The organism is Centipeda felix, assembly GCF_900186465.1.
GTDB classification, from domain to species: Bacteria; Bacillota; Negativicutes; order Selenomonadales; family Selenomonadaceae; genus Centipeda; species Centipeda felix.
The window spans coordinates 287388-344811 of sequence record NZ_LT891958.1; the positions used below are offsets into that span (position 1 = coordinate 287388).

Annotated in this window: 60 protein-coding genes, 2 tRNA genes and 1 pseudogene (2 of these 63 only partly in view); 3 read left to right on the forward strand and 60 right to left on the reverse strand. The window is 59.5% G+C overall.

Annotated elements, in window-relative coordinates; genetic code table 11:
- Together C1713_RS05810 and motA are read right to left on the reverse strand one after the other, a co-directional pair.
- Positions 1-42, reverse strand: the start of a protein-coding gene (locus C1713_RS05810) for a flagellar motor protein MotB (protein ID WP_102493315.1). The gene continues 879 nt to the left of window position 1, outside the view; the window shows 42 of its 921 coding nt (coding positions 1-42); the start codon lies at positions 40-42; its stop codon lies off the left edge, out of view.
- Between the two features lies 1 nt (position 43).
- Positions 44-835: a flagellar motor stator protein MotA gene (gene motA / locus C1713_RS05815; protein WP_102493503.1), complete on the reverse strand. Its 792-nt coding sequence runs from the start codon at positions 833-835 to the stop codon at positions 44-46.
- Between the two features lie 227 nt (positions 836-1062).
- Here motA and C1713_RS05820 point away from each other — a divergent pair, with 227 nt between their 5' ends.
- A complete protein-coding gene (locus C1713_RS05820; protein WP_009753919.1) occupies positions 1063-1962 on the forward strand; it encodes a LysR family transcriptional regulator in 900 nt (299 codons plus the stop codon).
- Between the two features lie 161 nt (positions 1963-2123).
- On the opposite strand, the gene C1713_RS05830 is transcribed toward C1713_RS05820, so the two are convergent.
- The 11 genes from C1713_RS05830 to dhaL all read right to left on the reverse strand — a co-directional run bounded on the left by C1713_RS05830 (position 2124) and on the right by dhaL (position 15915).
- Positions 2124-3467, reverse strand: a complete 1344-nt coding sequence (locus C1713_RS05830; RefSeq protein WP_102493316.1) for an anaerobic C4-dicarboxylate transporter — start codon at positions 3465-3467, stop codon at positions 2124-2126.
- Positions 3468-3742: 275 nt separating this feature from the next.
- A complete protein-coding gene (locus C1713_RS05835; RefSeq protein ID WP_102493317.1) occupies positions 3743-5779 on the reverse strand; it encodes a flagellar hook-basal body complex protein in 2037 nt (678 codons plus the stop codon).
- A 160-nt stretch (positions 5780-5939) separates the two neighbouring features.
- A complete protein-coding gene (locus tag C1713_RS05840) occupies positions 5940-6317 on the reverse strand; it encodes a TIGR02530 family flagellar biosynthesis protein (protein ID WP_050341553.1) in 378 nt (125 codons plus the stop codon).
- 110 nt (positions 6318-6427) lie between these two features.
- The gene (locus tag C1713_RS05845) at positions 6428-7231 is read right to left on the reverse strand and encodes a class I SAM-dependent methyltransferase (protein ID WP_102493318.1); all 804 of its coding nucleotides are present in this window, start codon (positions 7229-7231) and stop codon (positions 6428-6430) included.
- Positions 7228-9096, reverse strand: coding sequence for a DNA mismatch repair endonuclease MutL (mutL, locus tag C1713_RS05850; RefSeq protein ID WP_102493319.1), 1869 nt, complete (start codon positions 9094-9096; stop codon positions 7228-7230). The genes C1713_RS05845 and mutL overlap by 4 nt, the downstream gene beginning before the upstream one ends.
- The gene (mutS, locus tag C1713_RS05855; protein WP_102493320.1) at positions 9093-11675 is read right to left on the reverse strand and encodes a DNA mismatch repair protein MutS; all 2583 of its coding nucleotides are present in this window, start codon (positions 11673-11675) and stop codon (positions 9093-9095) included. The genes mutL and mutS overlap by 4 nt, the downstream gene beginning before the upstream one ends.
- Positions 11676-12103: 428 nt before the next feature.
- The gene (gene miaB / locus C1713_RS05860) at positions 12104-13417 is read right to left on the reverse strand and encodes a tRNA (N6-isopentenyl adenosine(37)-C2)-methylthiotransferase MiaB (RefSeq protein ID WP_102493321.1); all 1314 of its coding nucleotides are present in this window, start codon (positions 13415-13417) and stop codon (positions 12104-12106) included.
- 75 nt (positions 13418-13492) lie between these two features.
- A tRNA-Cys gene (locus tag C1713_RS05865) sits at positions 13493-13566 on the reverse strand.
- A 6-nt stretch (positions 13567-13572) separates the two neighbouring features.
- Positions 13573-13647, reverse strand: a tRNA-Gly gene (locus C1713_RS05870).
- A 100-nt stretch (positions 13648-13747) separates the two neighbouring features.
- Positions 13748-15226 carry a glutamate--tRNA ligase gene (gltX, locus tag C1713_RS05875; protein ID WP_102493322.1) on the reverse strand — a complete coding sequence of 493 codons (1479 nt, stop codon included), beginning with the start codon at positions 15224-15226 and terminating at the stop codon, positions 13748-13750.
- A 65-nt stretch (positions 15227-15291) separates the two neighbouring features.
- Positions 15292-15915 (reverse strand): dihydroxyacetone kinase subunit DhaL, encoded by a 624-nt coding sequence (gene dhaL / locus C1713_RS05880; RefSeq protein WP_039981364.1) that lies wholly within the window; start codon positions 15913-15915, stop codon positions 15292-15294.
- Between the two features lie 623 nt (positions 15916-16538).
- On the opposite strand from dhaL, the gene C1713_RS05890 reads away from it, so the two are divergent.
- Positions 16539-19121 (forward strand): cell division FtsA domain-containing protein, encoded by a 2583-nt coding sequence (locus C1713_RS05890; protein ID WP_102493323.1) that lies wholly within the window; start codon positions 16539-16541, stop codon positions 19119-19121.
- A 63-nt stretch (positions 19122-19184) separates the two neighbouring features.
- Here C1713_RS05890 and C1713_RS05895 read toward each other — a convergent pair whose 3' ends face one another.
- From C1713_RS05895 to C1713_RS05960, 14 genes and pseudogenes are all read right to left on the reverse strand, one after another.
- Positions 19185-20054: a lysophospholipid acyltransferase family protein gene (locus C1713_RS05895; protein ID WP_102493324.1), complete on the reverse strand. Its 870-nt coding sequence runs from the start codon at positions 20052-20054 to the stop codon at positions 19185-19187.
- A gap of 1 nt (position 20055) precedes the next feature.
- Entirely contained in the window at positions 20056-21078 is a 1023-nt protein-coding gene (lpxD, locus tag C1713_RS05900; RefSeq protein WP_061946151.1) for a UDP-3-O-(3-hydroxymyristoyl)glucosamine N-acyltransferase, read from the reverse strand.
- 11 nt (positions 21079-21089) lie between these two features.
- On the reverse strand, positions 21090-21521 hold the full coding sequence (locus C1713_RS05905; RefSeq protein WP_050341571.1) for an OmpH/Skp family outer membrane protein: 432 nt from the start codon (positions 21519-21521) through the stop codon (positions 21090-21092).
- A 5-nt stretch (positions 21522-21526) separates the two neighbouring features.
- Positions 21527-22288: pseudogene (locus C1713_RS05910) on the reverse strand (hypothetical protein); the annotation flags it as partial.
- Between the two features lie 184 nt (positions 22289-22472).
- Positions 22473-22943, reverse strand: coding sequence for an OmpH/Skp family outer membrane protein (locus C1713_RS05915; RefSeq protein WP_009753904.1), 471 nt, complete (start codon positions 22941-22943; stop codon positions 22473-22475).
- 113 nt (positions 22944-23056) lie between these two features.
- On the reverse strand, positions 23057-23758 hold the full coding sequence (locus C1713_RS05920) for a hypothetical protein (RefSeq protein WP_061946147.1): 702 nt from the start codon (positions 23756-23758) through the stop codon (positions 23057-23059).
- A gap of 183 nt (positions 23759-23941) precedes the next feature.
- Positions 23942-25393 carry an ArnT family glycosyltransferase gene (locus C1713_RS05925; protein WP_102493325.1) on the reverse strand — a complete coding sequence of 484 codons (1452 nt, stop codon included), beginning with the start codon at positions 25391-25393 and terminating at the stop codon, positions 23942-23944.
- Positions 25386-26339: a glycosyltransferase family 2 protein gene (locus C1713_RS05930; RefSeq protein ID WP_102493326.1), complete on the reverse strand. Its 954-nt coding sequence runs from the start codon at positions 26337-26339 to the stop codon at positions 25386-25388. The genes C1713_RS05925 and C1713_RS05930 overlap by 8 nt, the downstream gene beginning before the upstream one ends.
- 30 nt (positions 26340-26369) lie before the next feature.
- Positions 26370-27689: an acylphosphatase gene (locus tag C1713_RS05935; RefSeq protein WP_102493327.1), complete on the reverse strand. Its 1320-nt coding sequence runs from the start codon at positions 27687-27689 to the stop codon at positions 26370-26372.
- Positions 27689-29632: a BamA/OMP85 family outer membrane protein gene (locus tag C1713_RS05940; protein WP_102493328.1), complete on the reverse strand. Its 1944-nt coding sequence runs from the start codon at positions 29630-29632 to the stop codon at positions 27689-27691. Before C1713_RS05940 ends, C1713_RS05935 begins: the two co-directional genes overlap by 1 nt.
- Before the next feature lie 232 nt (positions 29633-29864).
- Positions 29865-30419, reverse strand: a complete 555-nt coding sequence (locus tag C1713_RS05945) for a preprotein translocase subunit SecG (RefSeq protein WP_102493329.1) — start codon at positions 30417-30419, stop codon at positions 29865-29867.
- Positions 30420-30490: 71 nt separating this feature from the next.
- Positions 30491-31147 (reverse strand): sigma-70 family RNA polymerase sigma factor, encoded by a 657-nt coding sequence (locus C1713_RS05950; protein WP_102493330.1) that lies wholly within the window; start codon positions 31145-31147, stop codon positions 30491-30493.
- A 165-nt stretch (positions 31148-31312) separates the two neighbouring features.
- Entirely contained in the window at positions 31313-35647 is a 4335-nt protein-coding gene (locus tag C1713_RS05955) for a translocation/assembly module TamB domain-containing protein (protein ID WP_102493331.1), read from the reverse strand.
- Between the two features lie 39 nt (positions 35648-35686).
- Complete coding sequence (locus C1713_RS05960; RefSeq protein WP_102493504.1) at positions 35687-37213, reverse strand: TolC family protein; 1527 nt, start codon at positions 37211-37213, stop codon at positions 35687-35689.
- Between the two features lie 243 nt (positions 37214-37456).
- On the opposite strand from C1713_RS05960, the gene C1713_RS05965 reads away from it, so the two are divergent.
- Positions 37457-38527 carry an IS30 family transposase gene (locus C1713_RS05965; RefSeq protein WP_102493332.1) on the forward strand — a complete coding sequence of 357 codons (1071 nt, stop codon included), beginning with the start codon at positions 37457-37459 and terminating at the stop codon, positions 38525-38527.
- Between the two features lie 269 nt (positions 38528-38796).
- Here C1713_RS05965 and rplQ read toward each other — a convergent pair whose 3' ends face one another.
- From rplQ to rpsG, 33 genes are all read right to left on the reverse strand, one after another.
- On the reverse strand, positions 38797-39129 hold the full coding sequence (gene rplQ, locus C1713_RS05980; protein ID WP_009753893.1) for a 50S ribosomal protein L17: 333 nt from the start codon (positions 39127-39129) through the stop codon (positions 38797-38799).
- A gap of 19 nt (positions 39130-39148) precedes the next feature.
- Entirely contained in the window at positions 39149-40108 is a 960-nt protein-coding gene (locus C1713_RS05985) for a DNA-directed RNA polymerase subunit alpha (protein ID WP_102493333.1), read from the reverse strand.
- A 50-nt stretch (positions 40109-40158) separates the two neighbouring features.
- Entirely contained in the window at positions 40159-40752 is a 594-nt protein-coding gene (gene rpsD, locus C1713_RS05990) for a 30S ribosomal protein S4 (RefSeq protein ID WP_009753891.1), read from the reverse strand.
- A 20-nt stretch (positions 40753-40772) separates the two neighbouring features.
- Positions 40773-41165: a 30S ribosomal protein S11 gene (rpsK, locus tag C1713_RS05995; RefSeq protein ID WP_006307536.1), complete on the reverse strand. Its 393-nt coding sequence runs from the start codon at positions 41163-41165 to the stop codon at positions 40773-40775.
- Between the two features lie 15 nt (positions 41166-41180).
- Positions 41181-41549 carry a 30S ribosomal protein S13 gene (gene rpsM / locus C1713_RS06000; RefSeq protein ID WP_050341598.1) on the reverse strand — a complete coding sequence of 123 codons (369 nt, stop codon included), beginning with the start codon at positions 41547-41549 and terminating at the stop codon, positions 41181-41183.
- A gap of 15 nt (positions 41550-41564) precedes the next feature.
- Positions 41565-41678, reverse strand: coding sequence for a 50S ribosomal protein L36 (gene rpmJ, locus C1713_RS06005; RefSeq protein ID WP_006307538.1), 114 nt, complete (start codon positions 41676-41678; stop codon positions 41565-41567).
- Positions 41679-41836: 158 nt separating this feature from the next.
- Positions 41837-42055 carry a translation initiation factor IF-1 gene (gene infA / locus C1713_RS06010; RefSeq protein ID WP_006307539.1) on the reverse strand — a complete coding sequence of 73 codons (219 nt, stop codon included), beginning with the start codon at positions 42053-42055 and terminating at the stop codon, positions 41837-41839.
- A gap of 18 nt (positions 42056-42073) precedes the next feature.
- Positions 42074-42721: an adenylate kinase gene (locus C1713_RS06015; protein WP_009753889.1), complete on the reverse strand. Its 648-nt coding sequence runs from the start codon at positions 42719-42721 to the stop codon at positions 42074-42076.
- Between the two features lie 18 nt (positions 42722-42739).
- The gene (gene secY, locus C1713_RS06020; RefSeq protein ID WP_009753888.1) at positions 42740-43996 is read right to left on the reverse strand and encodes a preprotein translocase subunit SecY; all 1257 of its coding nucleotides are present in this window, start codon (positions 43994-43996) and stop codon (positions 42740-42742) included.
- A gap of 1 nt (position 43997) precedes the next feature.
- On the reverse strand, positions 43998-44441 hold the full coding sequence (gene rplO, locus C1713_RS06025; protein ID WP_102493334.1) for a 50S ribosomal protein L15: 444 nt from the start codon (positions 44439-44441) through the stop codon (positions 43998-44000).
- A gap of 19 nt (positions 44442-44460) precedes the next feature.
- Positions 44461-44646 (reverse strand): 50S ribosomal protein L30, encoded by a 186-nt coding sequence (rpmD, locus tag C1713_RS06030; RefSeq protein WP_006692907.1) that lies wholly within the window; start codon positions 44644-44646, stop codon positions 44461-44463.
- 15 nt (positions 44647-44661) lie between these two features.
- Positions 44662-45168, reverse strand: a complete 507-nt coding sequence (gene rpsE, locus C1713_RS06035) for a 30S ribosomal protein S5 (protein WP_009753886.1) — start codon at positions 45166-45168, stop codon at positions 44662-44664.
- A gap of 12 nt (positions 45169-45180) precedes the next feature.
- Entirely contained in the window at positions 45181-45540 is a 360-nt protein-coding gene (gene rplR / locus C1713_RS06040) for a 50S ribosomal protein L18 (RefSeq protein WP_009753885.1), read from the reverse strand.
- A 21-nt stretch (positions 45541-45561) separates the two neighbouring features.
- Entirely contained in the window at positions 45562-46113 is a 552-nt protein-coding gene (rplF, locus tag C1713_RS06045) for a 50S ribosomal protein L6 (protein ID WP_009753884.1), read from the reverse strand.
- Between the two features lie 22 nt (positions 46114-46135).
- Positions 46136-46534 carry a 30S ribosomal protein S8 gene (gene rpsH / locus C1713_RS06050; protein ID WP_009753883.1) on the reverse strand — a complete coding sequence of 133 codons (399 nt, stop codon included), beginning with the start codon at positions 46532-46534 and terminating at the stop codon, positions 46136-46138.
- A 26-nt stretch (positions 46535-46560) separates the two neighbouring features.
- A complete protein-coding gene (locus C1713_RS06055) occupies positions 46561-46746 on the reverse strand; it encodes a type Z 30S ribosomal protein S14 (RefSeq protein ID WP_009753882.1) in 186 nt (61 codons plus the stop codon).
- Between the two features lie 19 nt (positions 46747-46765).
- On the reverse strand, positions 46766-47305 hold the full coding sequence (gene rplE / locus C1713_RS06060; RefSeq protein ID WP_006691167.1) for a 50S ribosomal protein L5: 540 nt from the start codon (positions 47303-47305) through the stop codon (positions 46766-46768).
- Between the two features lie 27 nt (positions 47306-47332).
- Positions 47333-47659 carry a 50S ribosomal protein L24 gene (gene rplX / locus C1713_RS06065; RefSeq protein ID WP_009753881.1) on the reverse strand — a complete coding sequence of 109 codons (327 nt, stop codon included), beginning with the start codon at positions 47657-47659 and terminating at the stop codon, positions 47333-47335.
- A 15-nt stretch (positions 47660-47674) separates the two neighbouring features.
- Entirely contained in the window at positions 47675-48043 is a 369-nt protein-coding gene (rplN, locus tag C1713_RS06070; protein WP_009753880.1) for a 50S ribosomal protein L14, read from the reverse strand.
- A gap of 15 nt (positions 48044-48058) precedes the next feature.
- Complete coding sequence (rpsQ, locus tag C1713_RS06075; protein WP_102493335.1) at positions 48059-48316, reverse strand: 30S ribosomal protein S17; 258 nt, start codon at positions 48314-48316, stop codon at positions 48059-48061.
- Between the two features lie 171 nt (positions 48317-48487).
- Positions 48488-48679: a 50S ribosomal protein L29 gene (gene rpmC, locus C1713_RS06080; protein WP_006307553.1), complete on the reverse strand. Its 192-nt coding sequence runs from the start codon at positions 48677-48679 to the stop codon at positions 48488-48490.
- Complete coding sequence (gene rplP, locus C1713_RS06085) at positions 48669-49106, reverse strand: 50S ribosomal protein L16 (RefSeq protein ID WP_009753878.1); 438 nt, start codon at positions 49104-49106, stop codon at positions 48669-48671. The genes rpmC and rplP overlap by 11 nt, the downstream gene beginning before the upstream one ends.
- Positions 49106-49777, reverse strand: coding sequence for a 30S ribosomal protein S3 (gene rpsC / locus C1713_RS06090; RefSeq protein ID WP_102493336.1), 672 nt, complete (start codon positions 49775-49777; stop codon positions 49106-49108). The genes rplP and rpsC overlap by 1 nt, the downstream gene beginning before the upstream one ends.
- A gap of 16 nt (positions 49778-49793) precedes the next feature.
- Complete coding sequence (gene rplV, locus C1713_RS06095; RefSeq protein WP_009753876.1) at positions 49794-50132, reverse strand: 50S ribosomal protein L22; 339 nt, start codon at positions 50130-50132, stop codon at positions 49794-49796.
- A gap of 18 nt (positions 50133-50150) precedes the next feature.
- Positions 50151-50432 (reverse strand): 30S ribosomal protein S19, encoded by a 282-nt coding sequence (gene rpsS, locus C1713_RS06100; protein WP_006695832.1) that lies wholly within the window; start codon positions 50430-50432, stop codon positions 50151-50153.
- A 219-nt stretch (positions 50433-50651) separates the two neighbouring features.
- A complete protein-coding gene (gene rplB, locus C1713_RS06105; protein ID WP_009753875.1) occupies positions 50652-51479 on the reverse strand; it encodes a 50S ribosomal protein L2 in 828 nt (275 codons plus the stop codon).
- Positions 51480-51499: 20 nt separating this feature from the next.
- Positions 51500-51781: a 50S ribosomal protein L23 gene (gene rplW / locus C1713_RS06110; protein ID WP_009753874.1), complete on the reverse strand. Its 282-nt coding sequence runs from the start codon at positions 51779-51781 to the stop codon at positions 51500-51502.
- Positions 51781-52404, reverse strand: coding sequence for a 50S ribosomal protein L4 (rplD, locus tag C1713_RS06115; RefSeq protein WP_009753873.1), 624 nt, complete (start codon positions 52402-52404; stop codon positions 51781-51783). The genes rplW and rplD overlap by 1 nt, the downstream gene beginning before the upstream one ends.
- Positions 52405-52422: 18 nt before the next feature.
- Complete coding sequence (gene rplC / locus C1713_RS06120) at positions 52423-53076, reverse strand: 50S ribosomal protein L3 (RefSeq protein WP_102493337.1); 654 nt, start codon at positions 53074-53076, stop codon at positions 52423-52425.
- A 15-nt stretch (positions 53077-53091) separates the two neighbouring features.
- Positions 53092-53403 (reverse strand): 30S ribosomal protein S10, encoded by a 312-nt coding sequence (rpsJ, locus tag C1713_RS06125; RefSeq protein WP_006695835.1) that lies wholly within the window; start codon positions 53401-53403, stop codon positions 53092-53094.
- Between the two features lie 261 nt (positions 53404-53664).
- On the reverse strand, positions 53665-54852 hold the full coding sequence (tuf, locus tag C1713_RS06135) for an elongation factor Tu (RefSeq protein WP_006691181.1): 1188 nt from the start codon (positions 54850-54852) through the stop codon (positions 53665-53667).
- A 14-nt stretch (positions 54853-54866) separates the two neighbouring features.
- A complete protein-coding gene (gene fusA / locus C1713_RS06140) occupies positions 54867-56945 on the reverse strand; it encodes an elongation factor G (protein WP_009753871.1) in 2079 nt (692 codons plus the stop codon).
- A gap of 189 nt (positions 56946-57134) precedes the next feature.
- A protein-coding gene (rpsG, locus tag C1713_RS06150; protein WP_006691183.1) for a 30S ribosomal protein S7 crosses the window boundary here: on the reverse strand, positions 57135-57424 show its 3' portion. It continues 181 nt past the right edge of the window; only the last 290 of its 471 coding nucleotides appear in the window; its start codon lies off the right edge, out of view; it ends in the stop codon at positions 57135-57137.

The window sequence follows — 57424 nt, forward strand, 5'->3', positions numbered from 1 at the left end:
GAGTTCCTCCTCATGGGGCTTCCCGCGCTTCTTTCTCGCCATATCAGCCCTCTCCCTTCAGCGCCTCACGCTCCGTCTGCGGGATAAATACCATGAGCTTCGCTTCAATTGCTGTCGGCGAATCGCCGGCCTGGAGCGACAGAATCCCCTCGATGATCATGCGCTTCTGACTAACCTCGTGCTCCGATATGATCTTGAGTTTATTCGCAAATGGATGCCAAAGAACATATCCCGTAAAGATACCGAGGATTGTCGCAACGAACGCCGCCGCGATCGAGTGACCGAGCTTGTCGATATCGTTCAGGTTGCCGAGTGCCGCGATCAGACCGACAACGGCACCCAGAACGCCAAGCGTCGGCGCATACGTACCAGCCTGTGTGAACATCGAGCGTCCTTCGGCATGACGCTCCTGCATGATCGCAAGCTCGGCATCCAGAACATCCCCCACGAAGTCCGGATCCATACCATCAATGACCATGCCAAGCCCCGTGCGGAAGAACGGATCCTGGATCTCCTGCGCCTTGCTCTCAAGGGCAAGAATGCCCTCGCGGCGCGCAATCTGCGACAACTCGATGAACTGCTGCACGAGCTGCCCCTTTTCCTGAAGCTGGGGGACTTGGCAGGTCTTCTTGATGAGATTGAAAAAATTCCCCAGCTGTTCCATGCGAAATCCAATGAACAGGCACGAAAACGTACCGCCAATGATGATGAGGAACGCCGCCGGGTTATTGAGCGCCGTCAGCGGTGCCCCCTTCAATATCATACCGACAAAGACCGAGATGAGTCCCATAAGAATCCCGATGACTGTTGATTTTTCCAAAACAAAGGCCCCCATTCCATTTCTCGCCGTCGCCGAACGCATACCCGTCTGATCCGTCAGACACACGTCAACATCTTCCTATATTATTCCATAACGCAAGGAAAAATCCTACCTCCTTTTTAAAAAATCTTAAAAAAAACAAAGAAAAATTTTTCGATAAATTTTTCTTATCCTATCATATATTGGTTGAAAGTATGATATAATGTAGTACGTATAAAGAAAGTTTATTGGAGGGTGATCTCATGGAACTGCGACAGCTCGAGTACTTCCAAATGGCGAGCCGTCTGAAAAACATCACGCGTGCCGCCGAACGCCTGCGCGTCTCCCAGCCGAACATCACTGTCGCGATAAAAAAGCTCGAAAGCGAACTTGGCATCCAGCTCTTTGACCGCAGCCAGAAGCAGCTCTCGCTGACCCCCGAGGGCGCAGTCTTTTTAGAGCGCGTCGAAGTGGCGCTGCGCAACATACAGGATGCCGTCCTCGAGATCAACGACTACAAGCAGCTGCTGAAGGGAACGATCAAAATCGGCATCCCGCCGATGATGGGCGCATATCTGTTTCCCGAGATCTTCTCCAGCTTTCAGCGGCGCTACCCGCATCTCGACGTCTACCTCCACGAGGAGGGTTCGGTCGCCATCCGCGAACAGCTGGAGCGCGACGAGCTGGACTTCGGCATCATCATCATCCCCGAGGCCGCACCCAATCTGCAGCTCCTGCCGATGGCACGCCGTCAGATCGTCTGCTGCGTGCCCGAGCACGGCGACCTTGCTGCACGCAAGGCGATCACCCTGCAGGACGTCGCGGACCACAACCTCATCATGCTGAAGGAGGGCTCCTTCCTGCGGCAGACCATGCTGCAAAAGATGGCTGCGGCAGGCATCACACCGAATATCGTGCTCGAGTCGAATCAGGTGGTCACCATTATGGGGCTCGTCGCGAGCGGTGTCGGCAACGCCTTCCTGCTCGACATGATTGCCAGCAGCGCGCACGGCATCCGCGCCCTCCCGCTCGCCAATCCCGTCTACGTCGACGTGGGACTTGCGTGGAAGCGCGACCGCTACATCTCAAACGCCGCGCAGTCCTTCATCGACTTCAGCAAGGACATCCTCCGCCACAGGGACGACGCATCACATACGGAGTAACATCATATTCAAAGAAAAGGGGCGTTGTACGAAGCTAAAAGCTTCGTACAACGCCCTCTTTGTGCCCCTTCCACCGCTTACGCGGTCCCCCTTCCCCGTGATAACGGGGAAGGCTTGGGGAATACCGGCATAGCAGCTTCGAGGATATGCAGCAGCTCCTGTTAAAAGAGCAGATGTGCGATCACATAGCCGACGCAGCATCCCGAGGAGACCCCGATCAGTCCAGGAATCATGAACGAATGGTTCAGGATGTACTTGCCGATACGCGTCGTACCCGAACGGTCAAACCCGATGCACGCAAGATCGGACGGATAGGTCGGCAGGAAGAAGTAGCCGTAGCATGCCGAGATGAACGAAAGGATGAGGATCGGATCGACACCCACGTTGATCGCCATCGGTACGACAATCGCAATCGCCGCCCCCTGCGAGTTCACGAGCTTCGACGTGAGGAACGCCAGCACGGCGTACGCCCACGGATAAGACTGCACCGCAGCGCCGAGGAACTGCTTGAGGAAGGCAATGTGATTCATGAAATAGGTATCTGCCATCCATGCGACACCGTAAACCGAGACGAGAGCAACGACACCCGAACGGAAGACCTGCGAGTTGCCGACATCCTTTGCCTTGACCTTGCAGGAGACGAGGATCGTCGCACCAACGAGCAGCATGACCATCTGGATGACGACAACCATCGAGATCGCCTTCGGCGCGGCATCCGGTTTCGGCGGGAACTTCGGCAGAAGCTCCGGGAAGTTGCCGAGCACAGCAATCGCAATGATGCCGATGAAGAAGATAATCATCGCACGATAGTATTCCTTCGGCAATTCCTTATCAAGGAGGCTCTCCGAATCACCATAGACATACTGCTTGTTCTCCGGATCACGGATGAACTCCTGGAAGCGCTCATCCTGGTCAAGATCCTTGCCGCGGCGATAGCTCCAAAGTGCCGCAAAGAACACGCCCAGCCCCGTAGCAGGGATGGAGACCGAGAGCACCTGGAACACGGTAAAGTCGTGTCCCGACACGGAGAGAAATGCCACCATCGAGACAACAGCGACCGAGACCGGCGATGCACAGATGCCCATCTGCGACGCGACGGACGAGACGGCCATCGGACGCTCGGGGCGGATGCCCTGCTTGATGGCAATATCATAGATGATCGGGAACATCGTATAGACGACGTGCCCCGTACCGCAGAGCACCGTCAGAAACCACGTCGTCAACGGCGCGAGAATCGTGACGTGCTTCGGGTTATTGCGCAGGAACTTCTCTGCATACTTCAGCATGACCGTCAGTCCGCCCGAAGTCTGCAGGAAGCCTGCGCAGGTGACCACCGCGAGGATGATCAGCATAACATCGATCGGCGGCTTCCCCGGCTGATAGCCGAAGATAAACGTGTAGATTACGAGACCGAAGCCGCTGATCACCGCCAGTCCCAATCCACCATGCCGCACGCCGACGATCAGGCAGACGAGCAGGACGATGAATCCCAGCATCATTTCCATGAAAACAACTCCCCCATTCTGCTGCGCAGAGTCCCAACTCTGCACAGGTATAATAACAACGTATCTTATTATACATCATGTATACATCATTAGTAAAGTCTAAGTTTTATAGGGGAAAACTATCTTTCTTTGTTAAGGACTCACTGATAAAACGAAATTCGTCAGATTAGCGTAGATTTTTCGTCCAAACGAAGCGGAAAACGGGCCGCAGCGGAAACACAGCGAAATAGAAAAGAGTCATCTATACAGATGACTCTCCGCCTAGCTATATGGCTTTACCGCTTCATATTGATCAGCGTCTCAAGCATCTCATCGGAGACGGTAATCATCTTCGAGTTCGACTGGAAGCCGCGCTGTGTGATGATCATGTCGGAGAACTGATCGGCAAGATCCACGTTCGACATCTCAAGTGCCGAAGTCGTCAGCTCCGTGCCGATATCCGACGCGCCGCTGATCGTACGCGTACCGGAGTTGTTCGACTCCTGATAGAGGTTCCCGCCCATCTTCGTGAGACCGGACGGGTTGTTGAACTGCGCCATCGCGATCTGGGCTTCCTTCTGACGGACGCCGTTCGTGTACGTCCCCGTGATCACGCCCGTACTGTCAATATCGACGCTCGAGAGCGTGCCTGCCGCATTTCCGTCGGAGTCTGCCGCGATCGTCGTCGTACCTGAGTACTGCGTGATCGCGGCGAGGTTGAGGGACACCTGCTGCGGTGCTGCGCCGTTATTATAGACAAGATTCAGTGACGCCGATCCGCTGATGTACGCCCCCGACGTATCAAATTTCAGATCGGTCTTCGTGAGCGCGACCGTCGTCGTTGTGCCATCCGCCTCCTTGATGGTATAGGAGTCTCCGCCGCTGCCAAGGGAGATGGTCCATTTATTGTTCTCTGCCTTCGTATAAACAACAGGAACCGAATGCTTTGCACCGAGCGAATCATACACGGTGATCGTCGTTGCCACAGAAGGATAGAACGTATCTCCTGTCCCATAGCTCTTTGCCACAAGTCCGTCGATGGATGTGCCGCTTTTTGTATTGAGCACTACCCCTGAGACCGTCTTGTTGTTGTACTCATAGACAGAGACACGCGAAGTCGATGCAACCTTGCCGTCTGCAGCCGTGGCCACGCGCGGGAAGGTCTGCGTCGCACTCGTCACGGTCTCAGCGGCGGCGAGTTTCGCCTTATTGCCGTCCGCCGTCGCCAGAATTGATCCAGGCTGCCCCTTTACCTCTTTGATCTTGAGCTGTCCGTTGTAGGTGTCACCGACCTTGTAGGTGAAGGTTGTCGGGCTCGGAACGGTGACCGTGGTCACCGTCTTCGGATTGGTAAAGTTGTTGTCCGCAGCCAGTTCCAGCTCGATTTCATTCGTACCGACCGTCGTTACTTTCCTAATCGTTCCGCTGATATTATACGTCCCGCCATAGGCATAGGTACCACTTTCAAGCCCTGTGAGAGAGATATCCACCGTGGCGCCTGCAATCTTTTTGGGGCTGGAAGCGTTTGTGGGATCAATCCCCAGCTTGAGATCCACCTTGCCCGTAGCCGATGCCGTGATGTTGGAAATCTTAGACGTGTAGAGTGTCTTGCCGTTCACAGGAGTTGCCGTATCGAACGGATAGGTTGCTGTGCCGTCCAGTGTGACGGTCTCACCCGTCGAGAGCGTCAGCGAGATGCGCCCCGTTTCCGTCGGGGTATAGTTCGCAACCGTCTCTGAGGTGCCGTCCGCATATTTCACAAGAGTGTTTGCCACCTCATACCCAGGCGTTGACGCATTGAGGTTTTTTGTATAGGATGCCGTTGCAGTTGTCGCTGCCTCCATGGACTTGCCTGCGGGGATCTGGATCTTCGTCGTATTGTCCCCCGCGACATTGAGGACGCCGTTGTTCGCTATATAGCCCTGCACGTAGAGACCCGTGCTTGGGATGGTGAGGTTCCCCTCCGCATCAAAGCCGAACGCGCCGTTGCGCGTATAGAACTGCTGATTGCCGCGCTTGACGACAAAGAGCCCGTCGCCGCGCGAAATCGCAACGTCCGTGTTCTTGCCCGTCTGCTGGACGGAGCCGTTCGTGTAGATGAGGTCAGTCGACGCGACGGACATACCAAGACCGATCTGCTTCGGGTTCACGCCGCCGATCGTGCCGTTCGGCGAGGATGCACCCGAGAGGTTCTGCGAGATCATATCTGCGAACGTAACGCGGCTCGCCTTGAAGCCTGTCGTGTTGACGTTCGCGATGTTGTTGCCGACGACATCCATGCGTGTCTGATGGCCTTTGAGGCCGGAAACAGCCGAAAACATGGAACGGATCATAATGAATCTCTCCTTTGCCAGTCTGACAGCGCAAAGGAAGAGCCATCTCTGTGATATGCGTACACTCCTCCCTGAGGAAATGCACCGATGGGATGCCTCCGCATCCCGCTGACCGCACCAGTCGCGCGCGGTCAAAAGCTTCCCGTAGGTCCAGCTTTTCTCAGATAATGGCTGCACTGTCAATGTTCGTGAAAATACTGTCTGCCGCCGTCACGTCGTCAAGTGCCGTGATGACGGTGCGGTTCGTCACAGAGACGACCATTGCTGTACTGTCCTTCATGTAGATCAGGGCTTCCCTTGCGCCCTTCTCTCTCATGCGGTCAATCGTACTGCCCAGCTTCTCGAGCTCCGTGTTCGTGAGCGTCACACCGCGCCGCTGCAGCCGCTCCTCCGCATGCTGCGAAAAGCGGACGCGCTCTTTCGCCCCTTCCAGTACCTGTGCAAACGATGCGCCGCTGCTGCCCATCGCTCTTCGTCCATGGTCGGTCCCCCTGCTTCCCTGCCCGACCAGCGCCATCGAATCGTCTGCAATTCTCATCATCTCACCTCCTTTTTTGCACAAAAATAAAATGTTCCACCTTGTATATCGGCAGAACATAAAAGAAACTTAAGTACAACTTATGAAATTATTTGGCGGAGTTTAAGGAATCATACCTCCATCACGCCGTAGGCGACGCGGCTGTACCTGCCGCCCGCGAGGTCAGTAAATCCGAGACGGGCGAACTCCCTGCTCCCCTGCCGCTCCTTCATGACGACGCGGCGGCGTGCGACGCGCCGCGCCTCGGCGATCACTTCCGCGGTGAGGGCACGCGCATCGGCGAGGGTGCGCAGGGCATTCATCCCCTCGCTCTCATGAACGGGGCGGCGGAACATCGGGTCAAAGTAGACGGCGTCATAGCTCCCGTCCGCCTGTGCGCGCAGATAGTCCAGCGCATCTGCCGCATGGACGCTGATGCGCCGCATCGCCGCGTGCATCTCGTAGTTATCCCCCGTCGCATGTGCAAGCCCGTCGCCGATCACCGCCGCGATGATGGGATTCGCCTCCAGTGCCGTCACGCTGCCCGCCGCCCCGACGGCAAAGCTCTCGATGATGGCATCCGCCCCCGTGCCGAGCGTGCAGTCGAGGACGCGCATCCCCTCCGTGAGGCCGAGCGCATGGACGAGATGGTCTCCCTGTCCTCTTCGCAGATTCTTGATGCGCAGATGCGCCATGCCGGGATGAAAGAACAGTTGCCCCTCTGCCGTCACCGCCGTCAAGAGACCGCGCCGCGCGACGAGCACGGCATCCACACCGTACGCTGTTCGCATCTCATCGAGCGAGTCACTGCCGCGCGGGACGTTTGGAATACCGAGCTGCGCCGCCGTCCGCGCCGCAAGTGCACGATTTGCTGCGGCGAATTTCTGGCCGCGCCGCACGGTCGTCACGACGGCGCTGACCGTCCCGCACGTCACAGACCAAACCCCGTGCGCTTGAACATCTTCGCGAGGTCGTGTGTACCGAACTTCAGGATCGTCGGACGCCCATGCGGACAGGTAAAGGGAAACGGCGTCGCACGCAGCTCCTCCAAGAGGATCTCCATCTGGCGGATGCTCAGTTCCTCGCCCGCCTTGATCGCTGCACGGCACGCCATCGTCGCAATCCCCGCCTCGCGCAGATTCGCAGGGGTTGCGGTGTGCAGGTCGCCGAGGGATGCGAGGATCTCACGGATGATGCCCTCCGCCTCCTCCGTCGGGACATCGGCGGGCGTCTCCGTCAGGCGGTAGGTGCGCTCCCCCGCCGCCTCCAGATGAAAGCCGAGGCGGTCAAAGAGCTCCGCATTTTCTTCAATATATTGTGCCTCGTGTGCATCGAACGAAAGAATGGCATGCACGAGCATCTGCTGGGAGGGAATCCCATCCGTCTGCGCCGAAAAGCGGTCAAAGAGGATGCGCTCATGCGCCGCATGCTGATCGATGATGTAGAGCGTCGCAGTGCTCTGAGCAATAATGTAGGTAAGGTCGACCTGCCCGATGGGAAGCATTCGCTCCTCCATGGAGATATCGTCCCCCTGCGCCGCCCGCGGTGCAGACGGCACGTCCGAGAACGCCGCACGCTCCTGTGCGCGGGCCTCCTGCACAGCATCCTGTGCCGTACGCAGATCGACACATGCGCCTGCCCACTGCACGGCCTCGTGGACGGTCTGCGGGTGCGGCGTCGGAGCGGCATAGCCGCGTGCCGGGGCAGAGACAGGCGATGCGGACGGCGTGCTCACATCGAGCGGCACTGCTTCGTAGTGGAACTTCGGCTTTTCCACTGCGGCGGCAATCCCCGTCGTCTCTCCTGCCGCGCCGCGAATGGCGTCGAGCACCGCCTTGTAGACTGCCTTAAAAATACGCCCCTCATCCTCGAACTTCATCTCCGTTTTCTGCGGATGCACATTCACATCAATCGTGCGCTGCGGCACGGTGATGACGATGACGGCGAGCGGGAAGCCCATCTTCGGCACGAGGGAGCGGTACACATTGTCGATCGCCTTCGCAATCGCGCGGTTCTGGATCGTCCGCCCGTTGACGATGTAGGTCTGCCACGCGCGGCTGCTGCGAATCAGGGATGGCTTCGAAATATAGCCCGTGATGCGGATATCCGCTGCATCGTCGTAAAAATCCAGCGGAATCAGTGCGCTCGCCGCATCGCCGCCGTAGATGCTCCCAATCGTACGGGCGAGGTCTCCGTCTCCCGCCGTCATGATGGTCATGCGGTTGTTGTTGATGAAGCGGAACGCAATGTCGGGGCGTGAGAGTGCGAGGCGGATCACGTAATCGCTGATCTTCCCCGCCTCGGTCGCATTCGTCTTGAGAAATTTCTTGCGCGCGGGTGTGTTGAAGAAAAGATCCTCGACGCGCACACTCGTCCCGACTGCACAGCCCGCGTCCTCAATCATGGGCGTACCGCCGCCGCTGATGTCGACGCGCGTGCCGAGATCATCCGCCGCCTGCCGCGTCAGGAGAGAAAAATGTGACACGGACGCGATCGTCGGCAGCGCCTCGCCGCGAAAGCCGAGGGTCGCAATCGTCTCGAGATCGGAGGCGGCGGCAATCTTGCTCGTCGCATGGCGCAGAATCGCCGCGCGCGCATCCTCTCCGGTCATGCCGCGTCCGTTGTCCGTCACACGGATAAAGCTCGTGCCGCCGCCCATGATCTCGACCTCGACCGCTGTCGCGCCCGCATCCATCGCGTTCTCGACCAGCTCTTTTACGACAGAGGCAGGCCGCTCAACCACCTCGCCTGCCGCGATCTTGTTGATGGTTGCATCGTCCAATACGTGAATCCGTGTCATCCCTCACCCTCCTCCTTTCGCGCCTGTTCCTGCAGACGATAGAGTGTATTCAGTGCCTCAAGCGGCGTCATCGTCATCACATCGAGCGCACGCAGCTCGTCGAGCGTCCCGCCCGCAAAGAGCGACGCCATCCCCGCATCGGATGTCTTCTGCACCGATGTCTCCTGCGGTGCACTCTGCGGCGCAGCCGCCTCCAGTGCGTGCAGGATCTCCTCCGCGCGCTCCGTCACGCGCTGCGGCAGACCTGCGAGGCGTGCGACGTGGATGCCGTAGGACTTATCCGCCGCCCCTGCGACGATGCGCCGCAGGAATACGACATTTTTTCCCTTTTCGCGCACGGCAATACAGTAGTTGCGGATGCGCTCGTTCTCCATCTCCGTCAGCTCATGGTAATGCGTCGCAAACAGCGTCTTGGCGTGGATGCGGCCGTCGATATGCTCCACCACCGCGCGCGCGATGCTCATGCCGTCAAAGGTGCTCGTGCCGCGCCCGATCTCGTCGAGAATCACGAGGCTGTCCCTCGTCGCCTCGCGCAGGATCTGTGCGACCTCGTTCATCTCCACCATGAAGGTGCTCTGCCCGCTCACGAGGTCGTCGCTCGCGCCGATGCGCGTAAAGATGCGGTCGACGGGTGCGATCTCCGCCGTACGCGCAGGGACGAAGCTGCCGACCTGCGCCATGAGCGTGAGGAGGGCAACCTGCCGCATATAGGTGGATTTCCCCGCCATATTCGGTCCCGTGATGAGCATCGTCTCTGTTCCGCCGTGGCTGAGTTCCGTATCGTTTGGGACGAACACATCGCGCTGCAGAATGCGCTCCACAAGCGGATGCCGCCCGTCACGGATGCGGATGCCGCCGTCTGCGCCCACGGTCGGGCGGACATAGCGGTACGATGCCGCCGCCGCCGCAAGGCTCTGCAGGACATCAACACGCGCAATCGCACGGGCGACGCCTTGAATCGGCACGAGCTGCTCACATACGCGCTCGCGCAGCTCTGTGAAGAGATGATACTCAAGGGCGGTGATCTTCTCCTCTGCGCCGAGAATCTTCGCCTCGAAGTCCTTCAGCTCCTCCGTGATAAAGCGCTCCGTATTCGCGAGCGTCTGCTTGCGGATATAGCCCTCAGGCACCTGATCGCGCCCGCTGTGGCGCACCTCGATGTAGTAGCCGAACACCTTGTTGTAGCCGATCTTGAGCGTCCTGATGCCCGTCCGCGTGCGTTCACGTTCCTCCATCTCCTGCAGGAGGGACTTGCTGTCATGGGAAAAACGGCGGAGCTCGTCGAGATCGGCATCATAGCCCGCACGGATCATGCCGCCCTCGCGCACCGAGAGCCCCGGCTCATCCACGAGTGCATGCGTGAGCTCGTCACGCAGAGCATCAAAGGTCTCGATCTCCCCTGCCGCACGCACAAGGAGGCGGCTCACTGCCGCTGCGAGGCACGCGCGCACGGCGGGCAGGGCGGCGAGCGAGATGCGCAGAGCGACGAGATCGCGTGCGTTCGCCGTCTGCGTCTCAATGCGCGTCAGGAGCCGCTCGAAGTCATAGACCGTATGCAGGGCATCGCGCAGGGCATCGCGCAGCGTACTCTTTTCCACCAGCTCTGCCACCGCATCCAGCCGTGCATCAATGCGGTGCGGCGTGAGCAGAGGATGTTCCAGCCACGCCTTGAGAAGGCGCGTTCCCATCGGCGTGCGCGTGAAGTCGAGCACGTCAAAGAGAGTATTCTTTTTCCCGCCGTCGCGCAGACTGCGTGTGATCTCAAGATTGCGCAGCGTATAGGTGTCGAGCTGCATCGTCTCCGCCGCATCGAGGAAGGCGAGGCGATTGATCTGCGAGAGATCCGCCATCACCGTCTCATGCAGATAGGTGAGGAGCACTGCGAGTGCCGCCCGCGCCCCCGCATCGCACGGAATCTCCTCCGCAGGGAAATGCTGCACGGGAAGTGCCGCATCCGCCTCCCTGCTGACAACGGAGACGGCGCAGTGCGGCAGACGGTGCGCAAGAAAAGCCCGCACCTCATCCGCAAGGGAAAAGCCCTCCGTCAGGAGCAGCTCTGCCGCCATACGGCGATAGAGCTCATCCATGATCTGCTGCGCCGCATGCTCGCCCGCGTAGACGGCATAGAACGCTTCGCCCGTCGTGATGTCCGCGCCCGCGAGGACGAACTGTCCCGGCGCAGGCTCGTGCAGGAGCACGATGTAGATGTTGGACGCATCACGCAGTGCCTCATCGGAGAGCGCCGTGCCCGGCGTGACCACCTTCACTACTTCGCGGTGCGTCAACCCCTTTGCCTTCGGGTCGCCGATCTGCTCGGCAATCGCCACCTTGAACCCCTTTGCGACGAGACGCGCGATATAGCTGTCCGCCGCATGATAGGGAACGCCGCACATGGGATTCTTCTCGAGATCGCCGCTGCGGCTCGTCAGCGTCAGCCCGAGCTCCTTCGCCGCCACCTTCGCGTCGTCGAAGAACATCTCGTAGAAGTCGCCCAGACGAAAGAAAAGGAGCTCGCCCGGATGCGCCTCTTTCGCGGCGAGATACTGCTGCATCATCGGCGTCACATTCTGCGCGTCCATAACAAACCTCCTAAATCATGTGATAAAAACAAAAGATAGCAACGCATTGTTCAAAGCGCCCCCACCGTCACGCTAATGCGTGCCACCTCCCCCGCTCTGGCAGGGGAGGCTTTGTGAGTGCGGTGTGTACATGATGTGAAGCCCTGAGCGAACCCTAGTGAAGCAAGTGAGAAAATACTGACCTGTCCAAGAAGCAAGCCCGCAGGGCGTAGCTGATTGGGAAACAGGTCGTATGGGAAAACGTCCCAAGAACACGAGCGTTAGCGATGTGTGATTGGTCGACGTTGACCGCTCGCGCGTTTCGCCCCGACGGATTTCTGGCGTCCAAGCGAAGCGCGTTTCAGGAATCCGTCGGTATTTAAGCGAATCAGCGCGCGAACGCTTGCGCAGCGAAGTGTTCGCGTGGAACTCGCCCCCTATACCGAAATCTACCGAACAACCTCGCCCTTCAACACCCAAGTCTGCGGCTGCGTGATCTTCACCTGCACAAAATCGCCCACGCGCTCCGCCCCATGCGGAAAGAGGACAATCTTATTCGTGCGCGTGCGCCCGCTCCACACGGCGGGATCGTTCTTGCTCGCGCCCTCGACCATCACCTCGGCCTGCGCACTGCGCAGCCCCTCATTGATCGCTCGGCTGATCTCGTTCTGCACTGCCATCAAGCGCTCCAGACGCGCGTGCTTCACCTCATCCGGCACCTGCGCCGCCATTGCTGCGGCAGGCGTGCCCGAGCGCTTCGAGTAAAGGAACGTATACGCCGCGTCATAGCGCATCTCGCGCAGGAAATCCAGTGTCTCTGCGAAGTCCTCCTCCGTCTCCCCCGGGAAGCCCACGATGAGATCCGTCGTGAGGCTCGCCCCCGGCAGGGCCTCGCGCACGCGCCGTGCGCGCTCACGGTACTGCTCCACTGTATAGACACGGTTCATCGCCTTCAGGATGCGGTTGCTTCCGTACTGCACAGGCAGATGAATGTGCTCGCAGATATGCGTGCCGTTTTTGATCGTGTCGATCAGCTTGTCGCTGATGTCCTTCGGATGCGACGTCATAAAGCGCACGCGGCGAATCCCCTCCACCGCATCCACCATACGCAGGAGATCGGCAAAATCCGCCTGCCCATGATCTTTCCCATAGGAGTTGACATTCTGCCCGAGGAGCGTCACCTCGCGATAGCCGTCCGCCGCCGCACGGCGCACCTCCGCCACGACCTCCTCGGGCATGCGGCTGCGCTCACGTCCGCGCACGTATGGGACGATGCAGTACGTACAGTAATTATTGCACCCATACATGATCGGCACCCACGCCGAGAGTGTCCCGCCGCGCGCGATAGGCAGATCCTCCTCCACCGCGTGCGCATCGAGCGCAACATCCACCACGGGCGCGCGCTCCGCCGCGATCTCCGCGACAATGCGTCCCAGCTCCTGCACCTTGCCCGTGCCGAGCACAAAGTCGATGTGCGGTGCGCGGCGCATGAGGTTCTCCCCCTCCTTCTGCGCCATGCAGCCCGTAATCCCAAAGATCAGCTGTGGATGATGTTCCTTGACCTTCTTGATCTCGCCGATCTTCCCGTAGACCTTGTCCTCTGCCGTCTCGCGCACACAGCACGTATTGATGAGGATGACATCGGCATCCGCCGTCTTCTCCGTCCGCACATAGCCCGCCGCCTGCAGCTGTCCCTCCATACGCTCTGCATCGGCGACATTCATCTGACAGCCATAGACTAGGATTTTATACCGTCCCCGCATTCATTTCCCTTTCGCAGCATATAACATAATAACATAAAAAGTCTGGAAGGAATCCTTCCAGACCGCATTTCATATTGGAGGCGACACCCAGAATCGAACTGGGGATAAAGGTTTTGCAGACCTCGGCCTTACCACTTGGCTATGTCGCCGAAAGATGGAGCGGAAAACGAGGCTCGAACTCGCGACCCCCACCTTGGCAAGGTGGTGCTCTACCACTGAGCTACTTCCGCAGATGATCTTCCCGCGCCGCAGTGACGCGACACTTAGACAGTATAGCGATAAACCGTGCCGCTGTCAAGTCCAAAATTTGCAAGGCAGAAATCCATCCCCTCAGCACTCCGCCAGCTGCCGCTGTGCCTCACGCAGGCGGCGCAGGCTCTCCTCCTTGCCGAGGATGGCGAGGATCTCCGTCGCGCCGCCCGGCGTGACCTTCTGCCCCGCCGCAGCGATGCGCAGCACCCACATGACTGTGCCTTTCTTCCAGCCCTCACGCTCGATACACTCTTCAAGGAGCGCATAGAGGAGATCGTTATCCCAGTGATCCCCGTCGAGGGCGTCGAGGATGCCGATCAGCTCGGGCAGGAGCTCCGCTGCCGCCGCTGGTGTGACCTTGTTGCGCTTGTTCTCATAGAGCGATGCGTCAAAGGGCGGCAGTGTCACGAAGAACTCAATCTCCGCACGCACATCGCTGAGCCGTGTGACGCGCGTACGCAGGAGACGCGCCATTGCATTCCACTGCGCCTCGACCGACGCGGGAAGCTCGCCCGCATAGGGGCGCGCCGCTTCGGCAAACGCCGCATCCGTCATTGCCTTAAAGTACTCGCCGCTCATCCAGCCGAGCTTATCGTAGTCGAACACGGCGGGAGACTTCGACAGCCCCTCCAGCGAGAACGCCTCGATCAGCTCGTCCATCGAGAAAATTTCCTGATTCGTCGTCTTCGGGCTCCAGCCGAGAAGCGCGACGTAGTTGACGATCGCGGCGGCAGGATAGCCCATCTTCACGAGATCATCAAAGCTCGTCGCCCCATGCCGCTTGGAGAGCTTGCTCGTTTTGCCCGTTGCGTCGTCCCGCCCCATGACGGGCGCGAGATGAACGAATACGGGCGGCTCCCAGCCGAACGCCTCGTAGAGGAGGACGTGCTTCGGCGTGGAGGTGATGAACTCCGCCCCGCGAATGATATGCGACACCTTCATCAGATGATCGTCGATGACATTGGCAAAGTTATATGTCGGCATCCCGTCGCGCTTGAGGAGCACCTGATCCTCGAGCTCCGTGTTCGGGATCGTTACGCTCCCGTGCAGCACGTCGTAGAACGTCGTCTCACCGACGAGCGGCATCTTCTGCCGAATGACGTACGCGTCGCCCCGGTCGAGATGCGCCTGCACCTCCTCGGGCGTGAGGTCGCGGCAGGTACGCGGGTAGCCGCCGTAGGACTTCCCATCCTCTGCCGGTTCTGCCTCCTCCGTCTGATGGCAGAAGCAGCGATAGGCATGCCCCTCCGCCACGAGCTGCTCGGCGTACTGCTTGTAGATCGCCATGCGCTCGCTCTGCACGTATGGACCGTAGTCTCCGCCGATCTCATCGGGTCCCTCGTCGGGGATGATGCCCGCCGCGTCGAGCGTGCGGCGGATGAAGTCCACCGCATCCGCGACGTAGCGGCTGCGGTCGGTATCCTCGATGCGCAGGATGAATGTGCCGTCATTCGCGCGCGCGAACAGATAGCCGTAGAGCGCGGTGCGCAGATTGCCGATGTGCATATAGCCCGTCGGGCTGGGTGCAAAACGCGTGCGAATTTCCGTCTGTGCCAAAATACTTTCCTCCAAAAAACAATCGTGCCGTCACAGGGCGGCACGAATCGACTGCGTTATTTTGCTCAGCCGCGCAGATAGCCGCAGAGCGCACGGAACATGATGAGCGAACTCATCGCGCCCGGATCCTCGATGCCGATGCTGCGCGTACCGATGAGTGCCGCACGTCCGCGCCGTGCGGCGATGGTCTTCGTATACTCCGCGCCCGCACGTCCCGCCTCGAGTGCATCCTCCAGACACTCGCGCAGGCTCTTGCCCTCCGCGTTCTCCGGCAGGAATGCGTCGCGAATCGGGATCAGTGTATCGAGCATCGTCTTATCCCCGCGCACGGCCTTTCCGCGCCGCTGGATCGCGTCAATGCCGGCAGAGAACAGCTTTTCAAAGCTCGCCACATCGAGCCGCGTCTTTGCGCCGACCGCCTCGCCCGCGCGTACAAAGGCAATCCCGTAGAGCGGTCCTGCCGCTCCGCCGACATTCTCAATGAACGCACGCCCGATCTCGTGAAGCACCTCTGCGAGCGGCGCGTCCACCGGCAGCTCTGCGAGGCGTTCCTCCGCCGCCGTAAAGCCGCGCGCCATGTTAAGACCGTGGTCGCCGTCTCCCGTCTTGGCGTCCACTGCCGTCAGATAGTCCTTCTGTGCCATGATGGCAGCAATCACTGCATCTACGGCATCACGTATGTTTGCCATTGTCTGCACCGTCTTTCCCTGTTGTCAATGTACTGAGCCTGCCAGTACATTCCATACATTACTCCCATATTCTCATTAGCATTATAGCACGGTATTCTCCATAGGAAAAGAGGAGAGACACATTTTAAGGAAGCACGGATAAATTCAGCACCGCCATCTTAACACATCGTTTTCTCGGCAATGATCGAAAAAATTATATCACTGAGTGCATCCATGCGTCCTGCAATATATTTATTATATTCCCCGATTTGTCAAGTCTTGCGACGTATTTTTTTTTATGCTATCATAAAGACCAAGAAGGTGCGCCTTAGGTGTGCGTATGTCTTATCCATGTCTAACCTACAGATTTTCTAGGGAATCCGATTTGATTTCGGTCAAAGTGAAACACTTCGGTGAACGCGGAAGCCGAACTTAGGGTACCCACCTGCTTTACGCAGGTATAGACATATAGGGCGTACGGCATTTCAGACCCCTCTCTTCCGGTCAGAGCGGAACTGCCATACGGCAGCTTTGTTCTGACCTTTTTGTCGTATATTTCCCCCGTGAGGAACGGCAGGAATTTTCCAAAATAACACGAATAAAAATATAGATAATATACTATGTGTTTGACAAGGGAGATCGAAATGTCGGATCTGGATACAACGAACGAAGATTCTGCCGCCGCATCTGCACCCGCAAAGCGGCGCGGCCGCCCCAAAAAACGTGTGCAGGAGGGGCCGGAAACGGCGGCAAAGAAACGCGGTCGTCCGAAGAAAACCGAACAGGCCGCACCGACACGCCGCGAGCGTCCGAAGGAGCTAGTCTTCGCGCTCGATATCGGGACGCGCAGCGTGATCGGCATTGTCGCTGAACAGCGTGACGGACTGCTGCACATCCTGGCGACCGACCGCCTCGAGCACCGCACGCGTGCCATGCTCGACGGGCAGATTCACGATGTGCCGCAGGTCGCTGCCATCATCCGCGAGGTCAAGCACCGCCTCATGGAGCGTACAGGGCCGTTGACCAGTGCCGCCGTGGCAGCGGCAGGACGTGCCCTCTACACGATGACAGCGGATGCCGAGCAGGACTTCACGGGCACGATTACACCTGCACAGCAGCGCGACCTCGACTTTGCAGGCGTGCAGGAGGCACAGAAAAAACTGGCTCACTCCCACACGGTCGATGATCCAACGCGTTACTACTGCGTCGGCTACAGCACGATCCGCTATACGCTCGACGGCAACGAGCTCAAGACGCTCATCGGACAGCGCGGGCGCAAGGCGACGGCGACCGTCATCGCAACCTTTCTGCCGCGGCAAGTCGTGGACTCCATGCAGTCGGCACTGCGCGAGACGCACCTCGAGATGCGCGCCCTCACGCTCGAGCCGATTGCGGGCATCAACGTCCTCATCCCACCGACGATGCGCCATCTGAATCTCGTGCTCGTCGATATCGGCGCGGGCACATCGGACGTCGCCATCACGCGCAACGGCTCAGTCATCGCCTACGGCATGGTTCCGATGGCAGGCGACGAGATCACCGAGTCCATCTCGCGTGAGTACCTCCTCGACTTCAACATCGCCGAGGACATCAAGCGCAAGGCGGCAGATGGGCAGGACGTCTCCTTTACCGACATTCTCGGCATGAAGCTCTCGCTCACCGCCGATCAGGTGCTCGCCGCCATAAAACCCGGGGTCGAACATCTCGCGAACGCGATCGGCAAGCAGATCCTCGAACTGAACGGCGAACCGCCGCAGGCGGTCATGCTGGTCGGCGGCGGTGCACGCACACCGATGATGACGGAGCTCGTAGCAGAGGCTCTCGGCATCCCCGCCGACCGCGTCGCCGTGCGTCATCCCGACACGGTGGACGGCGTCGCCGATCTGCCCGAGGAGCTGCGCGCCCCCGACGCAGTCACGCCGCTCGGCATCCTGAAGATCGCTTCGATCAACACACTGCATTTCCTCGCGGTCTGGATCAACGACATCGAGTACAGTCTCTTCAACTTCCGCGAGCTCAACGTCTCCGACGCCCTCCTCGCGGCGGGCATCAGCCTGCGCAAGTACAACGGACGTCCCGGCATGGGGCTGATGCTGACCGTGAACAGCGAGCGGCGGAGCTTTCCGGGGACGATGGGAACGCTCGCCCAGATCACCATCGACGGCAAGAGCGCGAGCCTCGACTCCCCCATTCACGACGACTGCCGCATCAAGCTCGTCGCAGGGGAGAACGGAACCCAGCCGACCGTGCGTCTCAGCGACGTGATCGGCAGCACGAGTGGCTACAATGTCGTGCTCAACGGAGAGGAGACCTCCGTCCCCGCGAGCATTCTCATCAACGACGCTGTACCTGAGGGCGACCCGATTCTGCGAGACGGCGACACCGTCGTCTCGCGCCGCGACCGCACCCTCGGTGAGGTGTTGCGCGCAGCGCATCTCCCGCCGACGGGACGACGCATCTCCTACACGCTGAACGGGGAGGCACGCCGCTTCTCCGCCCTCCCGAAAATCACGCTGAACGATGCGCCCGCCGCGCTCTCCACCATCCTGCGTGAGGGCGATGTCATCGACTACGAGGAGACTGCCATCCCGACGCTCGAGACCGTGCTCGATCTCTCCTCGCTGGCCTCGTATGCGACCATCACCTACGAAGGGAAGGAGCATAGCATTCCTGCGGCGGGGCAGGTACTCACCATCAACGGGCGTGAGGCATCGCCCGGCACCATCGTCGAGGACGGTGCTATCATCGCCTATCAGAAAGGACGGGGGACGGCGAACGTCAGCGAGGCGCTGCTCGCCGTTGGCTTTACCCCGCCGCCCGCGACCAGCCGCGTCACCTTCGCAATTCTCGTCAACGGGGTACGTGCGGACTTCACGAGCCCCATCCACACAGGGGACACGCTGGAGGTCGTACTCACGCCGATTGATGCACCGCCCACATCGTCTGCATCCGCCTCTGCGACGACGGGAAAACCCGCCGATGATCCCGCTGCTCCCGCAGCGAGCACGATCCTCTCGGGGATCGCAGCGCGTGCGGCACAGGCCGCGGATGGGTCGGCGCTCTTCGACGCATCGACCGAAACGACGGAGAGCGGCACTGTGCCGGCCGCCAATACTGGGGATCAAAGCGTTCCGCCATCCCCACAGAATACGACAACACCAAGCGCTCAAGAGGCACCGCACACAGGCACAGCGATCACCGTGGAGTCGCTGATGCGCTACGATTGATTGAATAGATAGAAAAAGGGGCTCTGCACGAAGTTTTTCCTTCGTGCAGAGCCCCTTTTTTCGTCATTCCTTTCGCATGGACTTCCAGCGATCATGCAGCCAGAACCACTCGTCGGGATAGCGGCGAATCCACGCCTCGATGTGCGCACTCACCTCCTGCGTCACACGCAGGACGTCGGCAGCGCGGTCATCTGTCTTTTCCACATAGAGCGGTTTCTCGATGGTAAGCTCATGATGTCCGTCCGCGCGGCGGTGCATAAAGACGGGGAAAATTGGCACACTGCAGCGGCGCGCAATCGCCGCCGCCCCCGTAAAGGCATTCGTCTCCTGTCCGAAGAAATCGACGACGACGCCGTCGCGGCGCGACGGATCCTGATCGCTGAGCAGCCCGATGATCCAGCCCTGATCGATCATGCGGAACATCTCACGCACGCTTGAACGATAGGTGACGTGCATCCCGACAAGCATGCGGTACTCATTGATGAAGCGATCCATCCCCGCTGCACTCTGCCGTTTTGCCACGCCGACAATCGGCAGTCCTGCCAAGGCAAGCGCACCGCCCATAAGCTCCCAGTTGCCGCTGTGCGAGGTTGCAATGATTGCTCCCTCGCCCTGCGCCAGTGCCGCGCGCATCGTATCCAGCGCCCCCGTAATCGTCACGTAGTCCTCAATATGACGGCGCAGGACGGGAAAGCGCAGCACCTCCATCAGCATCGGTCCAAAGCGCAGCGTACTCTCCCGCGCGATGCGCTCTGCCTCTGCGGTCGATACGTGAAGGCAGCGCTCGATCTGCGTCTGCGCGAGCCGCTTGCGCCGTGCGGGGATAAACGGCCAAAGGAGGCGCGCCAGTCCCGCGCCGATCATCATGGCGGCGCGGTGCGGCAGGAGACAGACGAAATGACTGAGAAGTTTGACCGCCCAGTAAGACAGCATCTCAGCTCTTTCCGCGCAGTTCTTCGATGGTCTTTTCGAGGGCTTTGACCTTCTTCACCATCTCGGGCAGACGGCGCATCGCCGCCTGTACGCGCAGCCACTCAGCGTGGGACTGAACGGGGAAGCCCGCACAGAACACCCCCTCAGGCATATCGCCGATGATGCCGGAGCGCGCCGCATAGACGGAGTTCGCGCCGATGGAGATATGTCCGACCGTTCCGACCTGCCCGCCAAAGGTGACGTTATGTCCGACCTTGGTCGAGCCGGAGATCCCCGTCTGCGCGACGATGAGGCAGTTCTCTCCGATGCGGCAGTTATGCCCGATGTGGACGAGGTTGTCGATCTTCGTCCCCTTGCCGATCACCGTTGCCCCGAGGGTAGCGCGGTCGATTCCGACATGAGCGCCGATCTCCACGTCGTCCTCCACGACGACGCCGCCGACCTGCGGCACCTTGGTATGCACCCCCGCCTCGGTCGTAAAGCCGAACCCGTCCGCCCCGATTACGGCGCAGCTGTGGATCGTGCAGCGCGCACCGATGCGGCAGTGCTCGCGCACGACTGCATTCGAATAGAGCACCGTATGATCGCCGATCACACTGTACTGCCCCACATAGGCATGCGGATAGATCGTCACACCGTCGCCGAGCACCGCATGATCGTCCACATAGGCAAAGGGCAGCACCGTCACTCCCGTGCCGATGCGCACATCTGCACCGATATACGCCTCGTCACTGACCCCGGCAGCGTGTTCGATGGCAGGGGTAAAGATCATGAGGAGACGTGCAAACGCCGCCTTCGGATCATCGACGAAGATATGCGGGCACGAAAAGCCCTCCGTTCCCGTCGGCAGAAGGAGCGCCGCCGCAGATGCGGCGCGCGCCGCGTCGATGTGGGGTGGAACGGCAAAGGCGAGATCCCCCGCCCCCGCCTCGTCCAGCGAAGCGAGCCGATGAACGACCGTGCTGCCGCCGCTGCCGACCGTTCCGCCGACAAGCTGTGCGATCTCATTGACTGTCTTTTCCATGCCCTACCCTCTTACTGGAGTTTGCCGATGACTTCATCCGTGACGTCCACGCCGCCCGAGAGGACGCTCGGATACTTCTTCGAGCTATCTAGGACGACGTCCAGCTTCTTCTCCTTGACAATATCCTGCATTGCGGCGTTCAGCTTCTGTTCGAGCTGGATGCTATACATCTGCTGCAGCCCCGCCATCTTGCGCTGGGTATCCATCTGGAGCTGCTGCGACTCCTCCGCCGTCATGTTCGGATTCGCGGTGAACTTGCTCTGTGCGTCCTGCTGCGCCTCCATGAGCTTCGTGTTCGCCTCGTCGACCACACTCTTCAGCTGCGGAGCTTCCTCCTGGACGCGCGCACGGTCAACGGTGCCGACGTGCACCTGACCGCAGCCCGCCAGTACCGTACTGCCCACGAGGAGGAGCGCTGCCGCTGCTTTATTGAAATACTTCATCGATCCGCGTCCTGCGCCTTTGCAGCGCGTTCCATCGCAGCGGCGTTGCGTTCCTCCGCCTCCGCCTTCTGGCGATCCGCCTCCGCCTTCTGTGCATCGATGGTTGCCTTTGCCTTTGCCGTCCACGTCGCCTGCTGCGGCTCGATGCGCGCGGCGACGCGGGCGCGGATCTCCTCCTGCCATGTGCGGTAGAGCTCCGCCTGACGTGCGCCGCGCTCCTGCCGCAACGCCTCACGCTGCGCCTCAAGCCCTGCACGCTCCTGCGCCAGTTCATCCTCAGAGACGCGCGGCCCGTGCATCGCGCGCTGATTATCGATCTTCAGGTTGATGTTTGTGATCGCATTTTGATACTCGTCGTCGATCTGCTTCTTCCGCCGCTCGTAGTCGTCCTCTGTCTGTTTGCGGTAGACCTCGGTCAGGCGTTTGCGCTCACGCTCAAGCTCTACGCGTGCGCCGATCACGGTCTGCGCATTCTTCTGCCAGACGGAGTCCTGAAACGGTTCATCGTCCGCTGCCGGCGGCGTCAGAGAAAACACCTCCGGGACATCCCTCACCGCAAGAGCAAGGGTCGCCTCCTCGGCGCGCAGCTCCATTAGGCGCGCATAGGAGGGATGCGCAGCGAGCACCTCGGAGATGCGCATGACGGCAATATCCTCCGCCGCACGGGGCTGCTCCTGCGCGGGCAGGAAATAGCACACGGCGGCAATCACGAGGAGCACGATGCCCCCTGCCAGAATCTCTCTGCGCCGCGTCTTCCAGAGCTCCATGCATCTCCCTCCGTGACGAAATTGCCATATGAAACAGCGACTTCATACAAAGGAATCACTGATAAAATCCGTCACAGCATCCCGACGCTTCTTTTACGCCAGTCCGAGGGACTTCCTTTTATCAGTGATTCCTAAAATGTACCGGGCATCGTTCTGTCCGCTACATATAGCTGGTCGCGGCGATTTACTTGCTGCTGCCCAGTTCCTTGATGACGTCCTGCGTCACGTCCTGTCCGCCATAGACGACAGCACCCTTCTCGATGACGACGGAAAGCCCCTTCTTCTCGGCGACCTTCTTAACGGCATCCTGAATGCTGTTCTCGATCGGCTCCATCAGCTCCTCATTCTTCTGCTGGAGGCGCTGCATCGTCTGCTGATAGTAATCCGACTTCTCCTGATCGTTCATCGATGCAGACTTCGTCTCAAAATCCGCCTGTGCCTCCTGCGACGCCTTCTGCATCTCGGCGTTCGCTGCAGCGAGCTGCGGATGCTGGCTGCCGACCTGACGGTAGTCCACAACGCCAACGGAGGACGACGCCGCCGAGGCGATGCCCGAGCCACTCTGCGTCAGTGCAAGCGCGACAACCGAGCCGACAAAGACAACCGCGATGAGGATGCTGATAATCTTAACCTGCTTCTGTTCGAGTTTGATCATGAATGAATTCTCCTTTTCTCCTAAAGATGTTCAATCCTTCGACCGAACGCCCCCATTATAGCAAAGAGCGTACAATAGTTCAATGAAGATTTGCTGATAAAATACGCATCCTGTTACTTGACAACGCGATAGCCAACCAGCGTGGGGTCGAGACGCACGTTCGAGAGAGCGGGATCCATCGCCACGAGCGTGATGCCGGTATCGAGGTTGACATCAACCAGGACATCGTTCTGGAAGCGCAGACGTGCGACATAGCCGTCACGAATCGGCCATCCGTAGGTCACCGTCTCCTGTCCCGGCATAACATCCCAGCCGATCTGCTCACCGACCCCGCCGAGCACTGCCTGCGCCTCCGCAAGACTCATGCCGTAGCTGAGATCGCGGCACGCATCCTTCGTCACAGGGCTGCTGACCGAGCCCTCAGCAATGGCGTCAGAGGCACGCAGCTCCTTGCGCGTCAGGCGGAGTCCGCTGAGCGGATCGTTCAGGCAGTTGTTTCCCGTAAAGGTGCAGTCCACCACCTTGTACGTACCGTTCTGCCAGCGATAGGTATAGGTATAGATACCGTTGACGATGCTCTGATGGATGAGCTTGCCCTCCTTGCCGTAGAGTGCAGCGACATCGGCGACGCTGGAGCCCGGCGCGATCGAATCGAAGTTATCCGCCGTGATGACCTCCTGATGGTCGCGCTCCCCCTGCAGTGCGCCGTTGATCGGTGCACGGTTTGCGGTCTGCTGGCTGCCGCAGCCCGCGGCGAGAACCGCCGATGCGGCGACGGCCGCCGCGGCAAGTCCGATTTTCTTCCTATTCAGCATAGTACTCTCCCTCTTTCTCCACCAAGCCGCCCCCGGCGGCAAAATCACTATGTCCTATCATACACCAATCGACGCCAACATTCAAGGCGTCCCCGACGAAGGCTCTCTGTCAAAAGCTGTGCTCGCGCATGTGCCACCACCATGCCGCGGCTTTCGTTCCAGTGCCGCACGGGGAAGAGAGGATTACGGTACGCGCCGATAGACGCGCAGTTTCTCACGACCCTCCGTCGGCATCGTGCCGAGCAGCTCCCATCGTCCGTCTGCCATCGTCTCATCGAACGTGGCGAAGGCGTGCCGCTCCACGACGAGGTACACCGTCCGGTCCTGCGGCAGTTCGTCGAGGGGGAGGAACGGCATGACATTCTTGCTGTTCCAGCTCATCGCCTTCGGCGCACGCGCGGCGATCTCCTCACGCGTCGCGAGCGCGTACATCGGATGTCCCGTGTAGTAGGGAACCGTCGCCGTATAGTCGCCGCAGGAGACGAGGAGATCCTCCTCCTGCATCGTCTGCATGAGGAGTTCCGCCGCCGCCTTGCCGCTGAAATGCCCGTCGCGCGGCGCATAGTGCACAGCGCCGAACACGACGGCGAGATAGAGCACGCCGCCGAGGAGCGCCCCCGCACGCAGCACGCGCGTATTCTCGCGAAGGAGATGTGCCGTCAGGATCGCCGTCGGCAGGAAGGCGGGAAAACTGTAGGTTGGGTACTTCGTCGCCATGAGCTGAAAAAACACGGACACGACGATCGCCCAGACGAGGAGAAACTGCGTCCCCGCATCGAGAACGGGACGTGTGCGCCACGCCCGCAGAAGCGCGAGCGGCAGGGCAAAACTCCACGGGAACATCCCGAGGAAGTAGATACCGAGATAGAAGTACCACACATTCCACTGCGCGTGCTCTGAGACCGTTGCACGCAGGACATTGTGAATCCCGAGGAAGGTGTTCACAAAGTCTGCCCCATGCGCCAAATACATATAGATGTACCACGGCGCACAAACCGTCGCGAGCACGAGCAGCCCCGTCGGCAGAGCAATGCGTCCGAGCGCGCGCAGATCGCGACGCACGGCGAGGTAGACGAGGATCACGAGCCCCGGCAGGAGAAAGCCGACAGGCCCCTTTGTCAACACGCCGAGCCCCGCACATGCATAGGCGAGATAGAAATAGCCGCGTCGCCCGTCCCGATAGCCGAGGTAGAACGCGCCGAGCGTCCCGCCGAAGAACACGAAGAGTGTCAGATCGGTCAAGATGAGTTTGGCAAGGAATCCATAGAGCACGCACGAGCCAAGAATGACCACCGACCAGAACGCCGTCCGTGCATCATAGAGCCGCCGCGCGAGCGCGTAGGTGAGGAGCAGTCCCGCCGATGCAAAGAGCGCAGCGAAAAATCGTGCGGCAAAGTCCGTCACACCGAAGACGGAGAACGCAGCGATCAGTTCCCAGTAGAAGAAGATGGGTTTATCGTACCAGTAATTTCCGTAGATCTGCGGCGAGAGATAATTCCCCGCCGCGAGCATCTCCTTTGCCGTCTGCGCGTAGTTCACCTCGACGGGTGCCGTCACGGGGAGTGCTGCATTTCCCCAGAAAAAAAGGGCGGTGAAAAAGAGCAGCACCGCCCCCAGCCGCATCCGATCATCCATCGTGCGCCTCCTTTTCCGCCGCCTGTGGCCTGTTGTCACACGCAATCAAGTAGAGCGGGCGATCCTTGACCTCCTGCAAAATCCGTGCGATATACTCCCCGCACACGCCGAGCATCATCATCTGCATTCCGCCGAAGAACAGGCTGCATACGACGATGGTCGACCAGCCCGGCACAGTCTCTCCGCGCAGCGTCTCAAAGAGGACGTGGAGGAAGAGCACCACGGCCAGCAGCGCGGACATCAGCCCCACATAGAGCCCCGCGCGCAGCGGCTGCACCGAGTAGGCAAGGATGCCGTCGAGGGCGAACGAAATCATGCGCCGCAGCGAGAACTTCGAGCTGCCCGCATAGCGCGCCTGCGCGACGAAGTCCACCGTCGTCCGCCGAAAGCCGAGCGAGCAGACGATGCCGCGGATAAAGCGCGCGTGCTCGCGGTAGCGGCGCAGTGCGAGCACAGCCTTGCGGTCCATCAGGCGGAAATCCGATCCACCCTCCTGAATCTCCACATCCGTCAGCAGGTTCAGGAGACGGTAGTAGTAGGTAGAGGTCATGCGCTTAAAGACGGAGACCCCCTCCGTCGTCAGGCGCACGGTCTGCACGATGTCAAAGCCCTCCTCCCACTTTTCGAGGAGCTGCGGCAGGAGCTCGGGCGGATGCTGCATATCCCCGTCCATCGTGATGACTGCATCGCCGTCCGCATGATCGATGCCGCAGGTCAGAGCAAGCTGATGCCCATAGTTGCGTGCGAGAAAAATCGAGCCGATGCGACCATCTCGCTCACCCAGCATGCGCAGGATCTCACGGCTGCGGTCGGAGGAACCGTCGTCGATGAAGAGCAGCTCATAGTCATAGGGCAGACGCCCCATCACCTCCTCCACCGCCGCCGCAAAATGCGCGATGTTCTCCTCCTCATTGTAGACCGGAACGACGATTGAAATGCGTTTCACGATGTCTCCCACGTCCCCTTATGATAATTTCTAAAAATTCCCGATCAAACGCAGCCACCGATCGTCCCGATCGATGAGCCCTGCGATGCTGAGGAAGTCGTGCAGCTTGTAGCGCAGCTCCCACTCGCCCGTACCCTCATCGATCCAATGCTCATAGCGGAGCAGCCAGCGCGGGTGAAAAGCGTAGCTGCCCGCCACCGAGAACCGGCCGTCCGTCACATCCCAGCGCAGTTCCCCCGTGAGGCGCGACAGCAGCGTGCGGGCATAGCCGACACGCCACGAAAAGCGCACATCCTCGGGAGCGGCATCCATCTCCGCATAGAGTTCATCGCGCGGACTGAGCATCCGCCCTGCGTGCAGCCGCGCACGGAGATCGCGGCGCTCCCCATGGGTGTCCTTGGCACTGCGCCCGACATCGAGCCAACCCGTGAGTCGCAGGCGGTAGCGCGTCGTATCGCTGCGGCTCATGACCGCCATCCGCTCGCCCGGCGTGATTGTCACGTGCGACGTGAGATGCAGACTGCGTAGGGCAGGCATGGCGTCAAGCTGCGTGCCGAGACGTTCCTCAAGCGCCGCACGGTGACGCGCGACGAACGGGACGGGCACGCCGACGAGGCGGTTCACCTCCGTCTCCATTGCCGTACGCTGGGAAAGCAGTGCGGCATTGGGAACGGTATCCGAGCGCATCGAGAGATCGACCGTCCGCACGACCGGCAGGCGCGGATAGACCGTCAGCCGCACCGTTGCCGTCGGCGCCACATCGACATCGTAGTCCGCGCGGAACTCGGGCAGATGCTCCTCCATATAGGCGGCAAGCTGACGCTTCAGTGCCCCCGATGCCCAGTCCGTTGCCGCGACGGGCAGGCCGACGAGTGCATCGGAAAACACCCGCTCCGCCCCCGCGAGATCCGTGCGCACGAGTGCCTCAATCGCGGGCGGCATGCCCTCCACCTCGGACACAACGGCAACGCTCCGAATCGTATCCGCCCACGGAGCAAGGTGAATCTCCACCGTCGTCCGCACCGCCGGCGTCACCGTCACGCGTGTCACCGCGTAGCCGACGAGCAGACGGTCAAACACCGCCCCGATGATTTCCGCTTCCTCCCCGGCCGCGATGTCCGCCGTGCGCCGGCCCTCCATGCGCTCTGCCGCAATCGCAGCGACCGTGCGCTCCATGCGCGCACGCACAATGGGCGGGATCGGCTGATCTCCTACGACAATAGCCGCAGTTTCCTCCACTCGGGAGGTCTCTGCGGCATAAACAGGAGAAACGATTGCGCATGCAGCAAGAATGCCAAGCAGCACGAGCGACAGACGCACAGTGCACAGCAGGGAGATGCCCTGCCGCATCAGAATGTGCCGCCGACGCGGAAGTGGACGCGTCCGCCCTGCGACCCACGGCCGTAGTCCAGACGCAGCGGACCAATCGGCGTGTTGAGACCGAGCCCGACGCCGACGCTGCCGTGCAGATTCTCCGGCGCAAAGCCACTATCCCACGCCCCGCCGTAGTCCGTGAAGAGCGCGCCCGTCACCTTGGAGACGATTGGGAAGCGGTACTCAAGCGAGAGCAGCGCCATGCGGTTGCCACGGAACTGATCCTCGCGGTAGCCGCGGATCGTATCCTGTCCGCCGAGACGGAACTGATTGTACTCGGAGATCGACCCGTTGCCGACCCCGTACTGCCCGCGCGCCACGAGCACCTGTGCGTGTCCGACCTTGAAGTACTGGGCATCGCTGATCGTGTATTTCTGGAAATTGAAGTCTCCGCCAAAGCCCGCAAACTCCGCCGAGAGCGACGCGCGCGCACCCGTCGTCGGCTCGTACACATTGTCGCGCGTATCCGTCACGTGCTCGAGCGTAATGCTGCGCGTCGTGCCGAAATTCTTGCCGATCCACGGTGCGTTGAGGCTGCGGTCGCCTGCCAGTCCGTTCTCCGTGTGACGGACATACTTATCCTTGCGGTTCTTCAGCGTGATGAAATTCGTCGAGTACTCGCTCATCGGACGGCTCAGGGTGAGCTCGCCGCCCGAGTATTTGCGCATGAACGACTCCACATGGTCGCCATTGGAGTTGTAGTCGTCGTATTCGTAGGTGCGGTTGTAGAGACGCACCGTCCCCGACGTTTCCTTCTTATCGAGCCACGGGCGGCGATACATAAACGTATAGCCGCGCGCATCCGTATCGTCACCGCTCATCTCATAGCTAAGACTGATGGTGTCGCCCATCCCGCGGAAATTCGTGTCGCTGATGCTCACCATGCCGACCATGCCGTCGGAGCTCGAGTAGCCCGCACCGATGCCGAACGAGCCCGTGCGCTTCTCCTTGACATCGATCTCCATGACGACCGCATTCGGCTCCACGCCCGGATTCATCTTGACGTTGACATCCTCGAAGAAACCGAGGTTGTAGACACGCTGCATACTGCGGCGTGCCTGATTGGCGTTGAACGGTTCGCCGGGCTTCTGGCGCATTTCGCGGAGGATGACGCGCTCCTTGGTCTTCTTGTTGCCCTTGACCTTATAGCCCTCCAGCGTCCCCTCGCTGATGCGGATCGTGAGCGTCCCGTCCTGCGCGATGTTGAGATCTGTGATCTTGGCGAGGATGTAGCCGTCCGCGCGGTACTTCTCCTGAATCGCCTGCACATTCTCCTGCAGGGTACGCCCGTTGAGCAGCTGCCCCTTCTGCACGGTCACGAGATCCATGAGATCCTTCGTCTTTTCGACCGTGTTGCCCTCGATGTGCACTTCCTTCAGCACCGGATTTTCCAGCACGTGATAGGTCAGTACAACGCCCTCGGGCACCTCTTCAAAGACAGGGTAGAGATCGTAAAAATACCCCGTCGCGTAGATCGCGTCGCGATCCTTGACGAGCACATCCTCCGCCAGAGCATCTCCGACGTGCATGGCAATCGCCTCACGCGCTGCCTTCTCCGTCGCCTCAGAGTCTCCCACAAATTTGATCTCGACGACTGTCTTGCCCACCTCTGCCGCAAGTCCCTGTGCCACAGCATCCTCACTGGGACGCGTGCTTGCCCACGCAGACGCACGTGCCTCTGTCGATGCCGGCGGCGTCTTGTCCGTCAGGGCAGGACCCTGCTGCACCGGAGCTTCTTCCGGCGCGGCCTTCGGCGTATTGCTCAGGACGGGGGCCTTCGTCCCCGCCATCTCCGCAGCGGTCGCCGCACTCTCATGATCCATCGCATCTGCGGCATGACCCTGCGGCAGAGCGGATGCGGATACACCGATACCAAGTGTGACGGCAAGGGCAAGTCTGCGGTACTTTTTGCTGTTCAAAGGCGAAACCTCCTAGACCATACGCAAGCGATAGGAATCGCTGATAAAATGAAGTCCGTCAGATTGGCGTAGATTTTTCGTCCGAACGAGGTGGAAAACCGGACGCAGAGTGGTGCTCTGTGGAGGATTTTCCGCCGAAGTGCGGGCAAAAAAGATGCGTCAAGATGGCGCGGCTGAATTTATCAGTGCTTCCGATATTCGCTTCATTCACCGTGCATCATGGATGCACGAACTACTCTCTCAAAATTTTGCCGCCGATCTGCATCAAATGCTGCATATCCGCGCTCGGCAGGCGCGACGCAGGTGCATGCGCATGCGCAGCGGGCGGTGCTGCACTCTCGTGGACAGCGGGTACTGCGGCAGGCGTTTCGTGCGCCACCACAGCAGGAGTCTCCGCCCCTTCCGTCACATGCGGCGGAAGTGGCGCAGCGGCAACCGTGGTCTGCGGAGTGGGCGCAGGAGCTTCCTCCACAGGGGACTGTACTGCCGGTATTTCTGCCCGCTCCTCGATTTCTGCGGCAGGCACGGCAGCAGGTTCTTGCACCTGTATGCGCCACAGCCCCCACAGCGCGAGGGCAACGAGAGCAAGTGCCGGCAGGAGGACACGCGCCCGACGGCGCAGGCGCGCACGGCGCGTCGATGTCGTACACGCAAGCTCGGCGCGGGCAAGCATGAGCTTTAGATCGCCCGACACATCGTCTGCCCCCGCGAGAGCATCCTCTGCCCCCGCAAGCCAGTCGCGTGCCGCCCGTATGGACCGCTTGCGCTCCTCGCGTTCGCTCTCCATCGTGCTCTCCCTCCCAACGATTATACTACACAGAAGCGATAGGATTCAATAAGTATAAAATAAATTGCGAATCACCAATGCTGCATGAAGCGCGAGAGCATCCCGCGAATCCGACGAATGCCGTTCTTCTGCAGGCGATAGACGTGCGCCGGCGTCACGCCGAGCGCATCCGCCATCGCGCCCGCACCTGCGCCGCCGATGGTCATCGCGCCCGCACCTGCGCCGCCGATGGTCACGCCCTCGAGCACGAGGCGTTCGCGCACAGGGAGACGCTCCATCGCGTTGCCCACGACACCGACGAGCGCGTGGTGTTCGGCAAGCTCCGCCACGGACGGCTGCTCATCCATCAGGAGTTCCTTCGCCGTCTCATGGCTCTCCGTCTCCGCCTCAAGGCAGGGCAGATCGACATTCCCTTCACGCCGCAAAAAGTCACGGACGCGCCCGCGCACGCGATGCACGGCATAGAGACTGAACGCCGCCCCATAGTCCGGGTCATAGCGTTCCACCGCCTCGATCAGTCCGATCGTCCCCTCCTGCACCGCATCCATCGCGGCCGGCAGGGCACGGTACGGATATACCTCGCGAAAGACCAGCGGCTGATAGGCCTCGATGATGCGGCGGCGTGCCGCCATGTCGCCGTTCTCCTTATACGCACGCCAGAGCGCACGCTCCTCCTCCGGCGCGAGTTTTTGCACGGCGGAGAGTTTTTTCATATAGGCGGAAAACATGGGCACACCTCCTTTGCTAAAAAATACACAAAATAATCGATAGAACGCGCAGCAGGCGCCCCTTCCACCGCTTCGCGGTCCCCCTCCCCCCGTACCGACGGGGGAGGCATGGGATAACGACGCACCAGCTTCCTCTCCCTACTGACGGGAAAGATAGGGACATGGTCAGAACCGAATCCGCGCCTCCATGCCGATGATCTGCTCCGAGCCCTCGCGGTCGTACGAGATGCCGAACGCATCGCTCAGATCGTACTGGATGCCATAGCGGCTCTTGTTCGCCGCCGCACCGAGCCCCTGCACATAGCGCACGAACACGCGGTCGCCGATGTACTTGCCGATTTCGAGATTGTACTCATTCCGCCGCTCTGCGTCGGGGACATCCTCCTTCGATTCAAACAGGCTGCCGCTGCCGCTCGACAGACGAAACACATCGAGATGCAGCATATTCTTCATCGAGTTTTCCACCTCGGAGAGCACGCTCATCTGCAGCCCGATCGCGAGCGCATCCGCCGCACTGAATTTCCCCTCCCCGTTCTGAGACGCACCGCGCAGAGTCAGCATGCGGAGGATCTCCTCCTCCGACATCTCGGGCGACGACCCGAGGCGAAAATCCATGTGGTCGAGCGGGCCGCGCGCGCTCAGATAGATGCGCATATTGGTCAGACGCGTCTCGGCATAGAAGTCAATCGTGGGCAGGAACGACTCCATCTGGTTGAACGTCGCCGTCCCCTCGTGGATCTTGAACACCGTCCGCAGGTAGCTGACCGTGTCGCCGCGTCGCACGCCGATCATGCCCGTCGTCTTCGGGTGACGCGTTGTTCCGCCGAAGTGAATCTGCCCCGACGGATGCATGTCGTAGAGATTCGGGCTGAAGAAATGCACATGCCGCCCGACAGATACCCCCACATCAAGAATGATGTGCGGAAGTTCACTGTCCGTATCGGGAATCGTTGGGATCGAGATGAGCGCGCGGTCGATATCGACCGTGCCCGATACCTTCGGCAGCGTCTCGCCCCAGTAGGTATCCTCCGTCAGCTTCAGCGCGCCCGTCAGGGGGCCGTCGTAGAACGACGTCTTGACTGAGAGCGCGTTCATCACGAGCATGAACTCATAGTTCGCAGGTCTTAGCCCACTCAGCCCCGTATGCCCCGTCAGGAGATAGCTGCCCGTGCCCATGCGCCCCGTGCACTCGCGTATGGCGATCGAATCGCCGAGCGCATCGACCTGCACCTCGATCTCCGTAATCGGTGTCTCAATCGCCTTGAGCTTCACCGCACCGTCCCTGATACGCAGTGAGCCGTTGATGCGCGGTGCGGCAAGCGAGCCGCGGATGGTCAGCTCACCCTCGGTACGGCCGAGTGCCCACTCGATCTCCCGTGAGAACACGGGGAGCAGGGAGAGATCGGCGTGGTCGAGGGACAGCGTGAGATCGATCTGTTCGGCGGCACTGAGCATCTCATCCGCATCCGCCGTGAGCGCGTGCAGGGGGAGCGTCCCATGCACACTTACCGTATAGTCCACGCCGCCAATGTACTTATGCACCGTCAGCTGATTGACGCGGACAACGCTCCCGCGCACCTGAATCTCGCCTGCCAGCGCATCGAACGTCCCGCCGCGCACGCCCCCGTTTTTCGCCGAGAGCGACACATCGGCGACGGGACTTTGCGCCGTCCCGCCGACGTGCGCCGTGACAGACGCCGTGCCCGACACGGGTTCATCAATACCCGCCAGCCCCGTAAAGATCCCGAGGGCAATATCGTTCGCCGTGGCATTGACATCCATCATGCCGTTAAAATCCACCGTCCCCGATGCGGAGAACGAGCCGTCCCCCTGCTTTCCCGTGAGACGGTCAATCGTCAGCACATGGTTGGAGAGGGAGACATCCAGCGACGCATCAGTGACAGGATAGCCTGCGACCGTACCTGCGGCGATCTCCCCCGTTACGCCGAGGGACGGATTATCCCGCGTCCCGCCGACCCAGATATGGCTCGTGATTGACCCGCCGACGCGATCCTCCTTCTGATTGCCCAGCGCGAGGAGTGCCCCGACATCGAAATTCACCACATCCATGGTGCCGCGCAGCACATCCGAGTGCGTGTCGTAGTGCAGGCGCGCCGACACCTTCCCTTTCTCCCCTTGATGGAAGCCCGTGCGATCGAGCGTGACGATGCCGTTCTCGTAGTAGACGAGGCTGTGTACCTTCGTCAGCGTCACGCCGTTCATCGTCACCTCGTCCGCCTTCAGATCGCCGCGGAAGATGGGATACGAAATCGTCCCGCCGACCTGTCCGTGGAACACACCGTGCCCTGCGACAGGATAGGGGAATTTATGCGCAAACCGTTTGAAGTTCAGATCGCGCACCTCAGCGTCGAGATTGAGCACTCCCTGCGTACTGATTGTGCCGTTCAGCACCATGTCCACCATTGGGGAGTAGATGTGAAAGACCTGCAGGCGAATGACGCCGTCATCGAGGAAGTAGTCGCCGTCCATGCCCGAGAGCAATGCACCCGCGTAGCTGCCGCGATAGAAATGCACGTAGCCGACGGCGTGGGGATTGTCGAGCGTCCCCGTGAATTTAATGATGTTGTCGATGTTGCCCGTGATCGGCTGGTCGGGTGCGACGAGTGCCGCGACATCCTCCATGCGCGCCCCCATCGTATCGATCTGCACATTGATGCGCCGTTCCCCCGTAAACCCGATCGTGCCATTGACGAGCCAGACCTCGCGCCCATTCCGCTCCATCGAAAAATCATGGATGCCGATGCCCGAGAGCGAGCCCTCCGCGCGGAAGATCAGGCTGTCAAAGGGCTGATACATCAACTGTCCGCGCGTCGCCGACACCTTCATCTCCACGTGTGGATCCGCGATATCGCCGTGCACCTCGCCGCTGATGTCCGCGAGTCCTGCAAAGCTCAGCCGATCATCGAGGCGGTTTAGCAGGGAGAGATCGACATGTCCGCCGTAAAAGCGGAGATCGAGCGCCGCCCCGCCGCGGATCGTCCCCTCGACGCCAAGATCCGTTCCATGGGGAAGGTTTAGGCTGAGAAAATCAATCGTCAAATCCTGACCGCGCAGGGAAAAGGATGCATTCGCGCGCTCAATCGGCACGGCGCGGTACATCCCATTCAGCACCTCTGCGCTGCCGTAAACGGCAAGCCCCGTGCGCTCCGCCCCCTGTCCCTCGATGCCGAGATCGGCAGAGAGTATGCCGCTGAGATCCGCAGGGAGCGGCAGCTGTGCGTCCGTCCGCAGGCGGTCAAGGGGAAGGCCCTCGATTTTCAGATGTGCCGCATAGGAGAGATCTGCCGCCGAAAGCGTGCCCTCACCCGCGATATTCCCGCCGAACGCCTCCGCTGCAAGATTTTGGAACGAGAGTATTCCGTCCGCGTATGCGACATCGGCATCGGCGCGGGTGACATCGATATCGCTGACCGTCCCGCCCTCTGCCGACACGTGCCCATCGACCGTCGGAGCATCCATCGTCCCCGTCACGCGGACATCGGCAGAGACAGTTCCCGTATAGGGGCTCTCCTCGTAGACCGCCGCGGGGGCAAGGTGCTCCGCACGCACGCGCAGATCGAGATAGGGCGCATCCGTATCGAGGCGCACCGTGCCGTCGACACGCGCCGTCTGCTCCGCCGCCGTCGCCGTTGCCGCCACGAAGAGAGCACGCTCGTCAAAGCGCAGTGCCGCACTCGTCAGCGTCGTCTGCGTGCCGTAGAGATCGGCATCCGCCCGAACGCCCTCGATCCGCCCCTCCATCGTGCGCGCCCCGTCCACGAGACGCAGCCCCGCGCGCACGCGGTCAGCGTGCAGGGCACGGATCTGCACGTGCTCGGGCAGTGTCCCCTCGGGCAGGAGGGAGAGGAGCGGCGTCAGATCTGCATCATCTGCCGCGAGCTGCACATTCTGCACATCGCTCGTCTTCTCCCCGCGTACGCGCAGCGGAATGCCCATGAACTGTGCCGAGGCATCGTAGGAGAATGCACCGCGGTCGACGTCCACCGCGCCGCTCAGATCGGTCAGTTCATAGCTGCGCCCTGCCACAACGGCGTCCGCCGTACCGTCTGCGATGCGGATGCGCCCGACAAAGGCACTCGGCTCCGCATCGTCCGAGACGAGATCGGCATAGTTCCACGAGCCGTCCTCCCGCTGCACGGGATGCGCATGCACCCCCGTCAGCAGGATCTCATCTACCGAGGTCGCAGGGGATGAAAGCAGAGAAAGCAGACGAAGCGTCACCCGCGCCCTGTCGGCGCGGAGGACTTCCTCCGTCTGCTTATCGTAAATCACAATATCATCAATGGCGAGTTCATGCAGAGAACGTATCTCCACCGCGCCGATCTGCACATCCGTCCCAAGCTGCTGCGACGCGATGCGCCCCGCCGCCCGTCCGACCTCTGCCATAAAGGCCTCTGCCCGCACGATATGGACAGCGACCGCCGCGCAGAGGAGCACTGCCGCCAGCGCAATCGCGCAGACCCATGTCCTCTGTCTCATAGAACTCCCCTAAACGGACATCCGCAGATGTCCGCTGTCTCATTTTGCCATCGTCATCTCGTAGGCCGCATTGGCCGCACGGACGCGCTCGATGGAGGCAGCTGCCTCCTCCGCCGTCGGTGCCGGCTCCGCGGGACGTACCTGCGCCCCCTTCGGGGTCTCGAGCACGGCATCCTCATGGAGCACGGCTGCCTCACGGGCGGCACGGGCGCGCTTGCCATGATCGATCACACGACGATACTGCATTGCATCGAGATCGACAGGCACGCCCATGGCATTGTCAAGCGCCGCCTTGCTCGTATTGTAGTTGTAGAGTGCCGTCGCGTAATTCGTGCGCGCCGTCGTCAGATTGTCCGAGGCGCGCATGACTTCAAGGTTCGTCCCGACGCCCGCATTGTAGCGCACGCGGGCGATGTTGTAGTCCTCCTCCGCCTGCTTGACCGCCTTTTCTGTCGTGTCGATATTCTGTTCGGCGGCGCGCAGATTGAGGTACGCCGTATGCACATCGAGGCGGATACGCTCATTCGTCGCCGCCAGAGCTTCCTCGGCTTTGCGCAGCTTTGCTTTCGCCTCGCGGATCTGCGCCGTCGTCGCCTCGTTGTCAAAGATGCTCCACGCCGCACTCAGACCGAGGGTCCACATATCCTTGTCCCGCATGCTGTTCTTAAAGGCGTGCTCGCCCGCAATCGAGCGCGTCGCAGCTGCATTCAGCGTCGGAAGGTTCGCCGCCGACGCCTGCTCAACCGCCGCCTCTGCCTGCTTGACCGTATAGTGTGCCGCCGCCGCATCCGCACGGTAGACGAGGCCGTAGTCCGTGCAGTCCGACAAAGCGAGATCATACACCGTATAGCGCATCTCGTCGCTCGTCTCCAGCGTCGTATCCGTCGGCAGGCCGATCACGTTGTTCAGCGTCGCGACGGCGACCGCATAGTCGTTCTTCGCCGATGTCAGTGCCTGCTGTGCATTCGCGAGTTCCACCTCGGAGGCAAGCACATCTGCGCGGGCCACCGTACCCGCGCGAAACTGCGCATTCACATCGTCGAGATGCTTCACGAGCGTCGCGACCGTCTCCTCGCGCACCTGTACCATATTGCGCGCCTGCAGAATGTTAAAATAATCCGTCGTTGCCGTCAGGCGAATGGTCTGCTTCGTCTGCTCCAGCGTAAGATCCGCCGCGTTCAGCCCGTAGCGTGCCTCCTTGCGCTGGGCATTGATCGTCGGATCAAAAAGTGCCATCGAAAGAGTCGCCTTATTTTCGTATGTATCCTTGTAGGGAGTGGGGTTGAGCTCCTTCGCCTTCCCGCCGACACGCCCCGCCGTCCAGTCCCATGTAAGCCGAGGACCCGCACTGCGGTTTGCCACATGCAGCTGCTCATGCGCAGCGTCCACATCCGCGAGCGACTGCTTGATCGTGCGGTTGTTCGCGAGCGCCATCTGCACGCTATCCGCAAGGCTGAGCTTTACCGTCTCCGCCGACACGGGCGCAGCAAATAGTCCAATCGCCGCACTGAGTGCGAGAGCACACGCAATACGCCCTGCCAGAGTTCCCTTTGTCTTCAAGTCCATTTCCTCCTCATCCGCTCCATGGAGATACGTCAGTGCAGCGGACTGCATGGCAGTCTGCGCACACAAAACTGTAGGTAGGTCCTATTATTTTACCAGCTTCCCAATTTTTTTTCAAATAAATTTATCGTTAACTCCCAGAGCCGTAAGTTGTAAAATAAATTGACGCAAAAAGTTCCATTTTGCAAACGGTTCAGTTAAACTTTTAGTCACAACACAAAAAGAAACTGAAAGTGAGACTGCAAAATGGAACAGAATCATTGTACTACAAAAACAGGGAAATGGAAACAGCTGACGGAGCGGGATCGGTACAAAATCGAAGCCTATTTCCAGGCCGGGTTGAAGCCGCAGGAAATCGCCGCGTACATTGGCTGCTCCAAGCGTACGATTGAGCGGGAGCGGCGTCTTGGAATGACAGCACAGCTCAAACCTGCGACAAAGAATATCAAGACCTGCGGAGACCTGCAGGTGCAGTGGGTGTATCTTGCCGATGTAGCACAAAGACGACACGAGGAAAACGCTGCTCGTAAAGGGCGGGGGCTGAAAATCGATAAAGACCACGCGCTTGCTCGACACATTGAACATAAGATCAAAACAGAAAAATGGTCTCCTGCGGCAGTTATCGGTGAGCTCTGTCAACGCGGCTGGAGCTATGATGTCCGCATTTGTGTCAAGACCCTGTATAACTATATCGATCAGCAGCTGTTTCTCGAACTCACAAACGACGACCTCCTCTACAAAAAGAATCGAGACAAACAGACAGAAAACAGCAGGCACGGCGTTGCGTGGAATAACCGGGACGGGAAAAGTATCGACGAGCGCCCTGAGCCGGTGAATCGGAGAGAGGAGTTCGGACATTGGGAGATTGACTTGGTCGTCGGTCGCAAAGGGACAAAGCCGGTAATTTTAACATTGGTCGAACGGCAGACGAGGAAATCACTCTATGTTCTGATAAAGAACAAGAGCCAAAAAGAGGTGCTGCAAGCACTTCGTCGGTTGCAGCGGCGCGTCAAAGGAGACTTTACGCACGTATTCAAGAGTATCACGGCAGACAACGGGTCAGAGTTTTTGGATGGCGAAGGAATGAAGCATGCCGCCAAATGCGGCGAGGTGTATTACGCGCATCCATACAGCAGCTGGGAGCGTGGAAGCAACGAAAACGGAAATCGGATGCTGCGCAGGTTTCTTCCCAAGGGAACGGACTTCAGCAAATTGAAGCCGAAGGAACTGCAGCGGATCGAAGATTGGGTTAACAACTATCCGCGCAAGATTTTCGGATATAAGTCAGCAAATGATATGTATGCTGTGATGATATAACTCGCTAAAAGTTTAACGAGACCTTGCGACAATTAAACTTGCAATTTGCCGTTAACTCCCAGAGCATACAAAAAGACCGCCCGCAGGCGGTCTTTTTTATTATGGAATCGCTGATAAAATGAGGTCTGCCAGATTGGCGTAGATTTTTTGTCCGATTGAGGCAGCAAACCGGACGCATAGCGAGGGCTATGTGGAGGATTTGCTAACGATAAGCGGGCGAAAAAGATGCGTCAAGATGGTTGTGCCGAATTTATCAGTGCTTCCTTAAATTAGACGAGCTCGATGATGGCCATCGGAGCGGCATCGCCGCGACGGGGACCGAGCTTCAAGATGCGGGTGTAACCGCTCTTCTTGTCCGTGTACTTCTCTGCGATTTCGCCGAAGAGCTTGCGCACGACATCCTCTTCCGCCAGAGCCGCAAGAGCCTGACGACGCGCACTGAGATCGCCGCGCTTTGCGAGCGTGATGAGGCCGTCGGCGAGGGAGCGCAGCTCCTTTGCCTTTGCCTCGGTCGTCTCAATACGTCCATGCTTGAAGAAGGATGTGAGGATGCTCCTGAAGAGAGCCTTGCGGGCCGCGGAATTGCGTCCGAGCTTTCTCATGTGTTTCCCACTCCTATCGTTATTCGTTGTCCTGTCTCAAGGAGAGTCCAAGCTCCTCAAGTTTTTTCTTCACTTCATCCAGAGATTTGCGTCCCAGGTTGCGCACCTTCATCATATCGTCCTCGGTCTTCTGCGCGAGATCGGCAACCGTATTGATGCCGGCGCGCTTGAGGCAGTTGAAGGAACGAACGGAAAGATCCAGATCATCGATGGTCATCTCGAGCACCTTCGCGCTGTCGTCGACCTCCTCGGGCGGGAAGTTCGGAACTTCCTCCTCCTCCTCGACCATGCTACCGTCCATGTTCTGGAACAGACGCAGGTGCATGACGAGGATCGCCGCCGCCTTGCTCACCGCTTCCTCAGGACGGATGGAGCCATTCGTCCATACCTCGAGGATGAGACGGTCATAGTCCGTGACGTTGCCGACACGCGTGTCCTCTACCGTGTAGTTGACACGCTGCACAGGTGAGAAGATGGAGTCGATGGGGATGACGCCGATGACGTCATCCGGTTTCTTGTTCCGATCCGCCGGAACGTAGCCGCGGCCGCGCTCAACGGTCATCTCGATCTTGAGTTTCCCCGTCTCCCCCATCGTTGCAATATGCAGTTCGGGGTTGAGGATCTCAATGTCGCTGCCGCACTCGATGTCGGCGGCGGTGACTTCGCGCGCGCCGGCCGCCTCGATGCGGATCGTGCGCGGCTCGCTGTCCTGCATGCGGATGCAGAGCTGCTTGAGTGCCAGCACGATGCTCGTCACATCATCCCGTACACCGGGAATGGTGGAGAACTCGTGCAGAACGCCGTCGATTTGGATGGAGGTGACCGCCGCTCCGTCCAAGGACGAGAGCAGCATCCGCCGCAGACTGTTGCCGAACGTCGTGCCGTAGCCTGGCTCGAGCGGCTCGCAGATGAAGCGGCCGTAACGTCCGTCCTCGCTGATCTCTGCGATCTCGATTTTCGGTTTCTCGATATCTGTCATCTATGTGCCTCCTCCATAATAAACGCGTAATGCAGACACATTCACATTCATTATTTGGAGTAAAGCTCGACGATGGCCTGTTCGTTGACCGGAACGTCAATCTCCTCACGATGGGGGAAACGTGTCACCGTGCCCGTCAGGTTTGCCTGATCGGCAGTGAGCCATGCGGGTGCGGAGAGTGCATTGCTGCTCTCCTTAAGCTCCTTGAAGAACGCGCCGGAGCGGCTCTTTTCGGCGACCTCGATCACATCGCCCTCATGGACGAGTGCGGAGGGGATGTCGACGCGCTTGCCGTTCACCGTGAAGTGTCCGTGGCGGACAAGCTGACGTGCCTGACGGCGCGTGTTAGCGAGGCCGAGGCGGAACACGACGTTGTCCATGCGGCGCTCGAGGAGGCAGAGGAGGTTTTCACCGGTGACGCCGGACATCTTCTTTGCCTTCTCATAGTAGCCGCGGAACTGACGCTCGAGAACGCCGTAGATGAACTTCGCCTTCTGCTTTTCCTTGAGCTGAAGTCCGTACTCAGAGACCTTGCGGTTCGTGCGGCGGAGCTGACGCGTCGACTGGCGCGAACGACCGAGGGTCGCCGGCTCGAGTCCGAGGGCACGGCAGCGCTTTAAGACTGGTACTCTATCAATTGCCATGTTGTTTCATCCACCTCCTGTTAGACGCGGCGACGCTTCGGCGGACGGCATCCATTGTGCGGGATGGGCGTCACGTCTTTAATCATGTTGACTTCAAGGCCCGTTGCCTGCAGCGAGCGAATGGCAGCCTCACGGCCGGCACCCGGTCCCTTGACATAGACCTCAACGGACTTGAGTCCGTGCTCCATTGCGGCCTTTGCCGCCGTCTCTGCTGCCATCTGTGCAGCGAACGGCGTGCTCTTGCGCGAGCCGCGGAAGCCGAGACCGCCCGCACTCGCCCACGAGAGCGCATTGCCGCTCTTGTCGGTGAGCGTGACGATCGTATTGTTGAACGTCGAGCTGATGTGTGCAACGCCCGACTCTATGTTCTTGCGAACTTTTTTCTTGGAACGTGTTGTTTTCTTAACAGCCACCTCTACGAGCCTCCTTTACTTTTTCTTGCCTGCGACGGCCTTCTTCGGGCCCTTGCGCGTGCGCGCATTGTTCTTCGTGTTCTGTCCGCGGACAGGCAGGCCGAGACGGTGGCGGCGGCCACGGTAGCAGCCGATATCAACGAGACGCTTGATGTTCATCTGAATTTCGCGGCGAAGGTCGCCCTCCACCACGGCGTTCTTGTCGATGGCATCACGAAGTCTGACGACTTCATCCTCCGTGAGGTCGCGCGTACGCGTATCGGGGTTCACGTCCGCAGCTGCGAGCAGCTTCTTCGAGGTCGTGAGACCAATGCCGAAGATGTACGTCAGCGCAATTTCAATTCTCTTGTCACGGGGCAAATCTACACCGGCAATACGTGCCATAAGTGCACCTCCTTTTTATCCTTGTCTTTGTTTATGCTTGGGGTTCTCGCAAATGACCATAACGCGGCCTTTGCGCTTGATGATCTTGCATTTTTCACAGATTTTCTTGACAGACGGTCTTACCTTCACTGCGCTTGCCTCCTTCCGTCTCCCTGCGCGCACGGGGCAGCGGAGCTGTGCCGCATACCCGAAAACGTCGATCTTATCTATTCTAGCATAAAAACTTCGTTTTGACCAGTTTTTCCTGCTAATCAGCCGAACGCCCTATAATCGGTGCTTTCCTCGTATTACTTAAAGCGATAGGTAATGCGTCCACGGGTCAGATCGTACGGGGTGAGTTCGATGGTCACCTTGTCGCCCGGAAGGATACGGATGAAGTTCATGCGTATTTTTCCGGAAACATGAGCGAGGACGACGTGTCCGTTCTCAAGCTCGACCTGGAACATCGCATTGGGAAGCTTCTCAACAACTCTTCCCTCTACCTCGATGACATCCTGCTTTGACATTCTTCCCTTTCGCTCCTTTTACGCCTCAAGGACGGCGGCAAGATCCGCCTCCACCTTTGCGATGTCCTGTCGGCCGTCGATCTCCTTGTAGACGCCCGCTTTCTTATAGTAGTCGATCAGCGGACGCGTCGAGGACTCATAGACGGAAAGACGGCTCTTCATTGTCTCCTCGCTGTCGTCGGCACGCTGGTAGGTCTCACCACCGCAGTCGTCGCAGACCCCCTCCACCTTCGTCGGGTTGAACTTCACGTGGTAGGAATGTCCGCAGCTCTTGCAGATGCGGCGTCCGACAGCGCGCTCGATGAGATCGGCGGCGGGGACGCTGATGTTGAGAACGGCGGTGAGTGCCATCCCGTTGTCCTTCAGGATCTCTGCGAGGGCATCCGCCTGCTCGACGGTGCGCGGGAATCCATCGAGGATGAATCCCTTCTCCTTGCAGTCCAGCTTACTGAGCCGCTCACGCACGATGCCGATGGTGACGGAATCGGGAACGAGCTTCCCTGCGTCCATGTAGGACTTCGCCTCTTTGCCGAGGGGGGTCCCCTCTTTCACGGCTTCACGAAACATATCGCCCGTGGAGATGTGAAGAACATTGTAGCGTTTTACAAGGTTTACCGCCTGCGTGCCCTTGCCGGCACCCGGGGGACCCATCAAAATGATCTGCATAGGGATCTCCTTCGTACGTTATTTCATAAAGCCTTCGTAGTGGCGCATGACCACCATCGACTCGATCTGCTTCATCGTCTGGAGGGCAACGCCCACGACGATGAGAAGTGCCGTGCCGCCGAAGTACACGCCCTGGATGTGCGTCGCCTCTGCGATGAGGTTCGGCAGAACCGCGATGAACGCGAGGAAGAACGCACCCGCGAGGGTGATGCGCGTCAGCACATAGTCGAGATAGTCCGCCGTCGCCTGACCGGGACGAAGCCCGGGGACGAAGCCGCCGTATTTTTTGAGGTTGTCCGCCATATCCTGGATCTTCACCGTCACCGATGTGTAGAAGTAGGTGAAGAAGATGATCATGAGGACATAGAGCGTCGTCTGGAGGGGTTTTCCCCACTCCAGATAGGACGCCGCCGTCTTGACCCACGGAATATCGACGAACTGTGCCACCGTGATCGGGAACATGAGCACCGACGAGGCAAAGATGATCGGGATAACGCCCGCCTGATTGACCTTGAACGGAATATGGCTCGAATGTCCCGTCGCCGTGCGGCCGCCGACGACACGCTTCGCATACGTGATTGGGATGCGGCGGAAGCCGGTCTCAATGTGAATGACGAAGACGATCATCGCCAATGCAATCACGCCGAACGCAAACACGCTGAAGTAGCTGATTGTGCCTGCCTTGACATAGGCGAGGATCGTGCCGATGTTCTTCGGCAGCGCTGCGACGATACCGGCGAAGATGATGAGCGAGATGCCGTTGCCGACACCGTTCGCTGTGATCTGCTCTCCGAGCCACATGAGGAACACCGTCCCCGCCGTCAGTGTGATGGCGATGATGAGGATGTTCACGGGGTTCGGGTTGAGAATCGCGGTCTTGAGGCCGATCGACATGCCGATCGCCTGGAAGAACGCGAGCACCACCGTCAGGTAGCGCGTGACCTTCGTCGTTTTCTTATGCCCCTCCGCGCCTTCCTTCGACCACTGCTCGAGCGTCGGTACAACGACGTTGAGCAGTTGGATGATGATGGCTGCGTTAATGTAGGGCGTAATGCTCATTGCAAAGACGGAAAATTTGCTGAACGCACCGCCCGAAAAGAGATCGAGGAGGCCGAACAACGTTCCCTGCGAGAAGAGCTGCTCAATCGCCGTGGGGTCAACGCCCGGCACGGGGATGTGCGTTCCCATGCGGAACACGGCGAACATGATGAGCGTGAAGATGATCTTCTGCCGCAGCTCGGGAATCTGAAAGATGTTGCCAAGGGCACTGAGCACCTTAGACCACCTCTACTTTGCCGCCTGCTGCTGCGATTTTCTCCGCGGCACTCTGGGTAAAGCCCTGTGCACGCACGGTGAGGTTCTTGACCGTCAGTTCACCGCCGCCGAGAATACGGACGCCGTCACGGACGTTCTTCAGGATGCCCGCCTCGATGAGCGCAACGGGATCAACCGTCGTGCCGTCCTCGAAGCAGTTCAGGCTGCCGACGTTGACCTCGGCGAACGTCTTTGCCCAGACGTTCTTGAAGCCGCGCTTCGGCAGACGACGGTAGAGAGGCATCTGGCCGCCCTCAAAACCGGTGCGGACACCGCCGCCTGAGCGGGACTTCTGCCCCTTCATGCCGCGGCAGGAGGTCTTGCCCATGCCGGAGCCGATACCGCGGCCGACGCGCTTACGCACGGCACGCGATCCCTCCGCAGGCTGTAATTCATGCAGTTTCATAGATTCTTGCCTCCCCTCTTCAATCTGCGATCTCTTCCACCGTGATGAGGTGGGAGACTTTGTGAAGCTGTCCACGCACGGCAGGCGTGTCGGGAAGCTCGGTCACGGAGTTGCGCTTGCGCAGTCCGAGTGATTTTACCGTTTTGCGCTGCGTCTCAGGACGACCGATCAAGCTGCGCGTCAGGGTAACTCTGACTTTTGCCATGTTCGTTCCTCCTTATCAGCCAAAAATCTCATGAACGGACTTGCCGCGAAGTGCTGCGACCTCTGCGGGGCTCTTGAGTCCCATGAGGCCTTCCATCGTGGCACGCACCATGTTGTTCGGGTTCGACGAGCCAAGCGACTTCGTGAGGATGTCGCGCACGCCTGCGAGCTCCAGAACGGCACGCGCCGGGCCGCCGGCGATAACGCCGGTACCTTTTGCGGCAGGCTTCAGGAGGACGCGGCCGGCACCGAAGATGCCCGTGATCTCATGCGGAACCGTACGCTCTTCGCGCAGCGGCACCTCGATGAGGCTCTTCTTGGCATCCTCAATGCCCTTGCGGATCGCCTCGGGTACCTCGGCAGCCTTGCCGAGTCCGACGCCAACCTTGCCCTTCTTGTTGCCAACGACAACAAGTGCGCTGAAGGAGGAGCGTCGGCCGCCCTTGACAACCTTCGATACGCGGTTGATGAATACGACACGCTCCTCGAACTCCGGCGTCTCGTTTTCGTTATGTCTAGCCATGCTTTCCCTCCTTTAGAATTTCAGTCCGGCTTCGCGTGCCGCCTCTGCGAGAGCAGCGACGCGGCCATGGTAGATGTAGCCGCCGCGGTCAAAGACGACCTCGGTGATGCCCTTTTCAAGAGCCTTCTTAGCAACAGCTGCGCCGATGGCCTTTGCGGCCTCGACGTTGCCGCCGTACTGCGAGAAGCCCTTGTCCTTTGAGCTCGCGGAGACGAGCGTCACGCCCTTTTCATCGTCGATGATCTGTGCGTAGATGTTCTTTAGGCTGCGGAATACATTGAGACGCGGACGTGCCGCCGTTCCTGCAATGTGATTGCGCACGCGCAGATGGCGCTTCTGGCGCGCCTGATTCTTATCCTGCTTGATAAGCACAGTGTGTCACTCCTCTCCTTCTTATTTCTTGCCCTTCGCGCCGGCTTTGCCTTCCTTGCGGCGGATATGCTCTCCGGCGTACTTGATGCCCTTGCCCTTATACGGCTCCGGCTCGCGATGCGCGCGGATCTCAGCAGCGACCTGACCGACGGCTTCCTTGCTGATGCCGGAGACCGTAATGACCGTCGCCGAGGGGCACTCGAACGTGATGCCCTCGGGCGGCTCAACGACAACGGGGTGCGAGAAGCCAAGCGAGAGGTTGAGGTTCTTGCCCTGTTTTGCCGCACGATAGCCAACACCGCTAATCTCAAGGGTCTTGGTGAAGCCTTCCGAGACGCCGACCACCATGTTGTGGATCAGCGCACGGGAAAGGCCGTGGAGCGACCTGTGCGTTTTATCGTCCGACGGACGTGCGACCGTAACGACGCCGTCCTCGACGGTTATTTTCATATCCGGATGGATCACCCGCGAAAGCTCGCCCTTCGGGCCCTTGACCTTCACGAGATTCTCCGCACCGACCGTGACGGTAACACCGGACGGAATGTGAATCGGTGCTCTTCCAATTCGTGACATTGTTACACCTCCTGCCTGTGCGTTACCATACGAATGCGAGAACTTCGCCGCCGAGACCTGCCTTGCGGGCATCCTTGTCGCTCATGATCCCCTTAGACGTGGAAATCACGGAGATGCCGAGACCGCCGTAGACGCGCGGGAGCGCATCGTGCTTGGCGTACTGACGAAGTCCGGGCTTGGAGACGCGCTTCAGGCCGGAAATGACATGCTCACGCTTTGCTCCATACTTCAGCGTGACGGTGAGGACGCCCTGCTTGCCGTCCTCCTGGAAGGTGTAATTCTCGATGAAGCCTTCCTTTTTCAAGACCTCGGCGATTGCCGTCTTGACCTTTGAGCCCGGGATCGCGACGCTCTCGTGGTAGACCGAGTTCGCGTTGCGGATGCGGGTCAGCATATCTGCAATAGGATCAGTCATTGCCATGAATCGATATCCTCCTTATATACGTATTACCAACTTGCCTTGGTTACACCAGGGATGGCGCCCTTGTAACTCTGCTCACGGAAGCAGATACGGCACATATCAAACTTGCGGATGTAGCCATGCGGACGTCCGCAGATCTTGCAGCGGTTGTACTTACGCGTCGAGAACTTCGGCTCTTTGCTCCACTTCTCGATCATTGACTTCTTTGCCACAGTTGTTCCTCCTTGCCCGTCATGCGCGGAACGGCATACCCATGAGACGCAGGAGCTCTTTGGCCTCTTCGTCCGTATGCGCGCTCGTGACGATGACAATGTTCATGCCGCGGATCTTGTCGATCTTGTCGTAGTCAATCTCGGGGAAAATGAGCTGCTCGCGCAGACCCACGGCATAGTTGCCGCGCCCGTCGAATGCCTTCTCACTGACGCCGCGGAAATCGCGGACGCGCGGAAGTGCGACGTTCATGAATTTATCGAGGAACTGATACATGCGCGTGCCGCGCAGCGTGACCTTGCAGCCGATCGGCATGCCCTCACGGAGCTTCCATGCAGCGAGCGACTTCTTCGCGCGCGTGAGCTGGGGCTTCTGGCCGGCAATCGCGGTGAGATCCGTCACAGCGGCATCGAGTGCCTTCGGGTTGCCGACGGCTTCGCCGACGCCCATGTTGATGATGATCTTCTCCACCTTCGGGAGCTGCATGACGTTCTTATAGCCGAACTTCTCCGTCAGCGCGGGAGCAACTTCCTTCTGATACTTCTCTTTGAGTCTATCCACTTTGCGTATTCCTCCTTTCCTCGAAAATTACTGCTCGATGGGCTCGCCGCACTTCTTGCAGGCGCGTACCTTGCGCTCGCCGATGATGCGGTGTGCGACGCGCGTCGCCTTGCCGCATGCGGGGCAGACGAGCTGCACCTTGCTCGCAAAGAGCGGTGCTTCCTTCGTGATGATACCGCCCTGCGGTGCGCTCTGGCTCGGCTTCGTGTGGCGCTTTACCTTGTTGACGCCCTCCACGATGACCTTGCCCTTCTTCGGCTGAGCGACGAGGACCTTGCCCTGCTTGCCCTTATCCTTACCGGAAAGAACGACGACCGTATCGCCCTTCTTGACGTTCAGTTTTGCCAGCGACAAAATAACACCTCCTCCTTAAAGAACTTCAGGCGCAAGCGAGACGATCTTCATGAAATCCTTCTCGCGCAGCTCACGTGCGACCGGTCCAAAGATACGCGTTCCGCGCGGCGTGTGGTCGTCCTTGATGATGACGGCCGCATTCTCGTCGAAGCGGATGTAGGAACCGTCGGGACGGCGGATCCCCTTGACGCTGCGGACGACGACCGCCTTGACGACATCGCCCTTCTTCACCGTGCCGCCCGGCGCTGCCGCCTTGACGGAGGCGACGATAACATCGCCGATGTTGGCATACTTACGGTATGAGCCGCCCAGTACGCGAATGCAGAGGATTTCCTTCGCTCCTGTGTTATCGCCGACATTCAGGATTGTTTCCTGCTGTATCATTGATCTGTTTCCTCCTTACTTCGCGCGCTCGAGGATCTCGACCACGCGCCAGCGCTTCGTCTTCGAGAGCGGACGCGTCTCCATGATCGACACGCGATCACCGATGTGTGCATCGTTCTTCTCGTCATGCGCGTGGAACTTCACCGTCTTCTTGACCGGCTTCTTATACATCTTATGCTGCTCGAGCTCCTCGACAGCGACGACAACCGTCTTGTCCATCTTGTCGGACACGACCTTGCCGACTCGTACCTTGCGTACATTTCTATCGCTCATCTCTGTGAGCCTCCTTCCCATGCATATCATACCGACTTCTTCATCTTTTCCGCCCTCTCTGCGGGAGCAGCCTCCACAGAGCACCACTCTGCGTTCGGCTTGTTTTCTTGACAGGACGAAAAATCCATGCGAATTCGGTAGGACTCTTTCACCAGTTTACCTAACTGAGACTTAGGCGTTTGCCTGCTCGCGCTGAATGGTCTTGATGCGGGCAATCGTCTTCTTTACGTCCTTGATACGCATCGGGTTGTCGAGCTGTCCGGTGGCGTGCTGGAAACGGAGGCCAAAGAGCTCTTCCTTGAGCGACGCGAGTTTTTCCGTGAGCTCATCGGCACTCAGGCCGCGAATCTCATCAACCTTCATTCACTTCACCGCCCTCTACTTCTTCACGTACGACGAACTTCGTCTTGATCGGGAGCTTATGCCCAGCGAGGCGCATGGCCTCTGCTGCTACCTCACGCGACACGCCGTCCATCTCAAAGAGGACGCGGCCGGGCTTTACGACAGCAACCCAGTACTCAGGCGAGCCTTTGCCGGAGCCCATGCGGGTCTCTGCCGGCTTCGCCGTAACGGGCTTGTCCGGAAAAATCTTGATCCAGACCTTACCACCGCGCTTGATGTAACGCGTCATCGCGATACGCGCAGCCTCGATCTGGCGGTTCGTGATCCATGCAGGTTCCAGAGCGACGAGACCGTACTGGCCATGGCTGACCGTGTTGCCGCGCTGTGCCTTACCCTTCATGCGTCCGCGGAACTGCTTGCGGTACTTGACACGCTTTGGAAGTAACATTACGCCTCGCTCCTTTCCTTATTGTTTTTCGGTGTCTGCTTCTTGTCGGGGAGAACCTCGCCCTTGAAGATCCAGACCTTGATGCCGATGCGGCCGTAGGTCGTGTGTGCCTCAGCCGTTCCGTAGTCGATGTCTGCACGCAGCGTATGCAGGGGAATGCTGCCCTCGCGATAGGACTCGCGGCGGGCGATCTCCGCGCCGCCGAGACGGCCGCTGACGGCGATCTTGATTCCCTTCGCGCCGAGACGCATCGTGCGTCCGACCGCCTGCTTCATCGCACGGCGGAACGCGATACGGCGCTCAAGCTGTGCTGCGATGTTCTCGGCGACGAGCGTCGCATCGAGGTCCGGCTGCTTGATCTCTGCGATATTGATGTCAACGCGCTTCTCGGTGAGGCCCTTGAGCCCCTCCTTGATCTGCTCGATGCCCGAGCCGCCGCGTCCGATGACCATGCCCGGCTTTGCCGTATGGATCGTGAGCTTCAGGCGGTTCTTGCTGCGCTCCGTCTCCACGCGGGGAACACCTGCGGTCTGGAGGCTCTTCTTGAGGTAATCGCGAATCTTGATGTCCTCATGCAGATTCTGCGCGAAATCCTTGTCTGCATACCAGCGGGCATCCCAGTCCTTGACGATGCCAAGGCGAATGCCATGGGGATTTACTTTCTGACCCAAACTGTTTCCCTCCCTATTACTTTTCGTTTACGGCAACCGTGATATGGGACGTGTGCTTCAAAATCTTGAACGCCTGTCCACGCGAACGCGGATGAATGCGCTTCAAGGTCGGCCCCTGGTCAACGAAAGCTGAGGAAATGAACAGTCGATCCACATCCATGTCGAAGTTGTTCTCCGCGTTTGCGATAGCAGAGCGAAGCACCTTCTCCACGGCGTCCGCGCCGACCTTCGGCGTGAACTTCAGGATCGCCAGAGCGTCAGCAACGCTCTTGCCGCGCACGAGGTTCATCACGATGCGAACCTTACGCGGGGCGATACGGATGTATTTGGCGGTAGCCTTTACTTCCTGTGCCACGAATCGTCCTCCTCTCTATCAGCGCAGCGAGGTCTTGCGCTCTTCGCCCGCGTGACCCTTGAATGTACGTGTCGGCGCAAATTCGCCGAGCTTATGTCCGACCATATCCTCCGTCACGTAGACGGGAACATGCTTGCGTCCGTCATGGACGGCGATCGTATGACCCACGAAATCCGGGAAGATCGTCGAGCTGCGCGACCACGTGCGCACAACCTTCTTCTCATTCTTTTCGTTGAGTGCCTCGATCTTCTTCATCAGGCTCTCTGCGACGAAAGGCCCTTTCTTAATCGATCTTGACAAAGTTTTTCCTCCTTTCGTCGGACGGTAATCAATCCGACGAGGTTCTATCTGCAAGTTGCGATGCTAATACGGCTTTCTTGGGCGGTGCTCAGATTGGAGCAAATTTTTCGTTCTGTCAAGGCAGCAAACCGGACGCATAGGTAAAGCTATGTGGAGGATTTGCTGTCCGCAGACAGGGCGGAAAAGATGCCCAAGATGGGTGCCGCCCTCATGAGCCGATTACTTCCTACGATGCACAATCAGACGATTCGACGCCTTCTTCTTGCGGCGCGTCTTCTTGCCCATCGCAATCTTGCCCCACTTCGTCATCGGGCTCTTGCGTCCAACCGGCGAACGGCCCTCGCCGCCGCCATGCGGATGGTCGTTCGGGTTCATCGCGATACCGCGCGTCTCCGGACGGCGTCCGAGCCAGCGGCTGCGGCCGGCCTTGCCGATGGTGATGTTCTCATGCTCGAGGTTGCCGACCTCACCGATCGTCGCACGGCAGTTGACGTGCACGCGGCGGATCTCGCCGGACGGCATGCGCAGGAGTGCATAGTCGCCTTCCTTTGCCATGAGCTGTGCCGACGTGCCCGCGCTGCGGACGAGCTGTGCGCCCTTGCCGATCTTCAGCTCAACGGCATGGATGATCGTACCGAGCGGGATGTTCTTCAGCGGGAGTGCGTTGCCCGGCTTGATATCCGCCTCGGCACCCGACTCCACGACATCGCCGACCTTGAGGCCGTTCGGCGCGAGGATATAGCGCTTCTCACCGTCCGCATAGTTCAGGAGAGCAATGCGAGCGCTGCGGTTCGGATCGTACTCGATCGTCGCCACACGGGCGGGGATGCCGTCCTTCGTGCGCTTAAAATCGATGATGCGGTAGAGGCGCTTGTGTCCGCCGCCGCGATGGCGTACGGTCAGCTTGCCCTGCTGGTTGCGCCCGCCCGTCTTGGTGAGGCGGACGGTCAGGGACTTCTCCGGCTTGTCCGTCGTGATCTCATCGAAGGAAGAGACCGTCATGAAACGTCTGCCGGCAGAATACGGCTTAAAAGTTTTTACTGCCACGTTCGTACCTTCCTTTCGTCTCAGCCTTCAAAGAACTCGATCGTCTCACCCGGAGCAAGCTTTACGATGGCCTTCTTGTAATCCGGGCGCTTGCCCTCGGTACGTCCCATGCGCTTCTTCTTGCCGGTGACGTTGACCGTGTTGACCTTTGCGACCTTCACCTTGAAGACCTCTGCGACCGCCTTGGCGATCTCGATTTTATTGGCAGCCTTCGCAACGACGAAGACGTATTTGCCCTCAGCCATGAGCTGCGTCGTGCGCTCGGTGATCAGCGGGCGTACGAGAATATCACGTGCTTCCATTATGCGAATACCTCCTCGATACGGGTGATGGCATCCTTCGTAATGAAGAGCTTGTCGTGATGGAGAATGTCAAAGACATTGATTCCACTTGCCGTGATGGCTTTTACACCCGGAATATTGCTCGTCGAACGCTCCACGTTCACCGCTTCGTCCGCCGTGATGAAGAGGCTCTTTGCATCCACACCGAAGTCGCTCAGGAGCTTAACTGCTGCCTTCGTCTTCGGCGCATCGAAATCGAGGTGATCGAGAACGATGAAATCGCCCGTGCGCACCTTATCGGAGAGCGCACACTTCAGAGCGAGACGGCGCTGCTTGCGCGGCATCGTGAAGCCGTACTTACGCGGATGCGGTCCAAAGACCGTGCCGCCGCCGACCCACAGAGGGCTGCGCGTCGAACCTGCACGGGCACGGCCCGTTCCCTTCTGACGCCACGGCTTGCGTCCGCCGCCGCGCACGAGACCGCGCGTCTTCGTGGCATGCGTGCCAAGCCGCTGCGACGCGAGCTGGAGGACAACCGCCTGATGAAGGAGGCCGGCATTCATTTCAACATTGAAGAACGCATCGTTCAGGCTGATCTCGCCAACCTGGTTGTGCGCCATATCATAGACTGCTACATTTGCCATACTGCGATTCCTCCTTCCTTATTCTTTCGCTGCCTTAAGAGGCTTTACGGTATCTTTAATCACAACGAATCCCTTCTTCGGGCCCGGAATCGCGCCCTTGATGAGAATGAGGTTGCGGTCGGCGTCCACACGGACGACCGTCAGACGCTGCACGGTGACGCGCTCGCCTCCCATGCGGCCCGGGAGCTTCTTGCCCTTGAGGACGCGTCCGCCCGGACCGGAGATCATCGCACCCGTCGAGCCCGGCTCACGGTGCGACTTCGAGCCGTGGCCCATGGGGCCGCGCGCAAAGTTGTGACGCTTGATGCCGCCCGCGAAGCCCTTGCCCTTCGATGTGCCGACCACATCGACGAGGTCGCCCTCAGCGAAGATGTCGACGCCGATCGTGTCGCCTACATTGTATTCGGAAGGAGCGGCAAGGCGCATCTCACGAATGAAGCGCACTGCCTTCACGCCCGCCTTCTCAAACTGACCCTTGAGCGGCTTCGTGACGTTCTTCTCTTTAATGTCGCCAAACCCGATCTGCACAGCGTTGTAGCCGTCCGACTCCACCGTCTTGCTGCGGAGCACGAAGTTGTTGCCGGACTCCACGACCGTCACGGGGACGACGCGGCCTTCCTCTGTGAAGATCTGAGTCATACCCAGTTTTCTTCCTAAAATAGCCTTAGCCAAGGCATCCACCTCCTATTAGAGCTTAATCTCGATGTCAACGCCAGCCGGCAGATCGAGACGCATGAGTGAATCGACCGTCTTGTTCGTCGGCTGCAGGATGTCGATGAGACGCTTGTGCGTGCGCATCTCGAACTGCTCACGCGAGTCCTTGTTGACATGCGGGGAACGGAGAATCGTGTAGACATTCTTCTCCGTCGGAAGTGGAATGGGCCCGGAGACCATCGCACCCGTCTTCTTCGCCGTGTCGACGATCTTCGCCGCACTCTGATCGAGTGCCTTGTGGTCATAGGCCTTCAAACGAATTCTGATTTTCTGCTGTTTCGCCAAAGTAGTTTTCCTCCTTCGTCCGGGGTCCCGCCCCAAACATTTCTCCACGGCAGTTCCCTCTGCCCCATCGGGGCATAGCCATCTGCCATGTCATCGCATGGAGTACGTCGTCTGTCGTATGATTCCAAAAGATGAAAAGAAGTTTTTATTCTACTCCCCATCGGAAATTCCGGTCCAATTTCATCGTACCGTCATTTCCCTCGAAAAGGAGCGACGCGAGCGCGTCGCTCCTCTCCCTAGGGAATATCAAGGTTAATTCAATTAACCCTCAATCGCCGTAACACGACCCGCACCGACGGTGTGTCCGCCCTCGCGGATAGCGAAGCGGAGCCCCTGCTCGATCGCGATCGGGGTGATGAGCTCGACTTCCATCTCGACGTTATCGCCGGGCATGACCATCTCTGTTCCCTCAGGGAGACGGACAACACCCGTCACGTCCGTCGTACGGAAGTAGAACTGCGGACGATAGTTCGTGAAGAACGGCGTATGACGGCCGCCCTCTTCCTTCGTCAGGACGTAGACCTGCGCCTTGAACTTCGTGTGCGGGTTGATGGAACCCGGCTTTGCGAGAACCTGGCCGCGCTCGATGTCCTTGCGGTCCACACCGCGGAGCAGTGCGCCGATGTTGTCGCCGGCAACCGCACTGTCGAGCAGCTTGCGGAACATCTCGATGCCCGTAACAACCGTGCTGCGTGCCTGATCCTGAAGGCCGACGATCTCAACCGTATCGTTCAGCTTCAGCTCGCCGCGCTCCACACGACCCGTCGCGACTGTGCCGCGGCCCGTGATCGTGAAGACATCCTCGACCGGCATGAGGAACGGCTTGTCCGTGTCGCGCGTCGGCGTCGGGATGTAGTCGTCAACCGCATCCATGAGCTCCATGATCTTTGCCTTCATTGCCTCATCGCCTTCGAGTGCCTTCAGCGCAGAGCCTGCGATCACAGGGATCTCATCGCCGGGGAAGTCGTAGCTCGAGAGGAGCTCGCGGACTTCCATCTCGACGAGCTCGAGGAGCTCGGGATCGTCAACCTGGTCGACCTTGTTGAGGAAGACAACGATAGCGGGAACGCCGACCTGGCGGGCGAGCAGGATGTGCTCACGCGTCTGGGGCATCGGACCATCTGCTGCGGAGACGACGAGGATCGCGCCGTCCATCTGTGCAGCACCCGTGATCATGTTCTTGACATAGTCCGCATGGCCCGGGCAGTCCACGTGTGCATAGTGACGCTTGTCCGTCTCATACTCAACGTGTGCCGTGTTGATTGTGATGCCGCGCTCACGCTCCTCCGGTGCCTTATCGATGTCCGCATAGTCCTCGAACTTCGCATAGCCCTTCTCGGAGAGAACCTTCGTGATCGCCGCCGTCAGCGTCGTCTTGCCGTGGTCAACGTGACCGATCGTGCCGATGTTGACATGGGGCTTGCTGCGGTTAAACTTTTCCTTTGCCATTTAACAATTCCTCCTTATTCGCCTTTGTTCTTGGCGACAACAGCGTCAGCTATATTCTTAGGAACCTCGTCGTAGAAGGAAACCTCCATCGAGTAGTTCCCTCGACCCTGGGTCTTGGAACGGAGATCCGTCGAGTAGCCGAACATCTCCGAGAGCGGAACGTACGCATTGATGACCTGCACGCCGTTGCGCGGCTCCATGCCGTCGATGCGTCCACGGCGGGAGTTCAGATCGCCGATAACGTCGCCCATATACTCCTCAGGCACCGTGACCTCAACCTTGACGTACGGCTCGAGGAGAACGGGGTTTGCCTTCTCCGCGCCTGCCTTGAACGCCATCGAGCCGGCGACCTTGAACGCCGCCTCGGAGGAGTCAACCTCGTGGAACGAACCGTCGTAGACGATGACCTTGATGTCGACCATCGGATAGCCTGCGACAACGCCGCTCTCCATTGCCTGACGAACACCGGCCTCGATCGGGTTGATGAACTCCTTCGGAATCACGCCGCCGACGACCTTGTTCTCGAAGCTGAAGCCCTCGCCCGCTTCCTGCGGAATGAGCTCGAGCCAGCAGTGACCGTACTGACCATGACCGCCGGACTGACGGACGAACTTGCCTTCCGCCTTGACCTGCTTGCGAATCGTCTCACGGTATGCAACCTGCGGCTCACCGACCTTGCAGTCGACCTTGAACTCGCGGAGCATACGGTCGACGATGATCTGCAGATGCAGCTCGCCCATGCCCGAGATGATGACCTGGCCCGTCTCAGCGTCCGTATGAACGCGGAACGTCGGATCCTCCTCGGCGAGCTTCTGGAGGGCGATGCCCATCTTCTCCTGATCGTTCTTCGTCGCGGGTTCCACCGCAACGGAGATAACGGGATCCGGAAACTCCATCGACTCAAGGATGATCGGATTGTTCTCGTCGCAGAGCGTATCACCCGTCGTCGTGTTCTTCAGGCCGACCGCCGCTGCGATATCGCCGCTGTAGACGATATCGATCTCCTTGCGGTTGTTCGCATGCATCTGGAGAATACGGCCGATGCGCTCCTTGCTGTCCTTCGTCGCATTGTAGACATACGAGCCGGAGTTCAGTGTGCCGGAGTAAACGCGGAAGAACGCGAGCTTTCCGACGAACGGATCCGTCATAATCTTGAACGCGAGTGCCGAGAACGGTGCGCTGTCCGATGCCGGACGGTGATCCTCTTCGCCTGTGTCGGGGTTCACACCCGCGATCGGCGGGATATCCGTCGGTGCGGGCATGTAGTCGACGATCGCATCGAGCAGGGGCTGAACCCCCTTGTTGCGGTACGACGTGCCGCACGTCACCGGCGTCATCTCACAGGCGATGGTCGCCTTGCGGATGGCACCGCGGATCTCGTCCTCGGTCAGCTCCTCGCCGCCGAGGTACTTCTCCATCAGCTCATCATCCGTCTCAGCGCATGCCTCAAGGAGCTTGTCGCGGTACTCTGCTGCCTGCTCCTTGTACTCGGCGGGAATCTCGACCTCATCGGTCACCTTGCCGAGATCGTCCTCGTAGACGATGGCATCCATCTTCACGAGGTCGATGATGCCCTTGAACTCATCCTCTGCGCCAATCGGCAGCTGAATCGCCACCGGGTTCGCATTGAGGCGCTCGCGCATCATCTTCATGACGTTGAAGAAATCCGCGCCCGTAATGTCCATCTTGTTGACATACGCCATGCGCGGGACATTGTAACGCTCCGCCTGGCGCCAGACCGTCTCCGTCTGCGGCTCAACGCCGCCGCGGGCGGTCAGCACGGCGACCGTGCCGTCCAGCACGCGCAGCGAGCGCTCTACCTCGACCGTAAAGTCAACGTGACCCGGCGTATCAATGATATTGATGCGATGGTCTTTCCAGTGGCAGGTCGTCGCCGCCGACGTAATCGTAATGCCGCGTTCCTGTTCCTGAACCATCCAGTCCATGGTGGCAGCGCCCTCATGAACCTCGCCGATCTTGTGCGTTACGCCCGTGTAGAAGAGAATGCGCTCGGTGGTCGTCGTCTTGCCGGCATCGATGTGCGCCATGATGCCGATATTCCGCGTTTTTTCAAGGGAATATTCTCTTGCCACTGTTTCCTATCGCTCCTTACACTGCTGATATTACGTAACCTCTGATAAATCCGGCACCATCATCTTGGCGAATCTTTTCCGCCCTCTCATCGTCGACAAATCCTCCACAGAGCGCACTCTGCGTCCGGTTTGTCTCCTTGATAGGACGAAAAATCTATGCCAATCTGACAAGCTTCGCATCAGCGATTCTTACCAGCGATAATGTGCGAATGCCTTGTTGGCCTCCGCCATCTTGTGCGTATCTTCCTTCTTCTTGATTGCCGCTCCCGTATTGTTCGCAGCGTCCATCAGCTCTGCCGAGAGGCGTGCATCCATCGTCTTCTCGCCGCGCAGACGCGCATAACCGACAAGCCAGCGGATGCCGAGCGTCATGCGGCGGTCCGCACGAACCTCGACCGGAACCTGATAGTTGGCACCGCCGACGCGGCGTGCCTTGACCTCGAGCACGGGCATGACGTTGCGCAGCGCCGTCTCGAACA

Bases quoted from the DNA above. Each gene is read 5' to 3' on its own strand.
- motA (WP_102493503.1), bottom strand. From the start codon at position 835: ATGGGGGCCTTTGTTTTGGAAAAATCAACAGTCATCGGGATTCTTATG.
- C1713_RS05820 (WP_009753919.1), top strand. From the start codon at position 1,063: ATGGAACTGCGACAGCTCGAGTACTTCCAAATGGCGAGCCGTCTGAAA.
- C1713_RS05830 (WP_102493316.1), bottom strand. From the start codon at position 3,467: ATGGAAATGATGCTGGGATTCATCGTCCTGCTCGTCTGCCTGATCGTC.
- C1713_RS05835 (WP_102493317.1), bottom strand. From the start codon at position 5,779: ATGATCCGTTCCATGTTTTCGGCTGTTTCCGGCCTCAAAGGCCATCAG.
- C1713_RS05840 (WP_050341553.1), bottom strand. From the start codon at position 6,317: ATGAGAATTGCAGACGATTCGATGGCGCTGGTCGGGCAGGGAAGCAGG.
- mutL (WP_102493319.1), bottom strand. From the start codon at position 9,096: ATGACACGGATTCACGTATTGGACGATGCAACCATCAACAAGATCGCG.
- mutS (WP_102493320.1), bottom strand. From the start codon at position 11,675: ATGGACGCGCAGAATGTGACGCCGATGATGCAGCAGTATCTCGCCGCG.
- miaB (WP_102493321.1), bottom strand. From the start codon at position 13,417: ATGCGGGGACGGTATAAAATCCTAGTCTATGGCTGTCAGATGAATGTC.
- dhaL (WP_039981364.1), bottom strand. From the start codon at position 15,915: ATGGCAAACATACGTGATGCCGTAGATGCAGTGATTGCTGCCATCATG.
- C1713_RS05890 (WP_102493323.1), top strand. From the start codon at position 16,539: ATGTCGGATCTGGATACAACGAACGAAGATTCTGCCGCCGCATCTGCA.
- C1713_RS05895 (WP_102493324.1), bottom strand. From the start codon at position 20,054: ATGCTGTCTTACTGGGCGGTCAAACTTCTCAGTCATTTCGTCTGTCTC.
- lpxD (WP_061946151.1), bottom strand. From the start codon at position 21,078: ATGGAAAAGACAGTCAATGAGATCGCACAGCTTGTCGGCGGAACGGTC.
- C1713_RS05905 (WP_050341571.1), bottom strand. From the start codon at position 21,521: ATGAAGTATTTCAATAAAGCAGCGGCAGCGCTCCTCCTCGTGGGCAGT.
- C1713_RS05915 (WP_009753904.1), bottom strand. From the start codon at position 22,943: ATGATCAAACTCGAACAGAAGCAGGTTAAGATTATCAGCATCCTCATC.
- C1713_RS05920 (WP_061946147.1), bottom strand. From the start codon at position 23,758: ATGCTGAATAGGAAGAAAATCGGACTTGCCGCGGCGGCCGTCGCCGCA.
- C1713_RS05925 (WP_102493325.1), bottom strand. From the start codon at position 25,393: ATGGATGATCGGATGCGGCTGGGGGCGGTGCTGCTCTTTTTCACCGCC.
- C1713_RS05935 (WP_102493327.1), bottom strand. From the start codon at position 27,689: ATGCGGCAGGGCATCTCCCTGCTGTGCACTGTGCGTCTGTCGCTCGTG.
- C1713_RS05945 (WP_102493329.1), bottom strand. From the start codon at position 30,419: ATGGAGAGCGAACGCGAGGAGCGCAAGCGGTCCATACGGGCGGCACGC.
- C1713_RS05950 (WP_102493330.1), bottom strand. From the start codon at position 31,147: ATGTTTTCCGCCTATATGAAAAAACTCTCCGCCGTGCAAAAACTCGCG.
- C1713_RS05955 (WP_102493331.1), bottom strand. From the start codon at position 35,647: ATGAGACAGAGGACATGGGTCTGCGCGATTGCGCTGGCGGCAGTGCTC.
- C1713_RS05960 (WP_102493504.1), bottom strand. From the start codon at position 37,213: ATGGACTTGAAGACAAAGGGAACTCTGGCAGGGCGTATTGCGTGTGCT.
- C1713_RS05965 (WP_102493332.1), top strand. From the start codon at position 37,457: ATGGAACAGAATCATTGTACTACAAAAACAGGGAAATGGAAACAGCTG.
- rplQ (WP_009753893.1), bottom strand. From the start codon at position 39,129: ATGAGAAAGCTCGGACGCAATTCCGCGGCCCGCAAGGCTCTCTTCAGG.
- C1713_RS05985 (WP_102493333.1), bottom strand. From the start codon at position 40,108: ATGACAGATATCGAGAAACCGAAAATCGAGATCGCAGAGATCAGCGAG.
- rpsD (WP_009753891.1), bottom strand. From the start codon at position 40,752: ATGGCAATTGATAGAGTACCAGTCTTAAAGCGCTGCCGTGCCCTCGGA.
- rpsM (WP_050341598.1), bottom strand. From the start codon at position 41,549: ATGGCACGTATTGCCGGTGTAGATTTGCCCCGTGACAAGAGAATTGAA.
- infA (WP_006307539.1), bottom strand. From the start codon at position 42,055: ATGTCAAAGCAGGATGTCATCGAGGTAGAGGGAAGAGTTGTTGAGAAG.
- C1713_RS06015 (WP_009753889.1), bottom strand. From the start codon at position 42,721: ATGCAGATCATTTTGATGGGTCCCCCGGGTGCCGGCAAGGGCACGCAG.
- rplO (WP_102493334.1), bottom strand. From the start codon at position 44,441: ATGAAACTGCATGAATTACAGCCTGCGGAGGGATCGCGTGCCGTGCGT.
- rpmD (WP_006692907.1), bottom strand. From the start codon at position 44,646: ATGGCAAAAGTCAGAGTTACCCTGACGCGCAGCTTGATCGGTCGTCCT.
- rpsE (WP_009753886.1), bottom strand. From the start codon at position 45,168: ATGGCTAGACATAACGAAAACGAGACGCCGGAGTTCGAGGAGCGTGTC.
- rplF (WP_009753884.1), bottom strand. From the start codon at position 46,113: ATGTCACGAATTGGAAGAGCACCGATTCACATTCCGTCCGGTGTTACC.
- rpsH (WP_009753883.1), bottom strand. From the start codon at position 46,534: ATGGCAATGACTGATCCTATTGCAGATATGCTGACCCGCATCCGCAAC.
- rplN (WP_009753880.1), bottom strand. From the start codon at position 48,043: ATGATACAGCAGGAAACAATCCTGAATGTCGGCGATAACACAGGAGCG.
- rpsQ (WP_102493335.1), bottom strand. From the start codon at position 48,316: ATGAGCGATAGAAATGTACGCAAGGTACGAGTCGGCAAGGTCGTGTCC.
- rpmC (WP_006307553.1), bottom strand. From the start codon at position 48,679: ATGAAGGTTGATGAGATTCGCGGCCTGAGTGCCGATGAGCTCACGGAA.
- rplP (WP_009753878.1), bottom strand. From the start codon at position 49,106: ATGTTACTTCCAAAGCGTGTCAAGTACCGCAAGCAGTTCCGCGGACGC.
- rplW (WP_009753874.1), bottom strand. From the start codon at position 51,781: ATGGAAGCACGTGATATTCTCGTACGCCCGCTGATCACCGAGCGCACG.
- rplD (WP_009753873.1), bottom strand. From the start codon at position 52,404: ATGGCAAATGTAGCAGTCTATGATATGGCGCACAACCAGGTTGGCGAG.
- tuf (WP_006691181.1), bottom strand. From the start codon at position 54,852: ATGGCAAAGGAAAAGTTTAACCGCAGCAAGCCCCATGTCAACATCGGC.